Genomic DNA, 43,429 nt, shown 5'->3' on the forward strand with positions numbered 1-43,429 from the left:
ACGCTACGAGCGCAAAGCCGACCACTTTCTCGCCTTCACGAGCATCGCCTGCACCCTCATCTGCTACCGAAGACTCACCAATTGAGATGACGTCTTACTGCCGGCCAGGCCGCGGACAGCCCGCAGTTCATCCCCGTGCTCGCCAAAGTGCGCGTCCGCGGGCCCGCCGGGCGCCCCCCGCACCCGGCCGGACGCAGTCGCCGCAGACAAGGCGTACTCCTCTCGCGGCAACCGCGCTCACCCGCGCAAACGCGGAATCAAGGCAGTCATCCCGGAGAAGAAGGACCAGGCCGCCAACCGGAAGAAGAAGGGCCGGCACGGCGGCCGACCCGTCACCCACGACGCCGAGCTCCACAAAGAGCGCAACACCGTCGAGCGCCTGATCGACAAGCTCAAGGCATGGCCGGGGATCGCCACCCGCTACGACAAGACCCCCGAGAGCTACCTCGCCGGACTCCACCTCCGCCGCCTGCTCTCCTCCGCCCCGGTCGCTCCCGCGGTGGAGACCACTTCCCCCGTCACATCCCCGGCCGCCATCAGAGCCACTCACCCCGGCCAGGCCTGGACCCCGGAAGCCATCGCCTACCTGGAAGAACACCACCGAGCAGGTAAAGCGCCGGAGCAACTGGCCGAGGAACTCGGGCGAAGCGAGAAATCCATTCACTGGAAGCTCTACGGCCTCAAACTCGCCCCCACCCCAACGACCTCGTGCCTGCACCGCGCCCCGCGCCTGAGCCACTCAGGGCATACACCGTGGAGGAGAAGCGCCGAATCAACCCCAACGCATACAAACCATGGGAGCCGGACGACGACCAGCGATTGGCCGAACGCTGCGCTCAAGGCGCCTCTCTGCCCGAGCTGTCGAAGGAATTCGGCCGGAACCAAGGTGCCATCGCCTCTCGGCTGCTGAAAATCCAAGCAGAAGGACCAGCTGTCGATGACGCCTGGGAGTACGGCGGGTAGAGCTGGCCCAAGACCGCTGCCGGACTACGTCTCACCATGCGCGCCCATCCCATTCCTGACTCTGGACACGGCGGTTCCTCGCCCAACGCCTCGGGTCCGCGCTCAAGGAGCCAGCCCCGGCCCCGTCGGCTGTTGGTCTCGGGCAGCGAGTGATGGTCGGCGGGAGAGTGTCAGGTGGACATCGTCATCTGAGTGTCAGTGGCGCAGCCTCAGCGACCTGGTGATTGGCACTGACGGGTGATGCTCACCTGTTGCTGACGCGAGTGACGAAAGGCCAGGTCATTCTCACGCCGACTGCTATAGCGGGTGCAGAGTTTGCGCTGGTCAGGGACGTGGCAGCCAGGCTGTGAGGGTACCCGGTCCGGTTGGTGGTGCGGAACTGCGGTGTGGCGAGCGCGGGTTAGCCTTGGCGGCCGGCGGAACGTGGACGGTGGCAGCGGCCAGGCTGCTGGGGCGGTCCGGCGGTGTCACTGCGGGGGAGGGGCGATGGTGTGAGTTGAGGCCGTATGTCGGTGAGGCCCCGTAGGCTTTGAGGGTTCCGCTGTAGGGGCGGATTCCTTCACAAGGGGTTGCGGGTGCCGGCTCTTCCTCCTCCCAGCGCTACGGGTGTGCGCGTGGCTGGGGACACCTATCAGTGGCTGTACGTGTGGGAGGGGTGCGTCCAGGTCTACAAGGACGCGCTTGACGGTGTCCGCGGCGCGGTGGTGGCGGTCGGTGTCGAGGTCACGGGGGCGGGCAACCTGGATGACGTCGTCTACTACTACGCGGATGGGAAACCGACCCGCTACGCGCAGGTCAAGTACGCGGCGGACGCGTCGACCGCGGTGGGGGAGGAGTACCTGTTCAAACCGAGCGCCGACGGCGGACCGTCGATCCTGCAGAAGATCACCAGCTCCTGGCAGACCCTGACCCGGAACGGGGAGCAGGTCCAACTGGCCCTGCTGACCAACCGGTCACCGGATCCCGCGGATGTCTTGTTCAAAGGCCGGGACACGCGAACCGGTCTGCTGCGGCCCCGGGCAGACCACCAGGGACCCCGCTCAGAGCGGGGACGGGCGCGCGCCCGCTGGGCCGCCCACGCCGGGCTCGACGAGGCCCAACTCCTCAAACTCCTGGATGTGTTGGAGTTCCATCTGGGGCGCGACGAGCCCCTCCAGCGCACTCTCGTCTCCCGCCTGATGCAAGCCGCCGGCCTGCAGCACGACGAACAGGCGATCATGACGGGCGTCCAGTGGGTCACCCAGCAGGTCATTGGCGGCAAGCGCGAGCTGTCCCTCACCGACATCCGCGCGGCGGTCAGTAAACTCAGCCTGCTGGCCCATCGCTCGGCCGGGCCCGACACCCACCGGCGCGGTGAGGCGCTGGTCGCAAGGCCCCGCCCGGTCACCGCCTGGCAGCCGGACCTCCCGGGTGTACACCGGGCCGTCCAGGAGCACGACGGCATGAAGCTGCCCCCCTATGGCGAACGGGACCACGACGGCGAACTGCGCTGCCACTTGCGCACGGTGGCCGACAAGGGTGCAGGCATGGTCGTCGTGCGCGGGGACTCCTGCACCGGCAAGACCCGCTCGGCCTGGGAAGCAGTCACAGCGTGCGTGCCCGACTGGCAGCTGCTGTACCCGAAGTCCGCTGCCGGACTGCGCTCCTGCCTGCAGACCAACGTGCTCACCGGTCCCACGGTGATCTGGCTGGACAACGCCCACCATCTGTTCGCCGAGGCGGACGGCAACCGTGCTGCCGAAGACCTGCTCGCACTGCTGGAACAGCCGCCCGCCCCGGTGGTTGTCCTGGCCACCATGTGGCCCACCCTCCTCGACGCGCCCGGATCCAACCCCAAGAAGAAGGGCCGGACCCGGCACATCAACTCTCTGCTCGATCTGGCCCGCACCGTCCACCAGCCCAGGGCCTTCGACACCTCCGGGCTCAACCGGTTCGAGACCCAGGCCCGCAGCGACGGCCAGTGGGCCCAGGCAGCCGCCCAGGCACGCGTGAACGGTGAACTGTGCCAGCGCCTGGCGGCCGCCCCCGAACTTCTGGACCGCTACCGCCATGCCGACCACGCATCTGGCAAGGCCGTGGTGACCGCAGCCGTCGAAGCCCGCCGACTGGGCGTACGCGGACCGCTTCCCCTGGCCTTCCTCGAGCACGCCGCCCTCGGCTATCTCAGCCCCGACCACCGCCGCAAGCTGGACCGGCAGACCTGGTTCACCGACGCCCTCGCCTGGGCGCGCACCCCGGTCAAAGACGTCGTCCCATGCCTGCAGGGCGTCCTCGCGCCCGACGGCATCGGCGAGGCAGCGGACCTGGTCGACCTCAGCGACATCATCGAGCAGCAGATCGCCCCCGAGCGCTGGGGCATAAAGCCCCCGGCCGCGCTCTGGCAGGCCGCGCAGTCGGACCTGACCGACGGCGGCGACCTGGAAGCCCTCGCCCTGCAGGCGTTCGCCTTCGCCCGCTTCCGCATCGCCCGGGACCTATTCGTCGCTGCCCTCGACCGCGGAACCTCCTCCGCCTTCGAAGGCCTGTGCTTCTCCTACACCGAGACCAACCGCCTGCGCACCAGCCACGGCCTGAAGGAACTGTGCGACCAGGCCGACCGCCTCCGCAACGGCGGCGCCGGCCTCGCCGATCTGGGCACCGCCCTCATGCAACTCGCCCTCGCCGGCGAAACCGTCGAGTACGCCGACACCCTCCAACCGCTTACCGAAGAACTCCTGACCCGGGCCTGCCGCGAAGGCAACAAAGACGCCCACCTGGCCCTGGAGCAATTCCTGCACGCCCAGGGCCGCCACGGCGACGCCGAAGCTCTCACCCCGCCGCCCGAGCCCCCGGCACCGCACGACCCCGCCCAGCTTCTGCACGAGGCTGCCGCAGGCGACGCGACCGCCCTGGAACGGCTGCGGAAGGTTGCGGACAGACGGAACGAGACGTTCCAACAGATCGCGGCCGCCGCCTTCACCGCCAGCCCAGCCTTGTGGAGTTGGCCCACCAAGCTCGCCCGTGCAGGCGCCCCCGAACTGGTCGAACCGCTGCTGCGCGCCGCGACCGACAGCGGCGACCGGCAGGCCCGGCAACGGCTGGTGAGCCTCCTCGACGACCAGGAACGCATCCCTGAGGCGGAGGCCGTGCTCCGTGCCGTCTCCGCCACCGACATGTACGCCCTCAACACTCTGTTTCACCGCCTGTGGCCCCACCGCCCCCGGGCCGCCCGGGAGGTCCTCACCGAGGCCGCGCAGGCGGGCCGCATCCTGAACGTCCTCACGGTGCTGCGACCCCTGACCTATTGGGGACGCCTTCCCCGCGACCGCCGCTTCGCCATTACCGCCATCCGCGTGCTGGCCCGGCTCGGCTACGAACCCGCCCAGGTCCAGCTCGCCCGAATCCTGCTGGTCGAGGCGCACGAACTCGAACGGGAGAAGACACCACACCAGGACCTCATCGCCCGCAAACGCCGCGAGGCGCACCAACTGCTGCAGCAGGCGGCTCCGGGCCACCGTGAAACCCGCAGTCTCCTGGGCCGACTGGCCGAGCAGGAGGACAACTACACGCAGGCCGCCGACTGGTACCGCCAGGCCATCGATGTCGGCGACTACGCGATGTTCCCCTCCCTCCTGCAAGCACTGCACCAGGGAAAACCGCCGAACGAGGATGAGGTTCTCTACGGCCTCGACGCCGACGGCAACCTGCTCCCCCCATGGTGATGTCGCGGCCCATCGGCACAACAGCGACACTCCACAGCCCTGTCTGCGAGCCGCCAGGTGATCAGAAGGAACACCAGCTCCCACGGCGCCGAGGTGGTCGCGGGTGGGGTCAGTGCGGCGACAGGCAGTGAGCGGGGACGAGCCCGCCGGGACATATGACGTCTGGCTTCGCAGGGCCGCTGGAACTGTCACCTCCGTGGCCCGCACGCGTGCTGCCCCACGCTGGACACCGAGCGACTGAGGCCCGAGTCGTCACCCCTCGCCTGGGCGGGGGACGGATGCGTCCAGTGGCGGCGTCCTGGTGGCCAACTGGAGCGACCTGCACTCAGGATTTCGGCAGGGTTGTTCCTGCGGGCCGGGGGAAAGCCAGGAACAGGCCGTGTCAAAGGAGACTGGCGGTTGGAGAACGGGGCGAGGGCGAGCCCGCCGCCTCTGTGCCTCACGGGCGATCGGAATGCTTGATTCCGCATTGTCAGAGGGGTGTGCGAGGCTGAGTTCACTGAGTCGGACATAGGAAGGCGGAAGGCGATGCGGGCCCCCATCGTGCGCGTTCGGCATGCCACCTCACCCCCGCCCAGCGGCTGCCGCTGGTGCGGCGACCCGCAGGACAGCCACGGCTCGCAGTGGATCGCATCGGTCGGCATGCACACCTGGGCCGAACCCACACGGGAGCAGCGTCTGCAAAGGATGCGGGCCCGGCGTTCGGCGGCGCGGGCCTGACCTTTCAGTCGTCCTCGTCCCACGGGTGCGGGCCGGCGTCTTCGGCGATGGAGATCGCCTTTTTGAACACGCTGTGCAGGGCTTCGGGGACATCGGAAGGCTTCTCGATGTACTCCATCAGGAAGCCGACAAGCTGCTCCTTCTTCGGCGGGGCATCCTCGGACCCGTTCCTGAACAGGGCGTGCAGGCTGTGACTGAACTTGGGCTCCCTGCGCAGAGCGTCGATCTCCTGCGCCGTCCACACCCGGCCTTGCGTGGCCTCCTTGTGGGGCCACTTGTCGTTGGCGACGCGTGCCCACAGTTCTCCGCTGAAGATGTCCTCGAACTCGTTCGGGTTCCCCAGGTAGATGCACTCGGCGGGCTTGAAGCCGTTGATGCTGAGACGGTCGTCGTTGAAGAACTTCTGCTTGTCGCGCTTGGAGTCCCGGTCGACGATGAAGGCAACGGTCCGCTTGTGTTCCTTGAGGAACTTGGCGAACTTGAGGGAACCGTCGTTGCCGCCGCACGACCACAAGGCGATGCCGGCGGACTGGATCGGATAGCCCATCGCGATGCGGAAGAGACGAGGGAAGGCCGCGTACTCGGTGGGCCCCTCCACGCCGATGAAGCACTTCTCGTGCAGCAGCACGCTGTTGCGGAACCCGAGCGAGGCGGCCATGTTGGACATGAAACGGCGCACCTCCTTGTCCGTGCCCTGCGCCGTCAAGGACTGGATCTCTGCCTGCCCGCCGCTGCTGCCGAGGTGAACCACATCCTGGATGTCCACCCCGTCGATCAGGTTCAGCGAGTGCGTCGCCACGATCACCGAGGAGTGGGAGGCCCGGGACGACGTCTCGATCATCTTCATGATGCGCCGCTGGTGCTCGTAGTCCAGATGGGTGTCCGGCTCGTCGTAGGCGATCACGATGTCGCGCCGGGGCGGAGCCTCCTCGTCCGGGATGGCTTCCGCGGTCTCCAGCAGATCTCGCGTGCTCTCCCACAGCGCCAGGGCGATGCGCCGGGAGCGGCCCGCTCCCGCTGACTTGAGCGGTACCTCCCGCTGCCCGTTGATGGACGCCGTCATCTCGATGGCGCCCACCGAGGGCTTGAACTGGATGCGCGGTTGCAGGCTCAGGCTGTCCAGGCCGCAGCGCTTCTCGACCTGCCGGCGCAGTCTGTCCGCATCCGCCTTGAGGAGCTCACCGAACTCGTCCTCCAGCTCGGTGATCTTCTTGAGCGTGGACTCGTTCTTGGCGTAGTCGCGCAGCTTGGCGGTGAGGATGCTGCGCACGACCGTCTCGGGGGACTCTGCCGCGTCACCGCGGAAGTAGACCATGCCGGGCATGATGTCCTGGATCTCGGCCGGCGCGGAGACCCACTCCATCACCGTATCCAGGCCCGCCGCGTACTGCTGCAAGGGCTCAAGCCAGCTTGCCTTCGCGGTGGTTCGGCCCGTGGCCTCCACTCCCACGCTCAAGGCGAGCTCCTTGAGGTCGGCCAGGTTCATGCAGTCCAGTGCCCGCAGACGGGCATCCCCGCATACCGGCAGTTTGGCCTCCAGGCCGGTCTTGCCGTCCGGCGTGAAGCGGCGCCGGATCAGCAGGGGCGAGGCGAGAGCGTGCTGTTGCGCCTCCTGGTCGGACAGCTCGAAGGCTCCTTCGACGCAGATCTCCTGGGCTTCTGGACGGGGCTGCACCTCGTCCGCTTCGCAGTCCCCGAAATGCGACAGGTCGCCGAAGTGGATCTCGACCGCAGGCTCGTCGAGAAGGAAGGCGATGGCATCCAGCACAGCGGTCTTACCGCAGTCGTTGTGCCCGGTGAGAACCGTCTGCTTGCGGATGGGGATTCCCTGGATGTCGACAAGGGAACGGAAGCCCTTCACGCCGAGCTCAACTAGTTTCAACCGGTGCCGTCCTTGCCGTTCTCACTCCCACCCGGGCGTGTCCATCGCCGTTCAACACCCGTGTGAGGTCCCGTACATGCTGCTCCTTGCGTCACTCTAGTCGTCAGATTTCCCAGAGCACATCGATAGCTGTGCGCAGCGCGCCACCTGGATGCGCAGAGGGCGAACAGGCCGCATATCCCGCTCCACCGTGCTACGGACCACGCGGTCATCCTTGTTCGAGGTGAGCATCGCGGCACGCCGCTGCCTCTTTGCGGCTCGAGTCCGTGCGGCTGCCGCCTGCGTCGGTCATCGCCGGGATGGCCGGGACCGGAGGGCGGCGCCCGGTGCGCCACGTCCGTGAGGCGAGAGCGGACCGGGCGCACCGGGGTTGGCCGTCCGACGATTCTTTCGCCCGCCAACTGCGCTCGTTCCGCCACCAATCAACGGCCCTTGCGCCGCGCCATGACGCAGGAAACGAACGGTTCGCCACGCTCGGCATCCGGTCATTGACCAGCGGTACCGCCTCGGGAGTACACCAGTACTCTGGGCGCGTGGCGCCCCGCCAGTGGAGCGTGCAGTGGGGGGATGTGTGAGCTTCGAGGAACAAGTCGTTCAGGCTCTCGGCAGGGAACGGGCCGACCGTGTTCAGGCGGCAGCCCGGGAGTTGATGACGCTGGCCGACGACGATGCCCAAAGCACGCAGGCCGTGGTCCACATCAATGTGCCGCTGCACGCCCACAATGCCCATGACGCGACAGCCGAGCTCACGGACCTGCTCAACGCGGCCGCACCGGAGGAGACCTGGACGTTCGTCACCGTCTCCCATCCCGACGGCACATGGTCGGGCAAGGCGAGCCCGTTCATGCAGGACACCACCGCGCTCGGCTCACGGGACTGGATTGCCCATTTCGCCCTGTCCGACCTGCACATGAGGATGGCGGCCTGGCGACTGACCCAGCTGTGGCGTGCCGCCGAACTCGCCGAGCAGACCGTGGAAGCCCTGGGCCGCTGGCGGCTGCTCGTCGCGGCCGCATGCTCCCGCTCCCTGCTGGAGGGCGCGGCCGCCCTCACCCACGAAACAACCCTCCTCCACGAGGCATGGGACACGTTCAAGAAAGCCGGCCCGCCCACCACCGACTCCCTCACCCGGTTCAGCGCCGACCTCAACAACCGCCTGGCCAAACTCCAGTACGCCTCCCGCGTCGGACAAAGCGCCGGCCGGCCTCCCGTGCTCCAGAGCACAAACGTGATGACCTACATCAACAAACTGGCCAAGAACACCACCACCGTCGACGTGCTCGACCTGTACGAATGGCTTTGCGACGCAGTCCACCCCAGCTTCGGCTCCGCCACCACCCACACCGTGCTACGGGCCTCGGACCGGCCCAAAACCCACGCCATCGAGCACTACGCACGCCGCCCCTTGAAGCCGCTCGCCGCTTCCGGCTACGTCATGCAGCCGACCGTCGCCCACGCCGCCGCCGACGCCCTCGTCCTGGCCGCCGAAGTGGTCGACAGCAGTCTTTCGCTCGTGAAGTGGACCATGGACGACATCGGCCTGACGGCAGAGATCCACGGCCTCAACCGCCTCCCCTACGCCGGCGGCAGCAACCGGTCACCCCAGCGCAGTGACACATGCCCGTGCGGCAGCGGCCGCAAGTACAAGCGGTGCGTGCACCGGTGGGGTCAACCGAGCACCCCGCCCTCACCGGCCGCTGAGCAACAGGAAGTCAGACCGCAGAGCTAGCCTGCGTCCAGGCGGTGGAATGAACACAAAGAGGCCTGTGATCATGACGCCTGCCAGGCTCCGGGTGATGTCGTCCCGGTGGCGCCGCCTTCAGGGCATCTCGTAGCGCCACCGCGCGCAGGGAGCAAGCACCGCTCACCCGAAGGTGTGACGCCGTCAGGTAGATGCTGGAATGGTTGCCTCAACAACGTAGTGTCATATGCCTGTTGACCTGGACAGTGGGCAACTCACAGGGCAGAACGGGCGAGAGGACGGCATCACGGGATGGCGGAGACGGACTGGAGTGAGGAAGGGCTGTGCAGGACGGCTGACCCCGACGCCCTGTTCGTCGAAGGCGCCGCACAAAACCGCGCCAAAGCGCTGTGCAGCGGCTGCAACGTCCGGACCGAGTGCCTCGCCTATGCCCTGGACCAGCGCATTGGATTCGGTGTGTGGGGAGGCATGACCGAGCGAGAGCGCCGGGCTCTGCTGCGGCGCCGGCCGACGGTCACTTCCTGGCGGCGCCTGCTGGAAACGGCCCGCGTGGAGTACGGGCGCCCCCGTACCGTCACGGCCGCCGACCGGCAGGCGAGCTGATCCGTCCCTGACGGAACTCCCCTTCAAGAAACGGAAGTACGGCGACCGGTTACTCCCCCGGCCCGTGCACCCGTGGCGGCTTGACGGAGCCAGCAGCAGGCACGCTGGCTTTCCGTTGCGCGTGCCGCCACAGGCGTCCCTTGCGCGGAGGCCGGGACGTGCCCCAGCGCGTTCAGCCGCGTGGCGTCAATTCCCCGGCAGGACTGCTGGAGGGAAGAGACGCCGACGGCCCCGCGGGCCGCCGGCCTTGTTGCGATGCGCAGGCTATGCAGATCGTGAGGGGCCAGGCCACGTTACGACCTCTCGCCGATCCCCTGTCGCTCATCTCTTCGCACCCCTATGCGTGGTCGCCAGTTCACGGGGTGCTCCACTCGCGCAGTGCCTTGAAAACGGTGTCGCTGTCGAGTTCGTGGCCTCGGTCCAGGCTCTTCAGGAGAGCTGTGGAACTCGTCATGCGGTCGGGGTAGTACAGCTCGGGTGCCAGGCACGTGGGGCAGTCGCTCAGGAGGCAGAACGGCGAGAGGGGGAGGGGTTCGTCGTTTGGCGGGATGAGGTAGAGCTGGTCGTCTGCCAGAGGGTGTGCCGTATCGAAGGAGACCGTTGCGAAGTCGGGGTGGTCGCCCATCAAGGCCAGGCCTGATACGCGGAACTTCCCGGCGTCGGGCATCCATTGGAGCCGGTCGGTGTGCACCCATCGGGTGTGGGCGAGGAATGCGCATCCCGACAGGCTGCTGAGCATCAGCGGTTCGATGCGTCCAAGGCTCCTCTCCAGCTCGGCCCGTGTCCGAGGGCCTGCGCCGTGACGGATCTTGTTGCGGAGCTCGACCAATTGGTCAAGGTCGGCGACCAGGCCCTTTTTGCCCTTCTTGCGGGCTGTTGCCTCGACGAGGCCGGCGGCGGGGTCTCCGTGCTGGCGGGCGTCGTCGGCTACTGCCCTGACCACCCCCACCCAGTGGCCGAGAGAGACACCGCCCCGCTCAACGGACTGGCTCCACTGGGCGATGGCCGGCAGATCCTGACGGCCGCGGTCGGTGGCCAGGGCAAGGGCCATGATGCCCAGAGAAAGGATCAAGGACTCGGTGCACTGGATGGCGGCCTCGTGCTTTTCCGCCAGGGACAGGGCGTGGCGGAACTTGCGGACCGCGCGGGCTACGGCGTAGGGGTACGAATCCTGGAACAGGCTCGTTGTGCCGGCGCAGGTTCTGCGCGGTCAAGGAGCTGATCGCGGCGGCGTCATCGAGCCGCCCGCGCCGGGCCGAACCGGTTCCGCTTTCGAAAATCTGCATCCGTTTGCGGTGGAGGTCGTCCTGGATGCGTCCGGCTTCCCGTTCTCCTTCGTCGAGCATGGCGAGGGCGGCGCGGATTTCCGAGAGGCTGCCGTCACACCGGGGGATCCAGATGTCGGCCATCTCGCGGGCCTTGATGCGCGGGATGACTCCGTACTTCGGCAGCTGCTGCTCGGCCAGAGCGCTGGACAGGTAGGCGATCACGTACTCGTGGGGCAGAGGCTCCTCGGTGAGCCGGATGACGATCAGGCCCTGGCCGGGCTGCACGCCGTCGTAGTGGCTCGGCACGCACGTCCAGTGGCGGGTGCCCGCGAGATCCCGTCCGATGATGTCGCCCTGCCGCAACCGGCGGCGCGGTTCGCGCTGGTCCGCGCGCAGGGGCAGATCTGCCACGTCCGGCAGCGTGCTGGTTAGCAGGGTGGGTGTCAGAACCCGCCGTCGCCCGTCCGTGTCCGTCGCATCCGGTTCTTCGTCCAGATCGGCTCTGCGTACGGACCCGGAAAAGATCTCAGCGAAGTTCCCCAGACGGATGCCTTCCTGCGCGGCCCGCTGCATCTCATGGATCTGACGGAATCGCTCCAGTGACAGGTTGTAGTCCTCCGCGGCGATATCCGCGGCTGTCACGCAGAAGCTCTGCTCGGACCGTGCACGCCGGCGCTCGCTGCTGCGCCGCAGCCGCCAACGCCGCATGAGATCCGGGAGGTTGCTGCGCGTGTGATCGACGGCATCCAGAACACTGTCGGGAGCCAGCCCGAGCTTGTCCTGCGCCAGCAGCGGCTCACGCCGGTCGTCCAGGCTGAAGCCGTCCGCCGTGAGATCGTAGAACCACACGCTGTCGGCCTGTCCGGCGTCCTTGGTGAAGAACAGGATCGCCGTCGATACCCCCGCATACGGCTTGAAGGTGCCGCCGGGCAGCTGCACCACCGCCTCCAGCCCATGCACGTCCACCAGCAGGCGCCGAAGTTCGATGTGCGCAGAAGTCGAGCTGAACAGCAGACCGGCGGGGACGATCACAGCCGCGCGTCCCTTCGGCTTCAACAGCTCCAGAATCACGGCGAGATGAAGAAGCTCGGTCTTCTTCGTACGCACCATTGCGAGCAACTCGGGTGCGACGGCCTCGTAGTCGACGCTGCCCGCGAACGGGGGATGGGCCAGGACGACTGAGTAGCGCTCACGCTCCGCCCCGGTGCCCTCCGCCAGATTGTCCCGGTAGCGCAGATCGGCACCCTCGTAGCCTTGAAGAGCCAGCCGCATGCTGCTCAACCGCAGCATGGTCGTGTCGAAGTCAAACCCGTGGATCCTGCCGCTCACCTCCGCTGCGCTTTGCTGCGCGGTCTCCCGGCGGGACCGGTGGACGAACTGAGCAGCGGCAGCGAGGAGACCGCCCATGCCGCAGGTTGGATCGCACACCTCCTCGTCAGCTCCGGGCTCAGCCATCGCTGCCATCAGAGCCGCCAGATGAGGAGGCGTACGGAAAGCACCATAGGGACCGGCCGTGGCGATCCGGGCGAGCAGGTGCTCATACAGAGCGCCCGCGATGGCATCCCCCGCCGAGAGCGCCTCTTCCAGCAGGCCCACAACCCTGGCGAGGAGACTGGGGGTCGGGATCGTGAAACGAGCATCCTTGACGAGCTGCGAATAGCCCACTCCGGCGAAAGTGTGGCGACGCAGCCAGGGAAACACCTCGTCGGTCATCGACGTGTACATGCGTTGAGGTGTCAGGCGGATCAGTTGGGACCAGCGCAGATGCTGCTCACCCTGAGTGAAGACTGGCTGCTGCTGTGGGGATTTCTGCCGAACAGTCTCCCGCTCCCAGTGTTCCTGGACGGCGTCCAGCTCGCGGAGATAGAGGAGGTGGGACATCTGCTCCACGATCTCCAGCGGACTGGAGATTCCCGCTGCCCAGAAGGCGTCGAAGAGGCGGCTGGTGGTATGCCTGAGACCGTCGTTCATCACGCATCGGAGACTATCCGCGCTTTCCACGGCCCGGTGGCGCATCCCGGCAAACCGGCGGGCGCCTGCGCCACGAACGCCCCGCTCGAGGAAGTGCTGACCGTGCATGTCTTGCCCAGGCCCGCAGCGGCGCCAGGACACGAGCGGACCGGATCTCGAGCCTTCGACGAGGCATTGCTGCCCAAGCGCGTGGGGCCCGACCCGCGGGCCATCGGCGGTGACACGTCATCAGCGGGCCATTAGCGTCCCTACGACGGTTCTGCCTTCAGCGGCCAGTCCAGGGTGGCAAGTCCTGCCGGCCCGGCAATGTGCACATGCTGCGTATCGCCGGCGGTGTGCACGATGTTGGTGACCGGTGCCGCGGTGAGCAGGCTATGAACGAGGCGTCCGGTGAGAGGGTCCCACAGGCGCATGCCGGTGCCGTTGCCGGCTGCCAGCAGCCATGACCCCGAGGGCTGGGGGAGTGCGGTCATCACAGCGGTGTACGGGGTGTCGATACGGCCCATCCGGCTCCACCCCTGCGGATCCCAGAACGCGATCTCATGAGGTGTGGCGATGTCCACCACGACACGATTTTCGGGTAGGGGGACGAGGCACAAGGCGGTGACTGTGTTGCGGTAGGGCAGCGTGCTTTCCTCGACGAGTTCGCCACCGGCCGCATCCCACACCAGCAGCCGGGAGCGCACCGTCCCCGCCACCAGGCAGCGGCCAGCAGGGGAAGGCAGCGCCAGCAGCGCGCTGACCGGCCCGGTGCCAGGGAGCGGCCTTACCTCGCCAGTGACGGCATCCACAATGGTCGCCCCGCTGCGGTCGGCCACCACGAGAGCGGGTTGCCCATCCGGGAGCTGCACGGCGCAGCAGCGGGCTTGCTCGAACGAGCCGTTCACCAGCGGCCGGGCGACATCAGCTCCGGTGTTCCACAGACGGATGCCCGTGGTGTCGCCCACGGCAACGGCGGCTGAGCCGTCCCGGGTGGGGAAAGCTTCCAGGAAGGCCACGGGGGAGGGCTGCTCGTAGTGGTCGAGACACTGCCCGGTGGCGGCGTCCAGGATCTCCACCTGGGAGCCGGTGGGGAGGGCCAGCCGTTGCGTACCCGTCGCGGACGGCAGGGCGGCCATCAGGTGCGGTGCCCGCGCGACCCGCTGCGGCTTGGCCGCCTGCCGGGGCCGTGGGGAGGGTGATGGGCGGGAGCCCCGCTGCACCGCAGGGCGGGGACCGTGGAGTTGGATGCCCTCGTCACCGGTGACGGCAACCTTCCAGGCCTTGTCCGGGCTGGATATGCCGGCGAACATCGCTCGCGGCGACGCCGGGTACGTCCCAATACGCTGCGGCTCGGGCCGGGAAGTATCCCACACCTCGATGGCGTCGTCCGTCACGATGCCGGCCACACTGGCGCCGCCGGGAGCAGCCAGCGCCACGAGCCGCTGACCCTGGGCGGGCAATCGGCCGAATACCTCGTCGGCTTGGAGGGAATTGGTGGGGAAGAGCTCGCTCTGGCGGGCGGTGATCTGGAAGGGGTTGAACAGCCAGACCGGCTCGTCCGGGCCGCCGCGCAGCACGGCCAGCAGATCGCCTCCCGGCCCTTGCACGGCGGCCATGGACCGGGCAGTGGAGAACGGCAGGGGCAGGGGCAGGACGTCGCCGGTCAAGGGGTTGAACAGCACCCACCCAGCGCGGTGCCGTTTACACAGGTGGTAGCCCCGGCCCCGCCGGTCACGGACCCAGGTCAGCCGCTCCGGCAGCCGTAGATCGTCAGGCAGACGGACCGGCTGGACCACGTCCTCCGACGGCTTCCACAGGGCCAGTTTCTCCCGCCCGCTGGCCACCATCGTCCACCGGTCGGCGCCATCCTGCGCCACCACCACCGTGCGCACACTGAGCTGTTCCAGGCCCGCCAGTTGGCGGCCCGAAAGCGGATCGAACACCGCCGCGCTGCGGGGCCCGGCCGCCACCAGGAAGGGACGCCCGCTGGTCCCCTTCGCGACCGTCAGGCCATGAGCCACACCGGTGTCGATGTGGGTGAGCTGCTGGCCGGTTGTGCTGTCCCAGACGCCGATGCCGTGACGGGTGCTGGCGGCGAGCAGTTGGCGGCCGTCCACCGTCGCCAGCGAGCACAGGGCGTGCACCCGGCCCACGGGGGACGCCACTACGTTGGTGCGCGCCTGCCAGTGCCCCCACTGGGTGCGCAGCCGCGGGCCGAAGGAACGGGTGGGAGCCGGCGATGCCGGCAGCAAGTCCTTGCCCTTTTCCTCGCCCTGTGTCGCCAGATGAGTGGCGCGGTACAACCGCTGTACGGCGCGTACGCAGCCACGGCTGTTTCCCGGCTGACGTGTCACCGGCTCACCGGGCGGGGGTGGCAGCCGACGACAACACCAGCAGGGCCGCCAACTCGTCCTGAGGCGGTTACGCTGCTGCCTCTTTGAGTTATGGCGTAGCTGATGGTGTGCTTATTGATCTTGATTGTGGCCTGCTGTTGTTCAGTTGTACTGGGTGGTAGTTCTGGTCAGTCGGTGAGGCTTACGCGGAACCGAGTGTCCGGTGCTGGGGGGTACGTGGGTTGAGCTGGTTGGTTGGTGTTGCTCAGTGTGCTGAGCGGGGTGATGGTTTTTGCTCAGTGCGGCTGGCGCGTCTGTAGGTAGCGGTGCTGGTCGGCTGCGCCAGGGCTGGGGGGGGGTGTTTCAGCGGGTGGTGAGGCGTTGCCAGAGCAGGTCGTGGTCGGCGGGTGCGAGGCGGGTCAGGTGGAGGCGGTCGGCGAGGTGGTGGAGGAAGGCGGTCTGCTGGGTGTGTGTCAGGGGGTGCGGGGGGAGGCGGTCGAGGGTGGTGGCGAGGGTGAGGGTTTCGGGGTAGGTGATCAGGTTCCGGCAGGTCAGGGTGGGTGAGGCCGGGCCGTGGGTGAGGTGGGGGTTGGTGGCGGTGAGCTGGGTGAGGCGTGTGCGCCAGCGCTGGTGCAGGTGTTGATGGTGGTCGTACCAGCGGGTGGTGATCGTGGTGGCCCAGCTCAGGGAAGCCGTGGTGGGCGGCCGATGGGCGGTGGAGCGGGCGTGGGTGAGTTCGGGCAGGGCGCGGATGTCGAGGGGGGTGCGATGTCGGGGGTCGCTTGAGGCTTGCTGGTGACGGGTGCAGATCAGGGCCCGGGGCAGGTCGGGCGGCGGGTGGATCCACGCGGGGGAGGCGTGGTGGGGCGGGCGGCGCAGGGTGCAGGCGGTGCAGGCCGGCAGGGGTTGCACGGCGGGGGCGAGGGGCTGCCAGCGGGCGGTGGCGGTGGGGGCGGTGGAGATTGCGGCGGGTGGGGGCCGGCGGGTCAGCGCGCGGTCGAGGTGGGCGGGCGGGATGCGGGTGAAGGCGGCCAGGCGGCGGGCGGCTTCGCAGCTGTAGTGGAGTTCGGTGGTGTGCGGGGCGGCGGGGGTGCCGGTGGTGGTGATGTGCAGGCCGTCGAGGAGGTGGGCGGAGGAGAGGTGGTAGGCGGCGGCGAGGCGGGTGAGGTAGGAGGCTGCCGTTTCGCGGGGCAGCGGCCGTACGTGCAGCGCGCCGGGCGGACTGGGCCACATCGCGGCGTGGCGTACCGCGGGCGTGGGGGCGGTCACCGGCCGGGTCGGGTGCGGCGGGCGGGGGCCCGGGGCCGGTAGTGCTCTTCGGCGAGGTGGTCCAGCGCGATGGTGTCCAGGAGGGTCTTGGTGATGCGTTCGGTGCCGTCGCAGATGGCTTCGATGGCGGCCTGGCGGATCAGGCGTGAGAGGCTGCCGATGCGTCCGGCGGTCCGTTCGTGCAGGTAGGGCGCCAGCCTGGGCAGGCTGCCGGGGCGGTGCGCGGTGAGGTCGAGGGCCGCTTCGAGGGTGGCGATCAGCTCGCGGAACGGCTCGCGGTGGCCGGCGCGGGCGGGCAGCGCTCCGCAGTCGATCAGCGAGGCGCGTCCGGCCAGTTGTGCGCCGCGTACTCCGCTGAAAACGGAGCTGGCGGTGACGTCGATGCCTGCGTAGACGAATGTGGCGCCGATACGTTCGGTGAGGTCCTTGAGCCAGTCGGCGGCCTCCGCGCCGCTGGAGGAACGCGGGTTGAGCCGGTGGACCTCGTCGATCAGCACGAGCTTGATGCCGGCCGTGGTGTAGGTGTGGCAGACGGCGGTGGTGATCTGTGCGGTGGTCATGCGCGCGGTGACGGGGATGTCGAGGTAGCGGGCGAACTCGGCGGCCAGGGTCTTGGCGGTGGCGCCGGGCGGTACCAGCACGTAGGCGACGGGCACGCTGGTGTCGCCCGGGTGGGCGCGGCGGGTGTGGGCGAGGTGGCAGGTGCGGCCGACCTGGAGCAGTGCGGTGGTCTTACCGGTGGTGGCCGGGCCGGTGACGATCAGCGACGGCCGGGCGGTGGCCTGCTGGTGGCGGCCGAGGATCATCAGGGTGCGGACCTGGCGTGCCAGGGATTCGATGGCCGGGGTGCGCACGGTGACGAACTGCGAGTGGTAGGCCAGGCGTTCCTCCAACGTACGGGGTGCCTGGCCCGGCTGCGGCGGCGTGGGGGGTGCGGTAGCGGCGAACCGGGCGAAGCCGTCGAACGTCGTCACCGTGCCCGTGACCGCCGTCTCGTCGTCCGGGGGTGAGGGGCGGGCAGGGCTCACCACAGTTCGGCCTCCTGGTCGGCGTCGTACAGCGTCAGCGCGCCGCTTCCTGCCAGCGTGAGTGCGCCGGACTCATCGGCGCCGGCGTTGTCCCGGTCTTGGGCGGCGGACCGGGCGTCCAGCGCATCCAGGCTGTCCTGCGCCTCCGTTGCGGCCTGGGCCGCAGTACGGTGCGGTGCTGCCGGTTCGCCGCCTGCTGCCTGGGAGGCCGCGTTCCCGGCGCGCGTGCCCGGCGCCGTGGCGGGCGCGGCCGGTGGCGCCGGTGTGGTGGGCCGGGCCTGGCGCAGGATCTGGTCGGCGGCCTCGGCGAGGGCGGCTTCGTGTGCCTCGCGTTCGGCGCGCTGCTCGAGGGTGGTGCGCAGGTGGCGCCAGGTAGTCTCGCTCATGGGCGCGTGGACGTGGTCGCGGTGGATCCACGGGATCTCGTGCAGGTGCCCGTCGGGCAGGCGGAGGTAGATCTGGCGGACGTCGTGCGGATTGAGGTGGACCTCCCACTTGCCGCCGGGGCCGGTGGGCGAGGGCCGTCCCCGGTGTTCGTTGAGGATGACATGGTCGTAGGTGCGGTAGTTGATGCGGATGCCGCGGCCGGTGACCGGGTGGAAGCGCACCGGCAGCAGTTCCGTGTAGTCGCCTCCGGTCAGCGGCAGCGGCACGTAGCCGCTCGCGCCCAGCAGCGCACCCCACATCTCGCCCGGGGACAACGCCTTCTTGGGCAGGAAGGGGTGGCGCAGCCCGTCGTGGGGTCGGTGCTGCCAGCACGCGGTGATCCACTCGTCCAGCAGTTCCTGCATCTGGGCCACGGTGAAGCGGGCTTCGTCTTACACCGCCTCGCCGCGCGCCAGGATGTGGGGGCCGGTGTAGCCGGCGACGTGCTGGGCGAAAAGGCTGTTGATGCTGCCGAAGGTCCGTTCCACGGCGCCCTTGGCGGTGGGGGAGCGGGGCGGGGCGGGCTGCACGCTCACCCCGAGGGATTCGCAGGCGGCCAGGAACGCGGCGGAGAGGAACACCCGCCCGCGGTCGATGACGATCGTTTCGGGCACCACCACCGGCCGCGCCGCCGCCTGTTCAAGGCGCGCGTCCAGGGCGAGGAGCCGGTCGTAGGGGACGGCGGCGTGGGCCAGGCGCAGATGCTCGCTCCAGCCGGGCCGCACCGGATGGGGCACGGCCATCTCCGCCAGCAGCAGGGCCGCGTCCACCGCCTGGGTGCTCTGCTGGCGCAGCACGGCCGCCACCACCGACCGTGTCGCCACATCCAGGGCGATCGTGAGCTCCGGGCGCACCGGCTTTCCGTCCTCGCCGATGGCCATGATGTCCAGCCGGGTGGTGTCGACCTGCACCAGCTCGCCCGGCCGCAGCGCCACCACCGGCGTGAACGGCCGCACCGGCACGGCGGTGGCGGTGCGGGCGGGACGCCCCGGGTGTTCCAGCGGGTCGGCCAGGACCCGCACCAGCCGGTTGAATGTCGACGGCGCAGGCAGCGCCACCGTGCCGGGCCCGTGGGCCTCGGCCAGGATCTGCCCGGTCACCTCCCGCAGCCCCTTCAGCGTGCCCGTGGAGCGGCCGCGCTGGCGGCGCAGCGCCTCCAGCACCGCGGCCACCACCCGCTCATCCGCACGCCCGGTCGCGCTCGACGGCCTGCGCTGGCGGACCAGGCCCATGACGCCGCCCGTGTGGTAGCGGGCGCGCATGCGGCGCACGGTGGCCCGGCTGACCCGCGGCCAGCCCAGCCGGGTGAGTTCGTCGGCCTTGGCCTGCTCCCGCTCGGCCATCGAGGTGCGCTGCGGGTCGTAGGCGGGCCGGGGGGAGCCGGTGCTGCCGGGCCCGTCGGGCAGCCCGGTCTCGATCTCGCGGATGTGCCGCTGCCAGGCCATCGCCCTCTCCCGCTCCCGTTCGGGCACCACCTCCAAAAGGCCCCACGGCACCGCGGCGGGGACCGGGCAGTCCACCACCGCGAAGGTGGGATCGGCGAACAGCAGCGAGGTCAGAACCGAGGCCGTTTGCCCGTCCTCGTCGACGAGGCGTACCGAGGCCCCGGCCACAGCGGCCACCTGCCAGGGGCGGCCCTCGAACGTCACATACGCTCCGAGTTTGACCTGCCGCCGCCGGGCGGCGGCCACGGCGCGGGTCGGGCGGCCGGGGCCGTTCACCACTGTCCGGCCTCCGCCTCGGCGTCATACACCGACAACCCGCCCGGTTCCACGGCCGCCGTGCCGCCGCCAGCGGCGCGGTGTGCGAGGACGGTGCCCGTGCGGCGCCGCAGCAACTCGTCGAAGGGTCGCAAGCCGTGCTCGCCCAGCGCCCAGGGCACCGCGTGGAGCTGGCCGTCGGGCAGCCGGATGAAGACCTGCCGCGGGTCATGAGGATGGTGGTGGACCTCGAACCGGTCCCCGCGGCCACGGTGTACGTCCAGGCACGCATCGTCGTAGCGGCGCCCGCCCAGCCGGATGCCGGATTCGGTCACCGCGCACCGGCGGGCCGGCAGCAGTTCGCCATAGTGTTGCCCGGCCAGCGGCAGCGGCACCCTCCCGGCCGCGCCCAGCAACACCTGCCACATCTCCTTGGGCGTCAGCCCCGCCCGGGGCAGCAGCGGATGCCGCAACTGCTCCTGGGAACGGTGGTGCCAGACGCCAGTGACCCATTCGTCCAGCAGGTCCTGCAGCTGCGGCATGCTCCAGTACACCCCGTCCGCCTCGTCCGCCCGGTCCTGCTGCCCGACGGTGAGAGCCGGCCGGGCTGCCACCGCGTGCCGGGTGAACAGGCCTGCGAGCACCTGAAGCGTGCGCAGCGCACCACTGGCGGCGCCCGCCGCTCTCGGCGGGGCCGGCTCCAGGCTGATGCCCAGGCTCTCGCACACGGTCAGCTGCGCCGAGGTAATACCGGCCAGCCCCCGGTCGAGGACGAGTGTCTCGGGCACGGCCGCCGGACGCGCCGCAGTGGCCTCGATCCGGTCGGGCAAAGACATCAGCCGCCGCCCCGGCCCGCCCGCGTGGGCCTGTTGAAGCAGGGCGGGCCAGCCCGGGCGCAGCGGCCCGGGCACGGCCATCTCGGCCAGCAGCACCGACAGCTCAACCGGCCCGTCCTGTAGCGGGTGCAGCACGGCGGCCAGCACGCAGCCGCTCGCCTGATCCAGCGCTGCCGTCACCGCCACCTCCACCCCAGCCCCGTCCTCGCCCACCGCACCGACTCCCAGGCGGGCGGTGGCCACATGCACCCGCTCCGCGGGCCGCAGCGCGGCAGGCGGGCCACCGGCCCGGCCCAGGCGGGTGGCGGTGCGCGCCGCACTGCCCGGCGGCTCGGCCGGATCCGCCAGCGCCTTCACCAGCCGGTACAGCGACGAGCGGGCAGGCAGCCGGATTTGGCCCGGCCCGTGGGTGTCCGCCACGATCTGCTCCGTCAGCTCGATGACCTGCCGGGTGGTGGTCTTCCTTCGGCCCCGGCACCGGCGCAGCGCCTCCAGCACGGCGGCCACCACCCGCTCGTCACTGCGCCCGGTGGGCGACGGGCCGCGCAGGTGGCGCTTGTCGACCAGCCCCCACAGCCCCTGCCGGCCGTAGACCAGCCGCATCCGCTGCACCGTGGCCCGGCTGACCCTGGCCCAGCCCAGCCCCGTGAGCTCCTGCGCCTTGGCCGCTTCCCGCTCGGCCAGGGTGAAGGCCTGCGGGTCGTACTGCGGCCTCGGCGTGCCGCTTCCGGGTCCGCCGGGCAGCCCGGTCTCCACCTCGCGGATGTGCCGCAGCCAGGCCAGGGCTCGCTCCTGCGCCGCCAGCGGCACCGTCTCCCACAGCACCGGGGTGACCGGCTGCGCGGCGGGCGCGCCGATCACCGCGAAGCCGGGCGCGGCCACCAGACGGGCAGCCAGCACACAGGCGGTGGCTCCGTCCCCGGCCACCAGATACACCCGTCCGTCGGCCAGGCCGGTCACCTGCCAGGCGCGGTCCTCGAACCGGACCTGCGCGCCCACCGCAACGCACCGCCCACCAGGGACGGCAGTATGGTTCCTGCTCACCTCGCGTGCTGCTCCCGCTCCTGCTCCGCGTCGTCCTCGTCCTCGTCCGCGTCCGGGCAGCCGGTCGAGACGAGGGTGTGCTCGCCCAGCGGCCGTGTCAGGTCCGCGGTCAGCCGCCCGCTCCACAGCGCGTGGTAGGCCACCGGCAGCGTGGTGAGGACCTCACCCGCCGCTGCGGCCCCGGCCATCAGCGGCCGCGGCGCGGTGAACGCCTCCAGCACCGCCTGCTCCAAGCCGCCGGCGTCGCGGTGGCGGGGGTGGCGGTAGCCGGCCAGCCACCGCACGTTCGCCGCCACCACCTTCTCCGGCGGCACCAGGCGCCGGTAGGTGAACCCCACCGCCGCACACGCCGCTTCGAGCACCGTCGCCGCGCGCGCCGCACGCTGCCCGGCGGGCTCGCAGGTGGCGGGGCAGTCGGCGAGCAGGGCGCTGCCGTCGGCGTAGCGGGCGAACACCTGCGGCACCCAGGTCAGCGTCCGCCCGCTGCCCGGATCCCGCCACATCAGCCGCACTGGCCGCGCCGACAGGCCCACCACACGCCGATCACGGTCCAAGGCCATCAGCTGCGTGCACATCGCCTGCGAGCCGTGCATCACGTGCCATGCGGTGGTGGACGACCACCACCAGCCCGGCCCCCACCGTCGACCGGGCACCACCGGGAACGCCGCGACCGGCGCCAGCTGTTCGAAGCGCACCGCCACGGCCGCCTCGACCCAGCGGCGCTGCACCAGCGTGCCGTCCGCCCCGGCGAACTGAGCCTCCACCGCGCCCGGCTCCGGGACCCGATGCCCGTATTCGGACAGGGCGGCCGGTGCGCCCTCGGGGGTGCTGTCGATGATCACGTACTCCACACAACGCCATGCCTGCCGTGCCGCGCAGGCAAACCGGCCGGTAACCACAACTACGTTTTTACACAGGCCAGTTGGACTGAGCGCGGACCAGAATGCCGACCATGGCGCGTCGGTGGCAGTGCGCATTCCTGCACTTTTCCGGCCTTCAGTCGCCCCTCTTCGAACTCCGCTCGCCCGGGCGTAGATCAGCCCGTGGCCAGGGGGGTGTGGCCCGGCAGCCGCAGGCGTCAGTCTCCACTTCCGTCAGCGGCGAGTACCGCGGCCAGCTCCTGCGCGGGCAGACGGGACCACTGGGCTACCTCCTCAAGCGGCACCCCGGCGGCGACGGCCGCGGTAGCGGTGTGTACGAGAGCCTGGTCGATCAGGTCGCCACTGTGGCTGAGGTGTTTTAGCAGGGTGCGGGCCACCTCGGCGGTGGTGCCGCTGTGCACGCCGCGCAGCTCCACCAGCTGCTCCCGAGCCTCGTCGACCAACTGCGTGATGCGCAACCGCTGTTCGGCGCCGACCGCGGCACGCCACCTCGTCCCCGAGCCGCCCGCCTGCTGCTCGGCCGCCGCGACGCGCACCTGGCCGGCCATCGTGGCGGGCGGCTGCTCTCGCTTTAGATGCCACGGATCGTCCCTCCAACCCGGCGGCACCGTCTCGCGGCGGCGGGCGCGCACGATCGCGCCCCTCCAGCCGTTCAGCGGGCTGCCGTGGTCGGCGGCGAGTTCGGGTCCCAGCCAGGTGCGGCCCACCCGCTCACCCAGCCGACGGCAGAACGCATCGTCGGCGCCCCGCACCTGAGGCTGCATTCCGCCGCTGGCCTGCCAGGCCGCCTCGGCCATCTCCGGCTCCCGTAGCGCCTGCGCCACGGCCACCACCTCAGGAAAGATCGCCGCGTCCCGGCCCACGATCCGCCACCACTGCAGCCGGGCCCCCACACTGCCGCCCGCCAGCTGATGCAGACGATGCGACCAGATCTCCTCCTGCTCCCAGTGCAGGGCCTGTTCCCACCAGCGGGCCACCACCGCATACGCCAGGGCGAACACCTGCTGCGGATCCAGACCGGCCCGCACCGCACGCCGCGCCACTCCCGCCCACCGCCGCTGCGCTGCAGCCACCTCCGGCACACCACGCAGGTCGAGGTGCTCCAGGGGCTGGTCGGCGTCCGCGTCCAGCAGCCACCGCCCGTGCCGGACACACACCCGCTGCCAGCGCGGCAGATACTGCACCGCCCGCACCGCCTGGCCCGTGCGCCGCGCGGTGCACAGCCGGCAGGCGAACGCCGTTTCTCCCGCCACAGCGCCCGCCGAACGCCACCGCGCCTGCGCCAGGCCGGCCTCCCGGCCCTTGCTGATCTTGGGATCATCCACGGTGAATGCGGGCAGAGCACGCGCCAGCACCGCCGGCTGCACTCCGCACAGCTCGGCGAGCACACCCCGCCCGGCTTCGTTGAGCACGATCTCCGCGTCGGCCCGCACGCCGCCGTCCAGCCGGGCGGGGGAGTTGCGGCACGTCCACAGCCGCAGCACACCGGTGGCCGGCAGACCGTAGCGGGCCGCCGCCCGGCCGATCAGCGATGCGGTCGTCTCCCCGGCCAGCGGCACCGTCCGTAATGCTCCTGCCGCCACAACGCTCCCTGGTCTGGTGGTCCTGCCCGTGCCCGGCCCCGGCGTGCAGTCTCGACGGTCCTCGGCCGAACCCGCACCGAAGCCTGTCATCCTCACCCGGCGCGCACCCGCGCATCCAGGGCGGACATCCGCGCCATGGGGAGTGGCCCGTGGCTGACGAGAGGGCTGCCGCCTCCTCAGCCGTCTATGTGCTGAAGGACTACAGCTCGAATTCCAGGTCGATCAGGTCGGTGAGTTCCACTTCGAGGCCGTGGGCGCGGCGGCCGTTGTCGCGGAAGTAGACCTCGCCCAGGGCCTCGGCGGCGATGCGGCGGAGCTGGTCCTCGGTGGCGCCGCCGTCTTGGGCCGTAAAGAGGCGGGCGGCGTGCTGTGGGGGCAGGGCGAGGGTGAGGTGACGCACGCGGGCGTCGTCGGTGCTGCCGGGGGCGGCGGTGTAGCCGAAGCGTCCCTGGACATCGATCATGATGCCGCCGGTGGTGGCCGCGGCCTGCTTGGCCTTGGCACGGATCTGCGGCTGCCAGCGGGCGCGGACCTCGCGTTCGAGCCGGTCGGCGAGCTCCGGGCGGGGGGTTTTGATCTGGTTCTTCACGTACCGCTCGACGGTGCGCTGGCTGACGCCGAGGAGCTCGGCCACCCGCCGGGTACTGCGCTGGTGCTGCCGGACCAGGTAACGCATCTGTGCCCCGGCGGACTTGGGTAGGGGACGGGTGAACGCCCCCTGCACCGCCTTGTCGAGTCCTTCCCCGACCGTGACCATGCCGCGATTCTCCTACTCTCCGGTGTCCTTGGCGGTGACCTCACCGGTCTTGATGTACCGGGCGAGGTTGGCGACATGGCCGTCGCCGGCGAGCTGCTCGAGCACGTTGGCGCCCCACAGCACGCTCTGGGTGCCCTCGTGCTTGACCATGCCCGGGCTGACGCCGAGCCGGAAGCTGCCGGGCACGGTCTTGCCGCCCGAGTCGTAGGGCAGGACGTCGAGCGGGCTGGGCCCGTCGGCGGCGTAGACGGCGCAGTCCGACAGGACCGCGACCGGATACTGCCCGGTGGCCGCGGCAAGGGCGACCATCTTGCGGTGCATGTTGATCCGCGCCCGGGAGATCACGGCGGCGCGGATGTCGGGCCGCCAGGTGGGCCGGGCGAGGGCGGGCCAGGCCTGTCCCGGCTTCCAGCCGCCGCCGCGCGCCTTCTCCCGCAGCTTGCCGATGCCGCCCTTGACGGTCATCTTGACCGCGTCCACGACGATGCCCAGCTCCGGATCACGGCTCTTGTAGCCGTCCATCGCCTCCAAGAACTCCTGCGGGGACAGCTTCTCGCCCACCCCGAGATCCGACATGGTCGCGACGTAGGCGTCGCGCAGCCGCTTGTACCAGCCGTCCAGGAACCGGCCGCTCTCGCGGCGCACCCACGCCTGAAGCGGGGCGACGTCGTAGCCGAGCTCGACGGCGTAGGCGACCGTCGGGGTGGCGTACCAGGCCGGACCCGCCGGGCGCTGGCCGGTCGGCGTGAACGGGCTGGGCAGCAGGTCCCCGTCGAGGTCCCGCCACTGCTTGCCCACCTTCACCCGGGACGGATCGACGTGGGAGAGGTCGACCAGCCACGAGCCGGGCAGCGCCGGGCCGAACGCGGGCCGGGTGACGTGCACCGGCGGCGTGGCCAGACCGACGACGCAACCATTGGCGCCTGCGGCGAACGACAGGTTCACGTCGAGGCCGACCAGGTAGCGCTTCATGCACTCGGCGTCGGTGAGATCCCGTGCCCAGTCGTAGGCCTCCTCGAACAGCTTCTCGTCGGGGCCGCGTACGTGGAAGCGGGGGAGATGAGCGAGGACGGGGTGTCCGTCGCTCGCCTCGCACGGCGCCGGGTCCATCGGTTCGGTTCCCAGCGACCCGGGCCGGTGCTCGCGGTGCCGCCGGCCGTCGGCGTCCGGCTCGCTGGCGCGGGTCGGCGGGTTGAGCGCGGTCATCAGATGCAGCCCCGTCACTGCGGTGGAACCCACCGGCGTCATCACCCGCTGCGCGTAGACGCCCAGCACCCGGGCCAGCTCCGCCGGCTGAAGCTGCGCGGCATGATCCCACGCGCGGCCGTCCAGGGCGCGCCAGGAGGGGATGCACAGCTGCACGCAACTTCGACGGCCCCCCTGGGCGGGGCGGTAGATCCGCGCCCACGGCCCCAGCCCCCGCTTGGTGAGCTGCCAGTCGGCCTGCTGAAGCTGCTTGATGACCTTGTGCCCCTCTGTCAGCCGCCCGGCGAGCCGTTCGGACTCCGACAGCTGACCGGGCAGGCCGTAGCGTTCGCACGCGGCCTCGGTGAGCACCAGCAGCGGGTCGGCGTCCTTGCCCGAACCGTGCAGCCTCTCCGCCCCGAGCTGCGCCTCGGCCAGCGTCCACTCGATCAGGGCGGGCAGGGACTTGGCGGGTACGTCCAGGATCAGACCGCCGACGCCGTAGCCGGTCACATGCCGGTCGGCGTCTGCGTCGAGGACGAGCAGCGGGCCGTGCGCGTACGCGCCGCCGGGTGCGGGCGTGTTCGCCGGGGAGGCCTTGCTCGCACCCGGACGACGCGAGCCGTGCGACGCCCGCTCGGCACGCGGACGCAACCCGGCGGCCGGTGCCCGAACGGCCTCCGGGGGAGCGGAGGGAGACTCCTCTGGCCCGGCTGTGGCCGCAGCGTCCGGTGCCCCGCCTCTCGACGGCGTCGCAGGGCTCACCATGGGCGTCGACGGCGCCGCGGCTGCGGCCTGGGCTGCGGACGCCGCAGCGGGCTGCGGCACCGCGGTGTCCTCCTGCGGGACACCGGTGCTCTCGGAGGCGGGGTAGAGCTTGGCGAGCTGCTCCAGCAGGCGCGCGTACGCCTCCCGCTCCGGCGGTCGCGGCTCGGTCTTGCCCGATTCCCAGCCACCGACGGTCGCCCGCCGCACCTTCAGCGCGGTGGCCACCTCGTCCAGGGTGAGCGCGTGAGCCTGGCGCAACCTCCTGCGCTCCGCCGGCGGCGGCAGCGGGGACCGGGACGCGACCAGCGCGTCCACGGCATCGAACAACTCGGACATGAAACACCTCCACTCTTATCCTACCCATGAAGCCGACCTGTCGCGTACGTATCACGTACATTTTACGTACTGATGGCGTTCGGGGTGGTAGTGTCCGTAAGGCCTCCGACCGTCCGCTTCAGGAGTTAAGGAAGAGCTGCATGACTGTGGTGCCGCGCCCCGGCCGCCCCGAGCGGTCCCAGCTCTTCCCCGACCAGGCGGACGCGGTGAACCGGCTTGTACGACACCTGCGCCGCCCGGGGACGCGGGGACTGTTCGTGTCGGCGACGGGGACCGGGAAGACGCTGGTGTCCATCCGCGTCGCGGACGAACTCGCCGCGCGGCTGGTGCTGTTCGTGGTACCCACCCTGGACCTGGCGGCGCAGACCGCGCTGGCCTGGCGCCGGGACGGCCACGGCGAGCACATGGTGATCGTCTCCTCCCTGGACGTGGCCGGCCGCGACGATCTGGTGGCCGCCCGCGTCATGTCGACCACCGACCCGCACGCGCTGGGCGGGCTGATGTCGGTGGTGGGAGAGGCAGAGGATCAGATCCCGGCCTTGACGGTGATCTGCACCTACGACTCCCTGAACAAGATCGAGGAAACCCAGAAGACGGGGTACGCAGTCCCGCCGTTCGACCTGGCCGTCATGGACGAAGCGCACCGGATTGCCGGCCGGGCCGACAAGAAGTGGGCGATCGTCAACGACGCCAAGCGCATCCACGCCGATCGCCGCCTCTACATGACCGCAACACCCCGCATCTTCGCCGCTCCCGAGCTGGCGGAGTCCGCCGACACCACCCGCCCGCGCCGCCGACGCCTGGCCGGGCCGGACGTGGACGCGTTCGCCAACTCCATGGACAACGAGGCCGCCTACGGCAAGAAGGTCGTCGAATACTCCCTCGCGCAGGCAGTCGCCGACGGCCGGGCGGCGGATTACCGGATCGTGGTGCCCACCCTCACCGACACCGACCTGCGCCGCCGCCTGAACCTGCCCGCCCCCGGCACCACGCCTGCGGCCGGCACCGCCGCCTGGGAGGCGACAGACGACAGTGCGCTGCGCACCACCGCCCTGCACCTGGCGGTCCTGCGCACCATGACCGAGCACGGCCTGAAGAAGGTCCTGGTCTACTTCAACCTCGTCTCCGACGCCCGCCGCTTCGCCCGCGAACTCCCGCACACCTTGCGCCTGCTGCGCCGGACGGACCCCCACCTAGTCCCCGGCATCGACCCGAAGCTGTTCTTCGCCCACGGCGAGCACACCCCCGCCCAACGGGGCGACATCTTCGCTGCCTTCGCCGCCGCCGACGTCGCGATCCTCGCCAACTCCCGCCTGATCGCTGAAGGCGTCGACATCCCCAGCGTGGACGCGATCGCCTTCGCCGACCCCACCCGCAGCGTCGTGCGCTGCGTCCAGGCCCTCGGCCGCGCCCTGCGCATGGACGTCTCCGGCAAGACCGCCTCGCTGATCGTCCCCGTCTACATCCCGCCCGGCACGGACAGCGAGAACATCCTGGGCACCGCGTATGAGCCGGTGTGGGCGATCGCCTGCGCGCTGGCCAGCCACGACCACCGCATCCTCGAACGCCTCCCCGACAAGGCCAACCGCCTGCCCAAGGAGACCAGCGACGTCATCGCCCGGCGCTGGCACTTCGACTTCACCGTCCACCCCGAACGCATCGCCCAGGCGATGGACCTGGTCTCCTTCGACCCCCGCGACCCGGCCGTCTCCCGCTCCCGCCGCCTCGGGCTCGCCGCCGCCCGCTCCTACCGCGACCAGTACGGCCACCTCGACGTCCCCGCCGACCACGTGGACCCCACCGGCTACACCCTCGGCACCTTCATCACCACCATGCGCGACGCCGCGAAAGCCGGCCGCCTGGACGCCGACTGGATCGCCGAACTCGACGCCCTGGGCATGATCTGGGATAAGCACGACGCCGCCTGGCGCGCCCGCCTGGCCGCCGCCGCCGACTACCTGCGCGCCCACGGTCACCTCGCGGCCCCGGCCACCACCCCGGTCGGCGCCTGGCTCGCCGAACAACGCCACCTCGCCGCCAAGAACGAACTCGACACCGCCCGCGCCGAGGCCCTCGCCGCCCTCGCCGCCGACTGGCGCCTGCCGCACGGCGCGGACTGGCACCGCAAATACCACCTGCTGCGCGCCCACCTCGCCACCGGCGCCGACCCCGCCACCCTCACCCGCGACACCCTCCTGGCCAGCGTGAAGATCGGCTCCTGGCTGCACCGCCAACTCACCACCTGGCCCACCCTCACCCCCGGCCAGCAGCAACTGATGACCGCCCTCGACCTCACCCCCGACACCAACCCCCTCGCCCCCGCCCGACGCGCCCGCCGCACCTTCGAGGAGACCGTCCAACTCCTAGAACTCTTCCTGCACCGCGAAGGCCGCACCCCCGCCGCCCGCGAGACCATCCGCGTTGACGGCGACACCGTCAAACTCGGCGCCTGGCTCGCCAAGGCCCGCCACCGGCACCGCGCCGACCAGCTCCCCGACCATCACGTCCGCCTCGTCGCCGCCCTGTTCGAGGGGGACTGGACGGCCGAGGACGCCGTGCCGGCCGTTCTGGTGTAGGCCCTGCCCCGGCTGGTGCGGCCGCAGGAAAAGCCCGAGACCCCGCTGAGACCAGTGCCTGCAGGCCATCGAGCCCGGCGCCCTCCTCGATGGCTCCGGGGGGCATCGGATATCTGCAGTTCAGCACGGTGTGTCAGTGGCGCGTGCTATCTGCAGTTGCGACGGATCCACCGCGCTGCGCGCCAGATTCCCGGGGGTCACGAGCCCGTGCCGTTCACCGCACTGCACCCAGAAGCCGGCCGACTGGATGCCACCCAGCCTGATCTCGGGTGCGCGATGAGCTGGGCCCAGGTCTACAAGGTGCGGCCCCGCGTTCCCCTGGCCTGCCCTGGATGCGGGTGGGCCGTGCATGCCAAGCACTCCCCGCAAGGGGTGCGGTTCTTCTGCCACGACCCGGGCCGCGACGGCACCTGCGAACTGGGCGGCGAATCGTGGGAACACCACATGCTCAAGCTCGAGCTGGCCTCGGCGGTCCGCAGCGCCGGATGGCACGCCGTCCTCGAGGTGGCGGGAGGTGACGGCGCATGGCGCGCAGACGTAATGGCGTCCTCACCCGACGGCAGCAGGCGCATCGCCTGGGAAGCACAGCTCTCACCGATCACCGACCGGGACATCCTGGCCCGCACCGCCCGCTACGCAGCCGAGGGCATCGGCGTGTGCTGGGCGTCCCCGGGCCCCCAGGCACCCCCGTGGATCGACGTGGTCCCGGCTGTACAGGTCAGCGCCCCCGTCAGCGCCCCCGGCCAGCACGGGCAGTGTTGGAGGGTGGTCGACGGACTGGGAGGATTCGACGCCGCCGCCGGGACATGGGAGTTCAAACCGCAGGACCTGGGGCGGTTCGTGAGATGGGTGCTGTCCGGCAGCGTCACCCCCGTCGCCAGCCTGCCGCACTACACGTCCGTACAACGCGGCTCCGGCCTCGGCCGCTACGTGCAGCGTCGCCTGTGGTGGACCTCCGCCCAGTCCGAGCGCGCGCAGAACGAGCACGACCGCAGACGCCAGGAGCAGGCCGAACGGGCCGACAGAGCCCGTCGGGAGGCCGCGGACCGCCGCGCCGCCCGCCAGCAGCAAGAGCTCCAGCGCAGGCAGCAACTCCAGCGGCGCCGCCAGAGTCCGCCCGTGCCGGCTCCCGAAGACGAAGAGACCCGCCGTGCCCTGGCACAGGAGCAGCGGCGCTTGGAGCAGGCATGGCGGCGGCAGCGCGAGCTGGAGGCCGCGAAGCGGGAGGAGCTGGCCGGTCGGGCGGTGGAGGTGGCACGGGCGTGGTGGCAGGACGTGCAACCACGGCAGCGTGCCGAGCTATTCGCTGCGGTCGCCGAACGGGCCTGGCACGACGAAGAGGTACGGGTGGAGATCCCCGAGAGGCCCCAGGTGTCCGAGAGCTTCGCCTACGGCATCCCGCTCTTCACGACGGGGCGGCTGCGCGCCCTGTACGGGATCGTGCGTCCCTGTCCCGAACTGGTCTGTCTGTCACCGCAGCTGGAGTTCCAGCATATTGTGGTGCGTGATGAGCAGGAAGCCCGTCAGCTGGCCGGGGTGATGTCGCCGCGAGCCCGGATCACGAACCTCTGCCTCTCCAGCGACGCGTAGACAGGCGCGATGCCCGGTCCTGCGCGGCCGGGACGGGTGCGGCCGTCATGCGCGCGGCCGGCGCAGGTTCTCCTGCGACGACAGCAGGCCGAGCATGGCGTGGTCAGCGTGGTGGCGGCGCCACCGCTCGGCGAGGGCGCGGTCGGTGAACGTGCCGATGCCCTGGTCTGCGGAGGAGTTCAGCTCGATCGCGTCCCAGCCGCCGACCGCCGCGGCGAAGGTGGCGGCGATCTCGGCGAAGGTCGGTCCGCGGAAGTAGCTGACGTGGGTGTCGCCGTAGTCGAGCGGTGCGCCGGACTGGTCCGACACGAGGGAGCCCGCCGCCACCCGGGCGGTGAAGTAGGCGTTCACCTGGTCCTCGACCTCGGCGCGCATCGCGCTGGAGACCTGTTGGCGGTAGGTGGGCGGCTTCAGGCACGCCAGGTAGGAGAAGTCGATGCGGGTGCCGTCCGTGCGGACGACCGCGAAGCCCGGATGGGGGCCACGCAAGGGCGGGGCGATGACGAAGGAGTCCACACCCGAACCGATCTTGTCCGGGGCTTCTTCGTGCAGGCCGAGAAGGTCCAGCAGAAGCAGGTGATCTGCCGGCCGGTCCACCGTGCTTCCCACCTCGTACCCGTAGAGCACCGCACGGACGGCGTCCCCGGCCGCCTGCTTCGTGGGGTACCGGCGATGCCCGATCCGGAATTCCGGCATGTCTCAACTCCTGTGCCACCGATAGCCGTTGCGAGGCGCCCGCTGAGAGCGGGGGCTCGTGCACGAGTATCCCTCGGATAATCCAGCGTTTCTGCCGAGTTGCCGGATACATCACTGGAAGTCGGGCTGCGGCGCCGCTACCCCGTGTACCGGCCTGCAGACCTGACCTCCGCCGGGGAACAGGTGCGGACACCTCGCAAACCGGCCCCCACGGGATGTGCGCGGCGCGCCGCTGAGCAGCGCCGCACGCCTCCCGCCCGTGCCAGTGCGCGGCAGGTGTCGTCCGTCGGTACCGGGCGCGCACACTCGCCTCCCACCGCCGCCGCCCGCACCGCAGTCCGCCACACCCTCGATTGTCTGCCGCGCCTGGTGCCCTGACATCCACAGCGAGACGACACCGATCTACAGGGCCGGTTTCCGGTGTCGGGCGAGGAGGTCGGTGAAGAAGTCCTCCACCAGCCGTTCGGCGTGCGGCTGGGTGAGTTCCCAGCCGCCGAAGCGGTAGATCTCGTACCCGGCCAGCCGCAGCCGGCGGTCCTCGGCGACCATCTCCGCGTACAGCCGCGGTACGGCGGTGTGCGTGATCCGCCCCTTGTCGTCGGACGGGTTGGGGCGGCCGTAGTGCTGGACGCCGTAGACCTCGATGACGATGCGGGCGCGGTCCGGGGCCAGGAGCAGGAAGTCCATCCGCTGCCGGTACAGCGCACCGGACTGCTTGCCGCTCCTGCGGGTGTAGGGGTCGTAGTGGAGGTAGACCTGGGGGATCAGCGCGGGCAGGTCGAAGCCGCCTTCCTCGGCGTACCGGGCGCAGTAGGTGATCATGAGGAGTTGCTCGGGCTTCGAGTCCAGCGACCGGTACAGACGCCGGTACAGGCCGTCGGTGGCCGTTTTCTCGTCGGCGTCCGGCTGGTGGTTCTTCTGCCACCAGGCGACCATCTGCCGCCAGGTGAGCCCGTGCGGGGGCAGGGGGTCGGTGAACACCAGGCACGTGTCGGCGTGACGGACGATCTCGACCTCGTTGTTCACCGCGTCCCGCAGCACGATTTCCGGCTTGACCCCGTCGGCGGCGAAGATCAGGTTCTTGAAGCTGCCCGACGGCCCCTTGGTGAAACGCCGTTCGTACTCCAGCTCCTCCAGGTCCTCCAGCGCGTCCCGCGTGGGGCCGAGGATCAGCTCGATGCAGTCCCGCCGCGCCTTCCAACTGCCGCTCATATCGTTGGCGCGCCAGTAGGTGCCGAACCCGCGCGGTCCGTCGAAGGTACGAAACGGCCAGGCGGGCGGCTCCAGGGCCAGGCGCTCCAAGACGGCGCGGTGCGCCTTGATGATCAAAGGCGCGCTGTCGTCGTCCAGGTGCCGGCCCTGGCCGTCGGTGCCGTAGGAGACGAAGTCGTGGTGCAGCAGCCGGGTCAGCGCGATCGCCACGTCCAGGTCGGTGTGCCCGGCCGGCGGACCGAACCGCAAGGATTCGACCAGTTCGATGTCGAGTACCCAGGGCTGCGCCCATCCGTCACCGCTGCTGAAGAACGCCGTCAGCTCCACGCCCACCCCCGTCGTGATCCTGCAGGACATCGTCGGCCGCCAGCAGCACGGCCGCCAGAGTCCGTTTCCTGCCTCTTCTCCTCTGCCTCCCGCGCCACCGTCGTCTGCAGGGACTCGGTGGGAGGGCTTGCCCGCCATGGCCGCGTCCCGCACGACTGCCGAACCGCCGCGCCCCGTTCTGATCGTGCCCGTGGGATCCGGCGCGGCGCTCTCGCCTGTCACCCTTCGGCGCCGCTGTCGCGCAGGGGCCCGAGATAGCGCACGGGCGGGAAGCGCTTGGCGACGCGCATCGTCACGGTTGCGTTCCCGTGCGCGGCGAGGTCCCGCCGCGCCTCCTTCATGTTGAGGATCTTCTTGTCCATCGTATAGATCTCGGTGCAGGGCCCGAGGTCGATCTGCTGCTCGCCAAGGGTGAAGAGCAGGCCCTGGTAGCCGGCGGTGACGCGGAACATCCCGGCGCGGATGTCGCCCAGTTTGTCGAGGACCTCGGCGCTGTCGACGCCCACCGACACGGTGCTGCCCCGCAGCACGGTCTCCTCCCCGTCGAGAAGGGCGAGCATGTCCTTGACCTCGCGCGCATCGCGTTGGGTGAAGTTGTCGGGGACCGGGAAGAAGCGGCCCGTCCTGCTCTGCAGCCGGCTCAGGTCGTCGAAGGCGTCGGCCCACAGCCGGGCCTCGCCCGACTCCCAGCCCACAGGCGTCATCCCGGTGCTGACCGGCGCCCGCACCCGGCCGGCCGGCTCGCCGACGAAGGCCAGCTCCATGACATAGCCAGCCGTGGCATGGCTGAGCAGTCTGAGCGCGGGCACCAGCATCAGCGGCATCGCCGCCTCAGGCGGCTGGAAGGTGAACTTCAGCTGGGCGGAGCGGTCGCAATGGCTGTAGCGCAGCCGCACGCGCATCACCCCGGTCATGTCGCTGCCGTACAGGATGCCGCCGTCCGAGCCGCTCACCCGCTGCGTGAAGCGCACGGGCAGGGAGACGAGCGGAACACCCGAGGGCAGCTGGACCGCGACCTGCCCCTGCAGCGGCGGTGTCATCTCCTGCCGGGCCGAGGAGATGCGCACACCACCCACCGCGACGCGCTCCAGCCCCAGCCCTGCGGGACCCGACAGCGTGGCCTCGGCGAGATTGTCCGCGCTCAGCTCCACCTCTCCGCCGAAGCGCATGACCTCCTCGAACCGCTGCTTTCGACGGGTCTCCTGCGGGTCGTGCCCGGCGAAACGGACCGGGCCGGTGAGCCGGATCGCGCCCTGCCCGTCCGGGTCGGGCCCGCGGGGCGACAGGTGCACGACCGTGCGGCCGTCGGCATCCAGAAGGGTCTGCACCGCATAGTGCGGGGAGATCTCCTGGACTCTCCCGTGCAGCGCGCGGGCCCGCTCGAGGTAGTCGCTGATCCCGCCGTGCAGCACGTCGCGCTCGGCACGCGCCTCGGCGATCCGTTCCAGGATGTAGTCGGCCGATTCCTGCAACGCGTAGCGCACCAGACCGGGATGAGCCGCACACTTCTCGTTCAGCCAGCTGAGTCCCCGCCAGTGCCGCACGAATTCGAACTCGCCGCGCAGGCCGTCGAACCAGGCCTGCTCGGCAGGGTTCGGATCGATCGGGACGAGCAGATCCCAGTGATCCGGCTGGTGACGGGCCACAGACACCAGAGACTCCCGTACCTGCCGGCGGCGGCCGGGCGTCATGCGGCCGGTGAACGACTTCGCCTCGTACACGACCAGCTTGTCGTCGGCGGTGTACTCGAACAGATCCCGGCCGCCGTCACCGCCCGTCCCGTCGACCGGCTGCGCCCGCTCCCGCAGCCGCATCACCAGCAAGGTCACCAAGGACTCCGACAGTCTGGGATTCTCGGCCAGCCTCTCCCACGGAACTCTCACCACAGGCCCACCCTACGAACCCCCACTGACACCACACCCTGCCCAGCTACGTCGAACTCACTGTCCAGACGCCCCTCCTGGCCAAGGGCGCCGCCGCGCCAGCATCCGCCAGGCCGGCTGCCCATCGGGTTGTTGAAGGAGCGGCCGTACCTGCCGCCCGCTGACCGGGACGGGCCCGCCAGAAGACGAGGCGGGCCCGGGGCCCTGGCCGGGGACGGTGTCAGGAGGGTGACACGGGTTCGGCGTAGGCGGTGAGGAACCGGTCGCCGGTGAGCTTGTGGTGCGCGAGTTGCTCGCGGACGGCCTGCTCGTTGGCCCACCGGTCCGGACTGGAGGCGAGCGCGGCCGCGTAGGCCGTCATGGCATCCTTCAGCTTCTCGAACAGCTCGGGCGTGATGACACGCATGCCCGGCACCGCGGTGGCCTTGGCGTCGGCGGCCCGGCTGGGGTGCAGCATGACCGGCACGGCTTCCACCTCCGGGTTGTGGTCGTTGAGCCAGCGGACGCTGCCCCCGAGCTGGTCCATGTCCTTCTTCGCGATCGTGTCGGTGGTGCAGCCTGTCTTCAGTTCGATGACGGCCTGCCGCGCGGCCGTGAGCGCCCACAGGTTGTCCGGGCCCGTGCCGTACAGCTTCTCCGGGCGACTGCTGGCGAACCCGAGATGCTCACCCAGGCTCTGCCAGGCCACCTCGGCGTCGTCGGAGCGTTCGTCATCGCCCCAGACCACTTCCTCGAACAGCGCCTGGACACCGAGCCTCAGACGGACGCCGTCGCGGTAGCGGTCCGCGAGGAACTCAGCGGCGGCGCGGGACTGCACCGCGGCCGCCTTGAGCCGCACGGGGGCGGCGCCGTGTACGGACCGCAGGACGAAGGTGTTGTCGGCGAGTGCGCCGGCCAGGGCCTGCTGGGCGGCCACGGGGTCGGTCAGGTGCAGGTATGCGGCCTTCTGCTCCCGCAGCCAGCCCCGCAGCGCCTTGTCGTTCTCGCCGATGTCGTTGACCGCCTTCTGCACCCGTTCGGCCCCGGCCTGGGGGCGGCCGGTGGCCGCGAAGTCGAACGCCTCCCGCAGAGCGACGGCTTCCGGCCGCACCGTCCCGTGCTCGGCGTAGCGCACCTCCGCCAGCGCCCGCCGGCTGCGCTCGCGCCACTGCGGCACCCGCGTCAGACAGGACCGCAGCGCCTGCCTCACCGCGTCCAGCCCTTCGCCCTTGATCTGGCCGGCAATGTCCCGGCTCAGCTTCAGCTGCGCCTGGGTGGAGGGGGAGAACAGCGCCAGGTGGCGGGCGTCGTGGATGGCCGTGGCGAGCTTGGCACCCAGCAGCAGGACCGCGCAGTAGTCCTCGCCGTCCCGTACACCGCGCCCCATGCCCTGTTCGATCCTCTGGACCTCGCGGGTCAGGCGGACGGTGCTGTCGGCCAGCGCGACGGCCTCGCGCCGCTCCACCGAGTCCAGGGGCCGGGGGATCTGGTCGAGGACCAGCAGGCGGCAGGCGTCGGCCGGGAGGTTGACGCCGTCGTACTTGTTGACCAGCACCACCAGGCCCACGGGTCGTCCGGACTGGAGCCTTTTCACACCGGCCTCGAGGTCGTCGACCCGCCAGATGTAGTGGGCGTGGCGGGTCCAGGCAGCGGCCGCGCGTTCGCTGGGGACCAGCACGACGACGTTGACCGGGTCGGTCTCGGCGATGCCGTCGCCGTCCTGGTCCCCGTCGGCGAACTGGCGGGCCAGCACGCGCACGGCCTCGTCGTCCAGGTCCGGGTTGAGGGCCACCGGCGCCAGGATCATCCGCTCCCCGAGGTCGGCGGCGCTGCCCGGCGTGACGGGCTGGGCGACGAGCTCGGGGTCGGCACCGAAGTCGGTGACCAGGGCGCTGTCGTCGGCGAGCGTCGCGGTCAGATAGACGCGGCGGCGGGCGCGCACGAACGAGGTGATGCGGTCGATCGGCGGGCACGAGGGCCTGACCTCGATCGCCGTCGCTGTCGCCGTCGCGGTGCACAGGTGCAGCACCTCGGCCAGAAGGGGCCACACGAATTCGAAGGCCCGCTCCGTCCGGTGCGGGCGCAGGATCTTCAGCACCTCGTCGTGCTTGTCGGCCCACGCCCAGAACGGGATCGGTGCCAGCGCGGTGGGGTCCTTGTCCTCCAGCCCCGCCCAGGCGTTGGCCGACTGGTGCCGCAGGTCGTCCGCGAACAGCTCCAGCAGCTTGCCGTACGCCTCGTGCGAGGCGGGCACCCGCAGCCGGAACTGGTCCTCGGTCCGGGCCAGCGCGGCATGCGCGTCGTCGACGACGACGATGCCCAGGTCGACCGGCTCCTTGCCGTCTCCGACGACGCCGAATGCCGACCTGCCGTTGAGCAGCTTCTGGTAGTTCGTCACCAGGACCGCCTGCGCGGTGGTGAACGCCGGGTCGTACGGATCGTCCGTGGTGGCGATGCTGAGCCTGGCGGCCTCCTGGCGGACCTGCTTGGCCAGGTAGTTGTCCGGCGTCAGGTACACGGCCTTGCCCACGCCCTCGTTCAGGGTGCTCTGGGCGATCAGCAGGCCGACGGCCGTCTTGCCCCCGCCGGTGTTCTGCTTGATCACCACATCCCGCTGCTCACGCCGGTCGAACCACTTGTCCAGGACCTCGCCCTGCTCGTGCCGCAGATACGGCCACGGCCTGCTGGCGAGCCCCGCGTAGATGTCCCTCGGCCGCAGCAGCGCCTCGCTGTCTCCCGGGCCGATCAGATCCCAGTTCAGCGGCATCCCGCTGTCCCCTCTCCCTTGCCCAGGCGGCGCCATGGCGCCTGGGCCCCTTCGTTGTCCATTCCGCCGCAGGGGACGACGCCTTGCGGCGTCGTCCCCTGCCCCTGCCCCCCGGTGCGGCCCCCGCTGCCCCCTCCGCTGCAGGCGTGCCTCCCGGCACCCCGCCGCGGAGGGGGAGTCCCACTCGCGGGACCGTGCTCGGCCCCGTCAGTCCGGTACGCCGCCTCGGCCGTTGCTGTCACCGTCACGCCGAGGCGGCACAACGCGCCGCCCGGGCCGGGAGGTGACCAGGGCGAGCCACTGCGCCTGGGTGACCGTCGGCCACCGCCGGGTGCCCATGAGGCTGCGCAGCCCGATGGCGTCGGCGGCCCGCCCCTCGGCTGCCTCGATCGCCTGCGGCGGGCTGAAGGGGTCGGCGTCCACGACGAACACCCCGGTGAAGACGCGGGCCCGCTCCAGGTGCCGGAGGTGATCCCGCAGCCGAGCGCCGATGCCGCCGTCGCGGTGGGCCTTGCCCAGCCACCGCAGCCGGCCCTCGGCGTCTACCGCCAGATACACCCCGGCCAGCACCTCATCCAGCACCGCGAGTGTCTCCTTCCGGTGCGGGGGCTGCAGGCTGTACGGGGCGGGCCAGTCACCGCACCGCAGCGGGCCCAGCGCCGTCCACGCGTGCCGCAGCACCCGCGCGTCGACGACCGGCCCGGCCACCGGCTCCGCGCAGCAGTCCCCGTTCACAGCGACATCACCGCCAAGGCGGCCTTGTCCAGCAGCGGCCCGATCTTCCCGGCTTCCGCCTTGATCTCGGCGAATTCCCGCATGTACAGCTTCTGCACCTCGGCGGGCTCCTCCGGCGCGCCGGAGGCCTCACGGGCACGCACGGCCCCCTCGACCGTCTCCAGGAGTTGGTTGATCTCCTCGGCGACGGCGGCGGCGTTCACCGTGCTGCTGGCCACCAGGGAGGCCAGTTCCGCGCGCAGGCGGGTCATACGGGCGAGCGCGGACTCGGGGACCTCCTCGGCGAGTTCAACGGTGTCCCCGCCGCTGTCGGTGGCGGCGGAGATGGTGCTGTCGGCCGAAGACGGCTGCGGCCGCCTGGTCCTGCGGACCGAGGTCTGGGGGAACAGGGTGTCGAACCATTCCTTGTCGGCGAGGACCCCTTCACGCGGATCGCCGTGCGCGTCGGGCGCCCAGAAGGTGCCCGGGGCCAGACCATCTCCGGCCGGGGAGTCCGGGGCGCGCAGCACCGCCACGGCAAACGCGATCAGCAGGTCGCGGGTGATGCTCTCCGGCGGGTTGGTCCAGGCGTTCACCAGCGCCTGGACCGAGTTCGCCGGTGCCCGCCGCTCACCCTTGCGGTCCGCGCTCTGGAAGGAACCCTCGTTGGGCGCGACGAACGGCTCAGCCCCGCTGATCAGGCCGGGGAGCAGATGCCGCCGCACCAGGATCTCCCAGGCCGCGTCATCCCCCTGTCGGCAGGCGGTCAGCAGGGAAACGAGGCTGCGCGCGTCGGGACGCACCCCGAACTGAACCTCGGGCTTGCCGAACAGGCGCTCGGCGGCGGCGAGGGGGCCGGGGCGCAGGAAGTGCTGAGCGGTCACGGCCGCCCAGATCTCCGTCCGCCGCTTGGCGGTGCTCCTGTTCACCTGCCCCCAGGAAGCCTCCTGCAGGGCGGCACGAACCACCGGCCAGTACCGGCCGGTCGGCATCGGAGCTCGCGGCGCCAGGTTCTCGGGACGCGGCGGGACCGGCGGGAACAACATCACGGTGGCGCAGCGGACCGCCACGTCCCGCAGCGTCATGGCGCTCACCTCGTCGCCCGGCGTGAGCAGAACAGCGAGTTCGTCCAAGCCGCGGGCCCCGACCAGGGCATCGGCGACGGCGTCCTCGTCCAGCTCACCGGCCGGCATGCGGCCCTGGGCGACTTCCCGGGCGAGCAGGTCACCCAGCAGCCCGGCGGCCTGGTAGGCCTTGACGAGAGTCGACCACAGCCCCAGGGAGCGGTCCATGTCCTCGTAGTCCAGCTGGCCACGCAGATGCTCGTTCACGTTCAGTTGCCGCAGCGACTCCTCCAGCCGTTCCGGCCGCTTCGCGCCGATGACAACACGGGAAGACACCTGGGCGATCCGCACCGCCCGCTGAGCACGTCCGTCCTCACCCCGGTCGGGGTCGGCGTACTCGGCGTTGAGCAGGGCGCTGATCCGCCGCAGGATCTCACCCAGCCCCCGCACCACCAGCCGCCGGTTCTCCTCCTCCCCGGGCAGACGCAGTACGGACTGCGGCACCCCGGTCAGCGACTGCTGCGCCGAGAGCCCGAAGATCTCCAGCCGGGCATCGGACCGATTGGCGCCCGTGGCGTGCTGCCCCCGCCAGACGTACCGCACGTCCCCGTCCCCGTCGACCACCGGCGTGCGCTGCAGCACCACCACGGTGGACTCCCGCTGGCCCTCCTGCACCAGGGACTCCGCCAGATCGTAGGAACGCTGCCGGGCCCGCCGCCGCAGCACATCCACGGCGTAACGCTGAACCTCGGCGGCCATCGCCGCGCTGACCGGCTCCGTCGTGAGCGCCGCCATTGGCACCCCGTCCTGCGTGACGGCCCGCACCACAGGCAGCGGCCGCCGGCCGCCCAGCGCCCGCTCACAGGCCTTCAGCTCCTCCTGCGCACGGGCCAGCTCCTTCTCCGCGACCGCGACCGCGGCGAGCGCCGCGTCCTTCTCCTCCGGCGCTGCGGTCGAAGCCAGAGCCCGCCGCGCCGTCTTCGCCCGCTCCACACCGACCGTCCACGCGGCCACCAACTGCTGCTGCTCGACCAGGTCCTCCAAGCGCTCCTGATTCTCGCCGGAGGGATGCAGCCACGCGCTGCGCGTACGGTCGTTGATGACCCACGGCAGCGTCGCCGCCCCGTGCAGGTCCACCTTCAGCACGAGCAACGCCCCGTCCGTGCCGCGCTGCTCGACGTGGTAAGCGGTAGGAAGCAGGAAACGGCCGTCACGCCGGCGCTCGATGACGCGCTTGGCCTCGCCCTGGCCGAGCGCCGGAGCCAGCCCCTCCAGTACGGCCTGCCGGGGAACGGGCGCGAAACCTTCTGCCGCGCAGGTGTTGGCGATGGCCTCGACGAGATTCTCCGCCCACTCAGGCGTGGTCGGATAGGAGAAAGGCCCCGAAGGGAACTTACGGGTAGACATGGGAAGACGGTCCTTCTCCCGGAAGCCCTCATGACCCCGGGTGCGAACGAACGCATCCGACGCTCTGCCGGGTGCGACACGCACCCGAGACGCAAGCACTCCTTTCCGAGGAGCACCCGCACGGGCCGCCGTCACCGCCACGCACTGAGCGCGCGCACCGGCGAAGACCGTCTGCCCCTTCGAGTCCACCACCGGAGACTGGGCGCGCTGCCGAAACCCCCGCACAAAGAACGGAACTTCACAGCGCACGGCTCACGCCCTCTCCGCCGACGGCGGCACGGGGCTGGCAGGTCGTCGAGACCACTGACGTGCCCCGAAAGATTGACACATAACAGCCTGTGCATACAACCTGACTTTAAGTTGCCTAGTGGACGCGCATAGACCGCCAAGACCACATCCCGGCGACCCCGCCTGAACCGCCCCACTCGCCCGAACCCCCGTTCTGCAGCCCGCCGTTGCACAACTCGCCGCCCGCGCCCAGGAAACGCCCCGCCAGATTCGACACCTATGGAATCGGTCAGAACCTCACGCCCGGCCACAGGCCCGTCCCACGCTGCGCCGGGTAGAGCAGACACATACCGAGGACGAACAAGAGCTCCCGTCCGGCCTGGTCGAACCGCTCCTGAAGGGTGGGCTCGCGGAAGACCCCGGCCAGCTGCCCGGCCTCGGCGGCGAGATCACCGCGTTCGGCGAAGTAATCGGCCGTGGAAGCACGCTGGACCGTCCGGACCCGCTCCAACAGCGCTCCGCCCACCCCTCCGTCCAGAGTCCGGCCCAACGCCGTACACAGAGCCACGACCTGCGTTACGACGCTGTCGACGGTCACCGGTGCCCCCGCCGGCCCCAGCGCGCGAACGAGGCCGCTGGCGGCGAACACCGTCTCCGGCTCCATCACATCCCGCACAACGTCCAGCAGTTCGGCCCGCCCACGCACCGTCAGCGCCCTGCCGTTCCCCAGCTCCGCGATGATCCGCACGAACCGGGCCCGCGCCGTCGGCGTCGCCAACGGATGCCCGACCTGTTCCAGCAGCCCCTCGGCACCTTCACGTGCCACCTCCTGACTGCGCCGACCGCGCCCCACCCACGTCACCCACGCCCGCTGCGCCTGCCGGGTCGGCACGTAGCCGTCCCACCACAGCCACAGGGTCAGCGGCACCTGCGCGAGCGCGTTCAGGTGCGCAACCTGCTGACGCTTGTCCAGCAGGAGCAGCAGCAGCCGACGCTGGTCAGCACTGTGCTCGGCCTTGTCCGAACCCCGGCGCCGGGTACGCAGCCGCGGCTGATCCAGCAGCCCCTTGGCGATCCAGTCGTGGATCCGCCGTACGGTCATGTCCGGGTAGCCGGCTGCATGGGCGTCCGCGACGAGGTCGTCGATGGTGCCGGGTCCGCTGATGCTCTCCCAGGTGTACACGGGGTGGAAATTACATCGTTCTCCCGCCAATCGGGCTCCAGTTGAGGATGCAGCGTCCACCACCCGACTGCCACGATCGCCCCAGCAGCACACCCAACCGGCGGCCCCCGGCGGACTGCCCGCTGCACCACCCCACACCCCGCGGGCGCGCAGCCACGCCCTGCCCTAACGAAGGACACCCATCATGCCGAAGAGGAACCGCACCGCCTTTACCACCCCGCACGAGCAGCACGCAGCCCCCGCCTCGTGGCGGCGCCTCGTCTCCACAGCACTCCTCACCGGAGCCGTCCGCCACATCGGCGCCCTCCTGGTCGGCCTCGCGGTGACCTGGTGGCAGCACGACTGACAGACCACGCACGGCCTGGCTGAGGTGATGTCAGACATCCCCTGCTGCACAGACGTTGAGTTTCTCTGCACTCCCTACCGCGCCCATTCAATCGCAGATCCACCTCAAGGAGCACCCAACCCAGCTCTGGATTCACCAAAAGTTCTGAAGTCAAGGAAACAGCCGAGCGATCACCCGGATCCACCCCTTCCTACAGCCAGCCGCCCGCGAACGCGGGCTCGGTCCGGGAGCGCAGCGGACGGACCCTAAGGCTCCTTCATGGAGCGCAGCGACGAAGGAGCCGCCGGCTCGGGAGCGTAAGCGAAGAGCCGGAAGGGCACCATGCCAACCTCCGGATACAGCAAAAATTCTGACGGAAGGAAACACGGCTCGAAGCGCAGCGCAGAGCCGGACTCCTCGCAACGCGATGAGTCCCACTTCGTTGCCCCGCGCGAAGCGCGGGGTTTCACTTCCAACTCCCGCGCGAAGCGCGGGAGTTCCCTTGGAGCCTGCGCAGCAGGCTCTTACCCGCTCCGCGGG

28 protein-coding genes and 1 pseudogene are annotated in these 43,429 nt (G+C 70.6%); 9 read left to right on the top strand and 20 right to left on the bottom strand.

Going from position 1 to position 43,429, the window contains the following annotated elements:
- Nucleotides 1–93: 93 nt before the first annotated feature.
- The 3 genes and pseudogenes from ACZ7LB_RS31065 to ACZ7LB_RS31075 all read left to right on the top strand — a co-directional run.
- Nucleotides 94–466, top strand: a pseudogene (locus ACZ7LB_RS31065) (transposase); the annotation flags it as partial.
- A 1,111-nt stretch (nt 467–1,577) separates the two neighbouring features.
- Complete coding sequence (locus ACZ7LB_RS31070; protein ID WP_471472907.1) at nt 1,578–4,664, top strand: hypothetical protein; 3,087 nt, start codon at nt 1,578–1,580, stop codon at nt 4,662–4,664.
- Nucleotides 4,665–5,192: 528 nt separating this feature from the next.
- Complete coding sequence (locus ACZ7LB_RS31075; RefSeq protein WP_471472909.1) at nt 5,193–5,384, top strand: hypothetical protein; 192 nt, start codon at nt 5,193–5,195, stop codon at nt 5,382–5,384.
- 4 nt (nt 5,385–5,388) lie between these two features.
- Here the strand turns inward: ACZ7LB_RS31075 and ACZ7LB_RS31080 are convergent, their stop codons facing one another.
- Nucleotides 5,389–6,747: an ATP-dependent nuclease gene (locus tag ACZ7LB_RS31080; protein ID WP_471472911.1), complete on the bottom strand. Its 1,359-nt coding sequence runs from the start codon at nt 6,745–6,747 to the stop codon at nt 5,389–5,391.
- A 234-nt stretch (nt 6,748–6,981) separates the two neighbouring features.
- Here ACZ7LB_RS31080 and ACZ7LB_RS31085 point away from each other — a divergent pair, with 234 nt between their 5' ends.
- The 3 genes from ACZ7LB_RS31085 (at nt 6,982) to ACZ7LB_RS31095 (ending at nt 9,571) form a co-directional block, all read left to right on the top strand.
- A complete protein-coding gene (locus tag ACZ7LB_RS31085) occupies nt 6,982–7,260 on the top strand; it encodes a hypothetical protein (RefSeq protein ID WP_471472913.1) in 279 nt (92 codons plus the stop codon).
- Nucleotides 7,261–7,837: 577 nt separating this feature from the next.
- On the top strand, nt 7,838–8,995 hold the full coding sequence (locus ACZ7LB_RS31090) for an SEC-C domain-containing protein (RefSeq protein WP_471472915.1): 1,158 nt from the start codon (nt 7,838–7,840) through the stop codon (nt 8,993–8,995).
- A gap of 264 nt (nt 8,996–9,259) precedes the next feature.
- Nucleotides 9,260–9,571 (top strand): WhiB family transcriptional regulator, encoded by a 312-nt coding sequence (locus ACZ7LB_RS31095; RefSeq protein ID WP_471472917.1) that lies wholly within the window; start codon nt 9,260–9,262, stop codon nt 9,569–9,571.
- 355 nt (nt 9,572–9,926) lie between these two features.
- Here the strand turns inward: ACZ7LB_RS31095 and ACZ7LB_RS31100 are convergent, their stop codons facing one another.
- The 12 genes from ACZ7LB_RS31100 to tap all read right to left on the bottom strand — a co-directional run bounded on the left by ACZ7LB_RS31100 (nt 9,927) and on the right by tap (nt 26,938).
- On the bottom strand, nt 9,927–10,622 hold the full coding sequence (locus ACZ7LB_RS31100) for a hypothetical protein (RefSeq protein ID WP_471472919.1): 696 nt from the start codon (nt 10,620–10,622) through the stop codon (nt 9,927–9,929).
- Complete coding sequence (locus tag ACZ7LB_RS31105; RefSeq protein ID WP_471472921.1) at nt 10,549–12,810, bottom strand: class I SAM-dependent DNA methyltransferase; 2,262 nt, start codon at nt 12,808–12,810, stop codon at nt 10,549–10,551. The genes ACZ7LB_RS31100 and ACZ7LB_RS31105 overlap by 74 nt, the downstream gene beginning before the upstream one ends.
- A 248-nt stretch (nt 12,811–13,058) precedes the next feature.
- Nucleotides 13,059–15,095: a WD40 repeat domain-containing protein gene (locus tag ACZ7LB_RS31110; RefSeq protein WP_471472923.1), complete on the bottom strand. Its 2,037-nt coding sequence runs from the start codon at nt 15,093–15,095 to the stop codon at nt 13,059–13,061.
- A 393-nt stretch (nt 15,096–15,488) separates the two neighbouring features.
- Nucleotides 15,489–16,358, bottom strand: coding sequence for a TniQ family protein (locus ACZ7LB_RS31115; RefSeq protein ID WP_471472925.1), 870 nt, complete (start codon nt 16,356–16,358; stop codon nt 15,489–15,491).
- Between the two features lie 32 nt (nt 16,359–16,390).
- Complete coding sequence (locus ACZ7LB_RS31120; RefSeq protein WP_471472927.1) at nt 16,391–17,425, bottom strand: TniB family NTP-binding protein; 1,035 nt, start codon at nt 17,423–17,425, stop codon at nt 16,391–16,393.
- Complete coding sequence (locus ACZ7LB_RS31125; RefSeq protein WP_471472929.1) at nt 17,419–18,222, bottom strand: hypothetical protein; 804 nt, start codon at nt 18,220–18,222, stop codon at nt 17,419–17,421. Before ACZ7LB_RS31125 ends, ACZ7LB_RS31120 begins: the two co-directional genes overlap by 7 nt.
- An 18-nt stretch (nt 18,223–18,240) precedes the next feature.
- Nucleotides 18,241–19,569 (bottom strand): transposase family protein, encoded by a 1,329-nt coding sequence (locus ACZ7LB_RS31130; protein WP_471472931.1) that lies wholly within the window; start codon nt 19,567–19,569, stop codon nt 18,241–18,243.
- A complete protein-coding gene (locus ACZ7LB_RS31135; RefSeq protein ID WP_471472933.1) occupies nt 19,566–21,383 on the bottom strand; it encodes a Mu transposase C-terminal domain-containing protein in 1,818 nt (605 codons plus the stop codon). The genes ACZ7LB_RS31130 and ACZ7LB_RS31135 overlap by 4 nt, the downstream gene beginning before the upstream one ends.
- A gap of 41 nt (nt 21,384–21,424) precedes the next feature.
- Nucleotides 21,425–22,270 (bottom strand): TnsA-like heteromeric transposase endonuclease subunit, encoded by an 846-nt coding sequence (locus tag ACZ7LB_RS31140; protein ID WP_471472935.1) that lies wholly within the window; start codon nt 22,268–22,270, stop codon nt 21,425–21,427.
- A gap of 236 nt (nt 22,271–22,506) precedes the next feature.
- Nucleotides 22,507–23,868, bottom strand: coding sequence for a DNA-binding protein (locus ACZ7LB_RS31145; protein ID WP_471472937.1), 1,362 nt, complete (start codon nt 23,866–23,868; stop codon nt 22,507–22,509).
- Nucleotides 23,869–24,091: 223 nt separating this feature from the next.
- Nucleotides 24,092–24,649: a telomere-protecting terminal protein Tpg gene (gene tpg, locus ACZ7LB_RS31150; protein ID WP_471472939.1), complete on the bottom strand. Its 558-nt coding sequence runs from the start codon at nt 24,647–24,649 to the stop codon at nt 24,092–24,094.
- Nucleotides 24,650–24,661: 12 nt separating this feature from the next.
- Nucleotides 24,662–26,938 carry a telomere-associated protein Tap gene (gene tap / locus ACZ7LB_RS31155; RefSeq protein ID WP_471472941.1) on the bottom strand — a complete coding sequence of 759 codons (2,277 nt, stop codon included), beginning with the start codon at nt 26,936–26,938 and terminating at the stop codon, nt 24,662–24,664.
- Between the two features lie 140 nt (nt 26,939–27,078).
- Here tap and ACZ7LB_RS31160 point away from each other — a divergent pair, with 140 nt between their 5' ends.
- The gene (locus tag ACZ7LB_RS31160) at nt 27,079–29,514 is read left to right on the top strand and encodes a helicase associated domain-containing protein (protein ID WP_471472943.1); all 2,436 of its coding nucleotides are present in this window, start codon (nt 27,079–27,081) and stop codon (nt 29,512–29,514) included.
- A gap of 345 nt (nt 29,515–29,859) precedes the next feature.
- The gene (locus ACZ7LB_RS31165) at nt 29,860–31,104 is read left to right on the top strand and encodes a competence protein CoiA family protein (RefSeq protein ID WP_471472945.1); all 1,245 of its coding nucleotides are present in this window, start codon (nt 29,860–29,862) and stop codon (nt 31,102–31,104) included.
- Nucleotides 31,105–31,149: 45 nt separating this feature from the next.
- On the opposite strand, the gene ACZ7LB_RS31170 is transcribed toward ACZ7LB_RS31165, so the two are convergent.
- The 7 genes from ACZ7LB_RS31170 to ACZ7LB_RS31200 all read right to left on the bottom strand — a co-directional run bounded on the left by ACZ7LB_RS31170 (nt 31,150) and on the right by ACZ7LB_RS31200 (nt 42,564).
- A complete protein-coding gene (locus ACZ7LB_RS31170; protein WP_471472947.1) occupies nt 31,150–31,800 on the bottom strand; it encodes a DUF3223 domain-containing protein in 651 nt (216 codons plus the stop codon).
- A gap of 402 nt (nt 31,801–32,202) precedes the next feature.
- Nucleotides 32,203–33,369: a hypothetical protein gene (locus tag ACZ7LB_RS31175; protein ID WP_471472949.1), complete on the bottom strand. Its 1,167-nt coding sequence runs from the start codon at nt 33,367–33,369 to the stop codon at nt 32,203–32,205.
- Between the two features lie 188 nt (nt 33,370–33,557).
- Nucleotides 33,558–35,168 (bottom strand): hypothetical protein, encoded by a 1,611-nt coding sequence (locus tag ACZ7LB_RS31180; protein ID WP_471472950.1) that lies wholly within the window; start codon nt 35,166–35,168, stop codon nt 33,558–33,560.
- Nucleotides 35,169–35,442: 274 nt separating this feature from the next.
- Complete coding sequence (locus tag ACZ7LB_RS31185; protein WP_471472951.1) at nt 35,443–37,968, bottom strand: DEAD/DEAH box helicase; 2,526 nt, start codon at nt 37,966–37,968, stop codon at nt 35,443–35,445.
- Nucleotides 37,969–38,175: 207 nt separating this feature from the next.
- Complete coding sequence (locus ACZ7LB_RS31190; RefSeq protein WP_471472952.1) at nt 38,176–38,703, bottom strand: hypothetical protein; 528 nt, start codon at nt 38,701–38,703, stop codon at nt 38,176–38,178.
- Complete coding sequence (locus tag ACZ7LB_RS31195; protein WP_471472953.1) at nt 38,700–41,153, bottom strand: hypothetical protein; 2,454 nt, start codon at nt 41,151–41,153, stop codon at nt 38,700–38,702. The genes ACZ7LB_RS31190 and ACZ7LB_RS31195 overlap by 4 nt, the downstream gene beginning before the upstream one ends.
- Before the next feature lie 517 nt (nt 41,154–41,670).
- Nucleotides 41,671–42,564, bottom strand: coding sequence for a hypothetical protein (locus ACZ7LB_RS31200; protein WP_471472954.1), 894 nt, complete (start codon nt 42,562–42,564; stop codon nt 41,671–41,673).
- 184 nt (nt 42,565–42,748) lie between these two features.
- Here ACZ7LB_RS31200 and ACZ7LB_RS31205 point away from each other — a divergent pair, with 184 nt between their 5' ends.
- Nucleotides 42,749–42,910, top strand: coding sequence for a hypothetical protein (locus ACZ7LB_RS31205; RefSeq protein WP_471472955.1), 162 nt, complete (start codon nt 42,749–42,751; stop codon nt 42,908–42,910).
- The last annotated feature ends 519 nt before the right edge of the window (nt 42,911–43,429 follow it).

This window comes from Streptomyces sp. NPDC107521 (assembly GCF_055598485.1).

Excerpts from the sequence above, each read along its gene's own strand:
- ACZ7LB_RS31075 (WP_471472909.1), top strand. The coding sequence starts at position 5,193 with ATGCGGGCCCCCATCGTGCGCGTTCGGCATGCCACCTCACCCCCGCCC.
- ACZ7LB_RS31080 (WP_471472911.1), bottom strand. The coding sequence starts at position 6,747 with ATGGAGTGGGTCTCCGCGCCGGCCGAGATCCAGGACATCATGCCCGGC.
- ACZ7LB_RS31095 (WP_471472917.1), top strand. The coding sequence starts at position 9,260 with ATGGCGGAGACGGACTGGAGTGAGGAAGGGCTGTGCAGGACGGCTGAC.
- ACZ7LB_RS31100 (WP_471472919.1), bottom strand. The coding sequence starts at position 10,622 with ATGGCCCTTGCCCTGGCCACCGACCGCGGCCGTCAGGATCTGCCGGCC.
- ACZ7LB_RS31105 (WP_471472921.1), bottom strand. The coding sequence starts at position 12,810 with ATGAACGACGGTCTCAGGCATACCACCAGCCGCCTCTTCGACGCCTTC.
- ACZ7LB_RS31115 (WP_471472925.1), bottom strand. The coding sequence starts at position 16,358 with ATGTGGCCCAGTCCGCCCGGCGCGCTGCACGTACGGCCGCTGCCCCGC.
- tpg (WP_471472939.1), bottom strand. The coding sequence starts at position 24,649 with ATGGTCACGGTCGGGGAAGGACTCGACAAGGCGGTGCAGGGGGCGTTC.
- tap (WP_471472941.1), bottom strand. The coding sequence starts at position 26,938 with ATGTCCGAGTTGTTCGATGCCGTGGACGCGCTGGTCGCGTCCCGGTCC.
- ACZ7LB_RS31160 (WP_471472943.1), top strand. The coding sequence starts at position 27,079 with ATGACTGTGGTGCCGCGCCCCGGCCGCCCCGAGCGGTCCCAGCTCTTC.
- ACZ7LB_RS31170 (WP_471472947.1), bottom strand. The coding sequence starts at position 31,800 with ATGCCGGAATTCCGGATCGGGCATCGCCGGTACCCCACGAAGCAGGCG.
- ACZ7LB_RS31175 (WP_471472949.1), bottom strand. The coding sequence starts at position 33,369 with ATGTCCTGCAGGATCACGACGGGGGTGGGCGTGGAGCTGACGGCGTTC.
- ACZ7LB_RS31185 (WP_471472951.1), bottom strand. The coding sequence starts at position 37,968 with ATGCCGCTGAACTGGGATCTGATCGGCCCGGGAGACAGCGAGGCGCTG.
- ACZ7LB_RS31195 (WP_471472953.1), bottom strand. The coding sequence starts at position 41,153 with ATGTCTACCCGTAAGTTCCCTTCGGGGCCTTTCTCCTATCCGACCACG.
- ACZ7LB_RS31205 (WP_471472955.1), top strand. The coding sequence starts at position 42,749 with ATGCCGAAGAGGAACCGCACCGCCTTTACCACCCCGCACGAGCAGCAC.